Raw genomic sequence first — 57671 nt, 5'->3', positions numbered from 1 at the left:
GTCGGGATTGAACTGTTCAAACCTTTCCAATGCGGAATGGCCGTCACTCGCCATTTCAACCTGATAGTCTTGTTGGCTAAGATAGCGACTTATTAGGTTCCGTATTGCCGGATCATCATCAACTACGAGGATTTTTACAGATACCATAACCACGCATATTCAGCAGAAGGTTGAGCCAGATTCTTAAACAGACATCTCAATGTTAATGGAAAACTTGAACTTACACCCAATAACATACCAATTTAGTCGTATTGCTTTACAGAGTCTAACCTACAATCACTAAATCAATGTTCCAAATCGGCGCAGTCTCTCGTAGTCTAGGACTAAATCCCCAAACTGTTTATTTTTATGAACGCATTGGGCTAATTCCCCCACCCCATCGGACTGAGGCTGGTTATCGGCTGTTCAGTCAATCGGACGTGGAAAGACTGGGGTTTATTGTTCGGGCTAAATCTTTAGGCCTAAGTCTGGAGGAAATCAAGGAAATTCTGGCCTTGAAAGATGGACAACTGCTTACCTGCTCGGAGGTTCAAAATCGCCTACTCAATAAACTAGAGGCGATTGAGGAAAATATCCGTCAATTACAGGCATTGCGGCAAGATCTTCTACCTTTAGTTGCTCGCTGTGGCCACAATCTTGATCCAAATAATCCAGAAAAACAGTGTGTTGTTTTGGAAGAAAGTAGCGATTAATCTGCCGATTAAGGTTGAGAAAACACCACAAGCCCTAAAAAAATTTGTTTAATCCCCTTGACCTTATACCAAAGTATAGGCTCTATGATGATTTCTGTGATGACTAGGCCTATTTTTTGAGGAAAACAGATGTTTGCAGTGATTAACGACTCTCTGGCTATCGGTAGTATTACGGAATCGACGAAATCAATAATATACAAAAACAGGGCTATCAAAGCCTGATCGATCCTTGCCCGACAGCAGAAGGAAATCAACTTAATGCCGTTGATATCGAAGCTCAATGAAAATCATCGGAAATTTGGGTAGAAACCCCGTCCTTTTAGGACGGCTTTACATTTAGAGGTTTTCGCTATATACTAGAGAAATAGTGAAACACCTGAGAAGATGTACGCCACTCAAAAGAACCAACTTAGACGACTTAGCCAGCAGGAATTTAACGCCCTGACTGTTTTGTGTCGTTTGAGCAAGAATCTTTTTAATGTGGCGTTGTATGAATGTAGGCAGTATTTCTTTACTCAAAGAAAGCGACTGACCTATGAATCTAACTACCATATTTGCAAGTCTAATGAGAACTATCGGCTTCTTAATACCGATATTGCTCAACAGACAATGAAGGTGGTAGATAGAAGTATGCGGTCTTTCTTGGGACTTCTTCAAGCCATCAGTATAGGACGTTGTGAACAAAAACCACAACTGCCTAAATACTTGCCCAAAGATGGTTATTTCCCTTTGATTATTCCGAGAATTAAAGTTAAAAATGGGGTGTTTAATATCCCCATGTCTCAACAATTTAAACAGGAATATGGGGAAGTGAAAATCCCACTCCCAGAAAGACTGAAAGACAAGAAGATTAAGGAGGTACGAATACATCCGAAATACTCGGCTCGATGGTTTGAGATTGAGTATATTTATGAAGATGAAAAAATCGAAACATCTGTTGATTCCGAAAAAGCGATAGCTATTGACTTGGGGGTTAATAATCTGGCAGCTTGTTTTGACACTGATGGGCATCAATTTTTGATTGATGGCAAAAGACTTAAAAGCATTAATCACTGGTATAACAAGCGTAACGCCCAGCTTCAATCTGCCAAAGACAAGCAAGGGATAAAAGGGATCACAAATAAACAGGCACGACTTAATCAAAAGCGGAATGACTCTATTCGAGATTATTTGAATAAATCGGCTCGAATAATAATCGACCATTGTTTGACTTATCAAATTGGTAAATTGATAGTTGGTTACAATCCGGGTATCAAGCAAGAGATTAATATCGGACTTTCTAATAATCAAAACTTTGTCCAGATTCCTTTTTGGCAGTTGAGACAAAAACTTAAAGCTTTGTGTTGTCGATACGGAATTGAGTATGGTGAACAAGAGGAATCTTACTCCTCTAAGGCTAGTTTTTATGACCAAGATGAGATCCCTATTTACAATGCCGATAATCCCAGTAAACAGAAGTTTTCTGGTAGAAGGATTAAGAGAGGATTGTATAGAACAAAGGATAGACATCTGGTTTCGGCTGATATTAATGGTAGTGCCAATATTTTGGTTAAAAGTAAGCACAGACTTGATTTTGAGCGAGTGTCTAGCGGGTTTTTGGCTAACCCTTTAAGGATTTACGTCTCTTAAGAATCCCCGCCGTTTTACGGCGCGGGAGTGTCAACTAAAACTTCTATTTTCATTCCTTACCCAGTCCCGATCAATTATCCTATCAAATTTAACCATAAATTCAGCCATGAACACAATTAAAGTTGAAATACTCGGAACCGGTTGCAAGAAATGTCAGCAACTAGAAGCGAATGCCAAAGAAGCGATCGCAACTCTCAATCTTGATGCGGAATTATTCCACATTACCGATCCGATTGAAATTGCCAAACATCATGTTATGTCTACACCCGCACTGGCGATTAATGGCAAAGTTGTCAGTCAAGGTAAGGTGATTTCTTCCGATCAAATTAAGCCTTTATTGCAAAAGTAATAGGTAATAGGTAATAGAAAGAGTTTACTCCCCCTGCCTCCCCTGCTCCCCCTGCTCCCCCTGCCTCCCCTGCCTCCCCTGCCTCCCCTGCTCCTCTGCTCCTCTGCTCCCCCTGCTCCCCCTGCCTCCCCTGCCTCCCCTGCTCCTCTGCTCCCCCTGCCTCCCCTGCTCCCCCTTTCTCGGACAACTCAAATAGGATTTCTATATGTTTGATCCTTTTTATCCGTTTGATTGGTTAGCGACTCAGATTGTTACCCAAGTCTTTCGGTTGTCGCTAGAATCTCATCTGGGATCTAGTCTGCACTTTTTTTTATATGATGTTCCTAAAGTTTTAACCTTGCTGATCGTAATTAGCTTTTTGGTTGGCACTTTTCAAAGTTTCTTGGAACCGGAAAAAGTCAGAAATTGGTTAGAAGGTAAACGGACATTTGGGGGGAATATCGTTGCTGCTCTGGTGGGAATTATTACCCCCTTTTGCTCTTGTTCTGCTGTGCCTTTATTTATTGGTTTCTTAGAAGCAGGAGTTCCTCTAGGGGTGACGTTTTCCTATTTAATTTCAGCACCGATGGTCAACGAGGTGGCTGTGATTCTATTATGGGCATTATTTGGGTTAAAAGTGACATTATTTTATATTGGCTTTGGGTTAATATTGGCGATTATTGCGGGTTATATAATTGGCTTACTCAAACTAGAAAAATGGGTTGAACCTTTTGTTTGGGAGTTACAAAAAAATCGTCAGAATATCTCCCAAAATGATGACTTAGATCTAAATCAAATAACTTGGCAAGAACGGTTTGAACAAGGGAAGTTTCAGTCAATTGAAATTGTTAAATCAGTCTGGCCTTATGTGGTGGGAGGAATTGCCATTGGAGCCCTGATTCATGGCTATGTACCAACAGAATTTATCGTTAGATGGGCTGGCGCAAATAATCCTTTGGCTGTACCCATTGCTGTTATTCTTGGTGTACCACTTTATGCTAATATTGCGGGAGTTATGCCCATTACGGAAGCCTTAGTTAATAAGGGAATGCCCCTGGGAACAGTATTATCTTTTACGATGGCAGTAACAGCCCTATCTTTTCCAGAAATGGTGATTCTGAAAAAGGTACTCCGTCCCCAACTTCTGGCTATATTTATTGGCATTGTCACCCTTGGTATTATTGGTATCGGCTATTTATTTAATATTATTCTTAGCTGAATTAGGACACAACTTTAGACCTATATTTTGGGTAATATTTCAGACAGTAGATGGGCTGGAATTTGAGATAAGGCTTGATTTTGTCCTTCTAGTCCCGACTCCTGATAGAAGGCACGAATGGTTCGCAGTAAATAACCTAAAGTAGTTTGGTGATGCTCCGTCGTTTTTGAATCAAAAATAACATCTTCTGTAAATTGCTGTTTTGACTCACTAATAACAGCTTTAACATGATGTTTGAGTCCAGCTTTTAAGTAGGCAATTCGAGTGTTTTTTTCCAGGTGTAAATGAGAGTCCGTAGCCAGTTGGTAGTGGGTCAATCCCAAATTATTATGGGTTGCTAGGGGATCAAAATTCAGTTGGGCTGGACTCAGATCCGCCACAAGGAAGAGGGCTTTTTGGTAGGCTGCGATCGCTCTTTTTAAAAATTTAGCCCGAATTTCTGGCTTCTGATAGTGGTTCGCTAAATGCCAATAGACGATACCCAAGTTATTATAGGTAGCTGCACAAGCGATTGGGGCGGAGGTGGTTGTCCGATAGGTTAAGGCTTGATGATAGGCATGAATGGCTTGTAATAGTAATTTGGCTGAGGGCTGATGTTGGCTTAATGTCCAATAGGCTGTCCCTAAATTGGTTTGTAGCAGGGCATAATTCAGGGGATCTTGTTGGGGGGTATAAAATCCCATTGCCTCAGTATAAGCGACAATAGCGGCTTTTAGATGGGGAATTGGTTGGGTTTTTTGGGCTAATTTCCAATAGGTCGTTCCTAGATTATTTTGAATAGTAGCATAGTCTTGAATCCGGGAAGCATTGATTTCATAAACGTTCAAATTCAGATAATATAATGCCTCTTTATAGGCAATAATTGACTGCTCTAAATTTTTAATAGTATCTTGCCAATTGGCTAAATCCGCATAGGCTGTCCCCAAATTTTTTTGGACTTGTATATATAAATTAGGATGGATTTCTGGATCGATTTTCATTAAAGCATTTTGATAAAAAATAATACTTTTTTCTAAATAGTCAAGGGAATCAGGAGACTTTAAATTATCTTTAAACCTTTGGCGAAATCCCATCCAATATAAAGTACCTAAATCGTTAAAAACATGAATAGAATCATCCTGATCATCGGAAGAAATAGAATTTTTATCAAGTTCGGGAATAATTTCTAAAACCTGTTCATAGGCTTGAATAGCTAGGGTATAGTGAACTTCTAAATGTTCCCCAGCAATGATGCGATCGCGGTAAATATTTCCTAATTGGCGATAGGCTTGGCGGAGGGGAAGGAGGGCAGACTGTTGCTCAAATTGCTGAATTTGATCCAGAATTTCCTGCACAGGGTCTGATATTCTATCACTTTCAATAGGTTGGGAAATATTAGCAGAATCTAAGGAAATTGTCTCTGACTCCAAATCACTAGGAGTTGGATCACTGATCCATTCAAATACCCCAGTGCGTCGCTCCCAGAACTCTGGTGCAGATTGTTGAATACAATATAACCAAGGGGTAGAAATCCACAGCAGAAAACTAAATTCCAACCCATCAAGATGGTTTTCTAAGGTTCGCAAATACCTTAAAAATGACCATTGCATCGCTGGAGGTTGACGGGTTAGATGTTCTATCCCTAAAATTTGAAATCCGATCAAGTCTTGATTACTATAATCCGATTTATTTTGAGCGTACCACTTGGTAATTGCTTGAAAAGGATTTGGATCACTTAAATCAAGTTTTAAACTGATTAAAGCGGGATAAATTTGAGATTGTGGTGCAATATTTATCTGATTTGTAGATAAAAAATCTGTTTGTAACCTTAGCACCAAATGATTTCGCAAATTTAAGTTATCACAAACAGCAATAAAAACTTGACGGCGAAGTTGTAAACCTAGCGCTTGTTGTAAGCGATTATAGGTTTGCTGATGAGTCTCCGAAACTAAAATAGAACAATTACTGCTCATCGCCATTATCAACCCTTAAACCATCACCTAGAATATCTAATTATCTTCTTCCATCTAGCGGTTCAGGTTCAGGAGAGAGGCGAGTTTTTCACCCCTATTTCTATTCGTTGTGTCTTCAGTGTCTTTGTGGTTTTATCCAAATAAGGCGGGTTTTTTACGATTAACAAACCCCAAAATACCCAAAACCCGCCCGGACTGAATGATCGATATTTTAGGATACGGTGAAGGCAAGGACTAATAAACCCCCTACCAGGGCAATCCCAGCAATACCACCAATAATATAATTCCGCTTTTGTGAATTGGTAGGGGGTTCAGCTGTATAAACTTTCGGTTCCACTGCGAAGTTATTTAGACGTCCACCTTCTTCATTGATATAAGGCATGATGAAAAATCCATAAGTTACTATCTGGGATCAAGAATAACAAAAATTTAACAAAAATTTACACTCCATGGAAAAACTTAATAATTTCAGGATTGACAATTTAACTGGTGATTGTCCCAGTTAGGGGGGAAGATGCTTGGGCGTAGCTTTTGACCGGAATCCGTCCAGCGAGATAGGCTAGACGTCCGGCTTCGGTGGCCATTCCCATGGCTCTGGCCATGGCGGTTGAATTTTGGGCCAAGGCGATCGCCGAATTAATTAATAACGCATCCGCCCCCATTTCCATTGCCAAAGCAGCTTCACTGGGCGTACCGATTCCGGCATCTACAACGACGGGAACCGTGGCATTATCAATAATGATGGCAATATTGGCAGCGTTTCTAATCCCTTGTCCTGAGCCGATGGGAGACCCTAAGGGCATTACTGTCACACAGCCAACGTCCTCTAAACGTTTCGCCAGCAGAGGATCGGCGTTAATATAGGGTAATACGGCAAAGCCTTCTTTAACTAATTGTTCCGCCGCTTCTAAGGTGCCAATCGGGTCAGGAAGTAAATATTTACTATCAGGAATTACTTCTAATTTGACAAAATTATTGTCTTCCTGTCCTAATAATTTTGCCATTTCCCGTCCAAGTCTAGCTACCCGAATTGCTTCTTCTGCGGTTTGACATCCGGCGGTATTTGGTAACATCCAAATTTTGCTCCAATCAATTGCTTCGGCTAACCCTTCATGTCCCTGGGCTTGGGTTTGGACTCGTCTAACGGCGACGGTGACAATCGAACAACCACTTGCCTCAATACTGTACTGCATTTCTTGGAGGTTACGATATTTTCCAGTTCCGGTCATTAACCGAGATTTAAAGGTTTTTCCCGCAATAATTAAGGGAGTATCAAGGAAAGATGGGGTGGGTTTTTCTAGGGTTTGCATAATAGTTAATTCTGAATAGGGAATGGGGAATGGGGAATGGGGAATGGACTTTTAGTGATTTCAGGGATATCTTAAATGATTACAAGTCATTTAGGATTATTATATTCCCATAATATAATTAATTTATGATTTTTGTTCTTCTATCAAATAGGAACACCAATCACTCCAACTTCCCCCATATAATTTAGCTTGATCAATTCCCGCTAATTCTAAGGAAAATAAATTCACACAGGCGGTGACTCCCGAACCACAATAAACGATTATTTCTTCTGAGTCCTTAATATTTTCCCAGCGTTGGGATTGTTCGTTTATTTTAACAAAACCTGTGGTTTCTGTCACCTCTTGCCAAGGATAATTTACCGCTCCCGGAATACACCCGGCAATGGGATCAATGGGCTCGGTTTTTCCTAAATAGCGTTCCGGTTCTCTGGAGTCTATTAGCACAACTCCGGGTAAATCTTTTCGAGCTTTTACTGTTTCAATATTAACCAGCATTTCTGACTGAATTTCTGGCGTAAATTGTCCTAATTTTGTAGTAGGAATATTAGAACTAATCGGATAGTTTGAATTTTTCCATTGGCTAAAACCACCATCTAATAAAGCAATTTTTTTATGCCCAAAATAACGCAATAACCACCATAAACGAGAAGCAAAAGCTAACCGAGAATCATCATAAGCGACAACCAAAGTCTGTTCAGAAGTTATGCCAATTTCTGATAATTTTTTAGATAATTTTTCTGGATTTGGTAGGGGATGACGTCCGCCGTGTTTTTGAATCTGACTTGATAAATCTTGGTCTAAATCTAAATAAAATGCTCCGGGAATATGACTTTCTTGATATTGTTGTTGTCCGAGTTGGGGATTGGCTAAGGAAAACCGACAGTCTACAATCACAATATTAGGATCTTCGAGATGTTCTGCTAACCATGCGGGGGAAACAATCAGTTGAGGTTGAATCATGGCAATATTTACCGTAAAGTTTATTTACAATAAAATGTCAGCCCTGAAGGGCTTACTACTTAGGAGGTAGAATTTATTCTATAATTATCATATCTGATTCGTGAATAGAATTGATTTAAGATTTTTTACATAAATTAGGAGAATCGTTATGATTGCCAATCCCCAACCCTATATTACCCGTGAACAGTACCTCGAAGGGGAAAAAAATAGTCTGGTTAAGCATGAATATATTCAAGGAGAAGTTTATGCTATGGCGGGGGCGAGTGATGCCCATATTACCATTTCCCTCAATATTGCATCTACCTTAAGAAACCATTTAAGAGGAAAAGGATGTCGGGTTTATATGGCGGATATGAAAGCTGATATTGAAGTTTTAGATATATATTACTATCCCGATGTGATTGTCACCTGTGATCCTAGAGATAAAGAATTTCAATATTTTAAACGATATCCTAAATTAATTGTTGAAGTTATTTCTCCTGGAACAGAAGGATTTGATCGAGGTAAAAAATTTGAAGATTATCGACAGTTAGAAACCTTAGAAGAATATGTTTTAATTGCTCAAGATCGAATTAGTGTAGAATGTTTTAGAAAAAATTCCGAGGGATTATGGGTTTTATATCCTTATATATCAGAACCAGAAATTGATTTAGGGAGTCTGGATTTTCGTTGTCCGATGACTGATCTTTATGAAGATGTTGAATTTCAAGTTATAACTTGATCGAACAACAAACCCGGTTTCGTTATTAGTTAGATGGTGCGTGCGAGCAGCTTACACACCCTACAAATGAGGAAAGATGATCGAAAATGAAGCATTAACGCCCCAATTAACCGCCGATGGTTCCTTTACCTTTTTCTCCTCGGAATTTGGAGAATTATTTCATAGTCATTTTGGGGCAAAACAGGAAGCAGAACGCAAATTTGTAGAACCCTTACAACTAAGAAAAAAATCTAAAATATCCCCCCTATTTTTACTTGATATTTGTTATGGTTTAGGTTATAATACAGCAGCAGCATTAACCGCGATTTGGGAAGTTAATCCTAATTGTAAAATAGAATGGATTGGCTTGGAATTTGATCAACGAATTCCCCAAGTAACCTTAGAATATAATTTACTTAATGCCTATCCTGATTATATCCAAGAAATCCTAAAAGAACTAGCCCAAAATCATTATCTAAAAACCGAATTATTCAACGCTAATTTAATGATTGGCGATGCTAGAAATACAATTCAAACCGTTTACAATTCTGGGTTTAAAGCCGATGCAATTTTCCTTGACCCCTTTTCTCCCGCCCATTGTCCCCAACTGTGGACAGTAGAATTTTTAACCCTAGTTGGCCAATGTCTCAAACCCCAGGGAGATTTAGCCACCTATTCCTGTTCAGCGACGGCCAGAAGTGCTTTAATCCAAGCGGGGCTACAAATTGCTTCTACCTCTCCGGTGGGGCGACGTACACCCGGGACAATAGCCAGTTTTGACCCCAGGGGTTTACCTCCCCTGTCTCCCAAAGAACAAGAACACCTCAAAACCCGCGCCGCCGTCCCCTATCGAGATCCCAGTTTATCTGATACGGCGGAAAAGATTATCCTGCGACGTCAAGCTGAACAAGACACCTGCACCCTTGAACCCACCTCCCATTGGAAGAAACGATGGCGCAGTGAGTCCATCTTGTGAAAAGATAGTTGAGGATGCGATGATCGTGTCTGTTACTTACAATTGACACCCGGACATTAAATGGTAGCGGTAGCAATTTTAGCGGCGGGACGCGGAACTCGCATGAAATCTGATCTTCCCAAGGTTCTGCATCAGTTGGGAGGACGCACTTTAGTTCAACGGGTTTTAGAAAGTTGTGTTCGATTGCAATCTTCCCGTAGATTAGTGATTGTGGGCTATGGCGCTGATTTAGTTTGTGACAGTCTTCAACAAACGGATACGCAACCAGCTTTAGAATTTGTTGAACAAACTGAACAATTAGGGACAGGTCATGCAATTCAACAATTACTTCCCTATTTAAAAGACTTTACCGAGGATTTACTGGTTTTAAATGGGGATGTTCCGTTATTACGTCCTGACACTTTGGAACAGTTAATTAAAATCCACAAAGAAAATGGCAACGGGGCGACTTTATTAGCAGCCCATTTACCTAATCCTACGGGATATGGTAGGGTATTTTGTGATAGTCAAAATTTAGTTAATCAAATTATTGAACATCGAGATTGTACCGATGCTCAAAGGCAAAATCATCGAATTAATGCCGGGGTTTATTGTTTTAATTGGCCACAGTTAGCGAAAATTTTACCCGACCTAAAAGCCGATAATGATCAACAGGAATATTATCTCACCGATACGGTGCATCATTTGGATAAAGTGATGGCGGTGGATGTTGAAGATTATCGAGAAATTTTAGGGGTTAATAGTCGCAAAGATCTAGCTAATTCCTATAAGGTTTTACAAAATTGGGTAAAAACTGATTGGATGGCGGCGGGGGTAACAATTATTGACCCCGATAGTGTCACGATTGATGATACAGTCAAGTTAGAACCCGATGTGATTATTGAACCCCAAACTCACTTAAGGGGAAACACGATTATTCAAACTGGAAGTCGAATTGGCCCAGGAAGTTTAATTGAAAACAGTCAGATTGGAAAAAATGTCACTGTGCAGTTTTCCGTCGTTTCCGATAGTGTTGTTGCCGACGGAACCCGCATTGGGCCCTATGCCCATTTAAGGGGTCATGCAAAGGTGGGAGAACAATGTCGGGTTGGCAACTTTGTAGAATTGAAAAATACTGAAGTGGGAAATCGGACTAATGTTGCCCATTTATCTTATATAGGAGATGCCACATTAGGAGATAAGGTTAATATTGGGGCGGGAACAATTACCGCTAATTATGATGGGGTGAAAAAGCACCGAACAACAATCGGAGATCGGACTAAAACCGGATCAAATAGTGTTTTAGTGGCCCCTCTAACCCTGGGAAATGATGTTACTGTGGCGGCAGGTTCTATTATTACGGATGATGTCCCCGATGATAGTTTAGCTATTGCCCGGGAACGTCAAGTAATTAAACCTGGTTGGCGCTTAGAATCACCCAAATAATCTTAATGGAATTAGGGAGGAGAAACTAGCATAAAATAGGATAGCATTTGAGAGATATAGCGAGTCTAAATCATTTGTACATAAGGATCAAAATTCAATTCATCGTAGGGGCGAGGCGCGCCTCGCCCCTACCCGGAAATTTCTGAAAATATGACTAAAACTTCTTCTCCCTCTGTGATGATTTCTTCCCCTAATTTGATTGAAAAAAAATTTCCAGGGTTATACTCTTTTTGGAAATTTTCCCGTCCCCATACAATTATTGGTACAACTTTAAGCGTGTTGGGGATGTATTTAATTGCTATTAGTGAGTTTAGGCAATTTCCTGGTTTTAATTTCAGTTTCCTGGCTTTATGTTGGAGTTGGTTAGCTTGTATTTGTGGTAATATTTATATTGTCGGATTAAATCAACTTGAAGATATTGAAATCGACCAGATTAATAAACCTAATTTACCCTTAGCATCGGGGGAATATTCCCGTTTCCAAGCTCAACTAATTATAGGAATAACCGGAATTTCGGCGTTAAGCATTGCAGCGTTTCAAGGCCATTATTTATTGGGAATGGTAACGATTAGTTTGCTATTGGGGACGGCTTACTCCCTACCGCCCATTCGCTTAAAACGGTTCCATTTTTGGGCGGCATTTTGTATTTTTACAGTCCGAGGAATTATTGTTAATTTAGGGTTATATTTACACCTAAGTTGGATTTTATCAGCAAAATCAATATCATCAATTCCGATAATTCCCCCTGCGGTTTGGGCGTTAACATTATTTATTTTGGTGTTTACCGTTGCGATCGCAATTTTTAAAGATATTCCTGATTTAGAAGGCGATCGCCAATTCCAGATTAACACCCTAACCATTAAATTAGGAACTGTAACAGTATTTAATTTATCTCGATGGATATTGACTATTTGTTATTTAGGCATGATTTTTGGCAGTTTTCTATTAAGATATTCGATAAATCCCATATTTTTAGGATTAAGTCATTTAGTCTTATTAACAGTATTATGGTGGGGAAGTTTCCGAGTCGATTTAAGTGATAAACAATCCATTAGCAGATTTTATCAATTTATTTGGAAACTGTTTTTCCTAGAATATTTAATCTTTCCCCTTTCCTGCTTATTCACTTAACCCAACCCCGTAGGGTTTAAGCACCATTTCTTAACTCGGTCAACCCCATAATAAAGAATAATTGAAATAAAAGAAAAGTATTCGGCGAATATAATTCGCTACTACACAAACCAAGTCCACCTTCGTGGACTAACGCAAAATTAAGGTTCTTAACCCACGAAGGTGGGTTTTGTCTGTGTAGACGCGATTTCTAATCGCCGGGTTAGGTATTTACTTCTAAAAAACACCAATTTGGTCATAAAATAAATGACGAATATTTTTAATTTATATTTAGTAACGCGGGACGAGAATTAGCATACTGGCATTTAAACAAAGACTTGGTATCTACTTTGCCCCTGGTGACAACTTCCGTTTATCGATTATTTTAGATAGACTTAGAAAAGTTTAGAAAAACCTATTAATAATGACAGCAAACGATCCAATTCAACGCCAAATTCTCCCGATTCCTGACCGCCCTCAGATCGGGACAACCACTTACGATGCCAAAGATCCAGACACCAAATATCCACCGATTCGAGATCTGCGCCCGCCCGCAGGTGCGCCCAATGTCCTGATTGTTCTGCTTGATGATGTGGGTTTTGGTGCGTCCAGTGCCTTTGGTGGCCCCTGCAACACCCCAAACTTCGAGAAATTAGCATCCCAGGGACTAAAATACACCCGCTTTCACACCACCGCCCTCTGCGCGCCCACCCGACAAGCATTACTCACCGGACGGAATCATCATTCCGTGGGCATGGGCAATATCACTGAAACCGCCACGGCTGCCCCCGGCTATAGCTCCGTGCGTCCCAATACCAAAGCCCCCCTAGCAGAAACACTGAAGTTGAATGGCTACTCGACGGCTTATTTAGGCAAGTGCCACGAAGTTCCGGTCTGGCAAACCTCCCCCATGGGGCCCTTCGACGCTTGGCCCACAGGCGGTGGCGGGTTTGAGTATTTCTACGGCTTTATTGGTGGGGAAAATAATCAGTGGGAGCCAGCCCTGTATGAAGGGACAATTCCCATTGAGCCACCCAAGACCCCCGAAGAAGGCTACCACCTGACGGAAGACTTAGGGGATAAAGCCATCTCCTGGGTTAGCCAACAGAAGGCCCTGATGCCCGATAAGCCCTTCTTCATGTACTTTGCCCCCGGTGCCACCCATGCCCCCCATCACGTTCCCAAGGAATGGATCGAGAAGTACAAAGGCAAGTTTGCCCACGGCTGGGATCGGCAACGAGAAATTACCTTTGCCCAACAGAAGCAACTAGGGGTGATTTCCCCCGATGCGGAGCTAACACCCCGTCATCAGGAAATACCCGCCTGGGATGACATGAGCCCCGAATTTAAGACCGTGTTAGAACGGCAAATGGAGGTTTATGCAGCGTTTCTGGAACACACCGACCACCAAGTCGGGCGGTTGATCGAGACCCTGGAGGAGTTAGAAATCCTCGATGATACCCTCGTCTATGTGATTATTGGCGATAACGGGGCCTCCGCCGAAGGGACAATTCATGGCGCCTTCAACGAAATGGCGAACTTCAACGGTCTGGCTGCCCTGGAGACACCGGAATTCCTGTTGTCTAAGCTGGACGAATTTGGTTCTCCTGAGTCCTATAACCACTATGCGGTGGCTTGGGCTTGGGCGATGGATGCCCCCTATCAATGGACGAAACAGGTGGCATCCCACTGGGGCGGGACTCGCAACGGCACAATTGTCCGCTATCCCAAGACAATCCAGGAAAAAGGCGGTATCCGCAACCAGTTCACCCATGTGATTGATCTGGCTCCGACGATTTTGGAGATGGTAGGCATTCCTGAGCCAACCATGGTCAATGGGGTGCTGCAAAGCCCCTATGAAGGGACAAGCATGGTGTATAGCTTCAATGATGCCCAGGCTCCAGAACGTCATGAGGTGCAGTATTTTGAGATGTTTGGCAACCGGGGCATCTACTACAAAGGTTGGAGTGCTGTTACCAAGCACCGCACCCCCTGGGTGATGACTGGTCAACAGATGTTGCCCTTTGATGATGATGTTTGGGAACTTTACGACGGTAGCAAGGACTGGACACAGGCCCATGACCTCTCCAAAGAGATGCCAGAGAAATTGCACGAATTACAACGTCAATTTCTGATTGAGGCGGTTAAATATAATGTTCTACCATTGGATGATCGCCAGGTGGAACGGATTGATCCTGAAATAGCGGGCCGGCCGACTTTGATTCAGGGGAACTCGCAGTTGTTCTTTGCGGGTATGGGACGACTTTCGGAAAACAGCGTTGTCAATATCAAGAACAAATCCTTCTCCGTGACATCGCAACTGGAAATTCCCCCAGAGGGAGCAGAAGGTGTGATTATTGCCCAAGGCGGTCGGTTCGGGGGTTGGAGCGTCTATGCCCATGAAGGGAAAGCCAAGTTTGTCTATAATGTCCTGGGTATCAATCGTTATGTTACCGAAGCCCAACAGCCAATCTCAACGGGGAAACATCAAGTGCGAATGGAGTTTGCCTACGATGGTGGCGGTTTGGGTAAGGGTGGCAACGTCACACTCTACTACGACGGCCAACAAGTGGGTTCGGGTCGTGTGGAACAAACTCAAGCATTTATCTTTTCGGCAGACAAGACCACCGATGTGGGCTACGAGTCGGGTACACCCGTAACTCCCGACTACAATCTAAAAAGTAGTCGCTTCACCGGAAAAATTGCTTGGGTACAGATCGACGTCGGTACGGATAACCACGACCATTTCATTAAACCCGAAGATCGTTTGAAGATCATGATGGCGCGACAATAGGTTAAATAGCGATCGCCCACTACACAAGGGCGATCGGCCTTTTAGTGTTTTAGTGTCTTTGTGGTGGCTTTTTTTAACATTGTGGTGCGGGCGTATTGATGACCGAACCCTACCAGAAGTTGGTGATATTATATCCCAATTCTTGGATCATTTTTCTTAATAAAGGTAAACTTAATCCTATGACATTGGTATGACATCCTTCTAACTTTTCAATAAATAAACCCCCCTTCCCTTCAATCGCAAAACATCCAGCACAGTTTAAGGGTTCTCCAGTATCAACATAAGCTTTAATTTCACTATCAGAGATATCAGAAAAATAGACATTAGTAGTTTGGGAATTAACTAATATTTGATCGGTAGAAACATTAATTAAAGCATGACCCGTATGGAGTTGTCCCACTTGACCCCGCATCGTTTGCCAACGGGCGATCGCTTCCTCTATATTAGCAGGTTTGCCATAAATTTCTCCCTCAACAGCCAAAACCGAATCACATCCCAAAACCAACAGAATTTCCCCCTCGTTTTTAGGTTGATTCCTTAATCTTTTACTGATAACTTCTGCTTTACATTGGGCAAGTTTTTGGACTAATTCTACCGGGTTAGAATCTTCGATTTGAGATTCATCAAAATCACTTTTGAGAATCATCGGCTGAATTCCAATAGTTTCTAATAACCGTTTACGCGCCGGGGAAGCAGAAGCTAAAATAAATGTGATTCGACTCGGCTGATTCATGAAACTCAATTAATAAACTTTAAAAGATTGCACCACTTGTGTTAAAAGTTGTTGAGCTTTTTCCCAACGTTTTTCAGTAGTGGAAACATTTAATGTAAATAGGTTTCCGCGACTAATCGTAACACTAGCAAAATCATGCCGTTTTTGTTCATTCGGAAGTTGTACCGCGTATTCTAACCAATAATAAAGATTCGATCCTTTTTCAAAAGATTCTGCACTAATCAGTTCTGCGGTACGTCCTGAACCTTCTGGAGCGATCGCTTTTTTACTTAATGTATATCCTACCTCAGTGGGAGTGCCAATTTCGGCGAGGCTTTGATTCGGATTAGAAACCGGATTGATTACCACACTAACATTTTCACTTTGTTCAATCATATCGTGTAGTACCGTATCAGGGCCATTCGAGACACTCACCTGTGTCCATCCGTTAGGATAGATAAATTCATAGCCATCTGCGGTATCCACAAAACTATTTAATCCCGCGCCAACGGATATACAGCCTGTTAAGCTAAGGCTAAAACAGACTAAAGCCATTGCTAAAATTCGTTTGAACATTCGAGCGTTTCCCTTATAAAATCGTGAATGAGTGCATTTTTGCTGTGATTCGGTTGATCCTAGTTTTTCAGGAGTAAAACCCAAAGGTTTTGTACAACGGAATTTCAAAGATTATTATATATTGAGTCACATATCACAAAAGCTGGTGACAAGATTTGAACTTGCGACCGGCTGATTACAAATCAGCTGCTCTACCACTGAGCTACACCAGCAACGTTTCTGATTATAGCAAAAGTTACTAATTTTGATCAAGACTTTTTGAGATTTTTTGAGGTTATCCCCATTCAGCGACCATCCTAAAAAGGTGGCGTGGTGAGGAATCCCCGTCCGTTTACGGCGGGGCGGATGTCAAAGAGTTTCCAAATAATTCAACAGGTCGGCCATTTCCTGGGGACTGGGTTGAAATTTGGGCATGGGTGGGGTATTACCACCGGTGACTTGCTGAATAATGCCCACTTCTGATTTCCGTTGAGAAACATCCTGAAGACTTGGCCCCACTTGACTATCGGTTTGCCAAGCGTGACACCCGGCACAGTTATAAAGAAAAATTGCCTGCCCTCGGACAAAATCTCCCTTGAGGGATAGCACATTCTCCACATAGGGATCAGAAACCTGTAGCTTAGGAAGGACAAAAATCCAACCCAAAATCAAAACCATCAACGCCAGGGTGGTGATGGCGGCTCGTTTCATCAGGACATCAATTTCTGTAATCGCAAGCTGGTTATCCAAGGTGTTTCTAATAATTTGAGACCGATCTACAAGAATCTTTACATTTTATCTAGTTTATCCTTGAACGCATTAATTAACAAATTCAACAAAAAGTTTAACTTAGTGAACGAGGTTAAACTCAGGTCGCGGGAGGGCATTCCGAGACTTAAAACGGACGTGGAGACAGTGTAAGACTACTTTTAAAGTAGCAACAGTCTGCGTTGGCGAAGCCTGCGCGAAGCGCGAAGCGTCAACCCCATTCAGCGACCATCCTAAAAAGGTGGCGTGGTGAGGAATCCCCGTCCGGCGGGGCGGATGTCAAAGCGTTGTCTGGTTAAGAGCAAGAGCACTCAACAGTGAAGCGTCAACGGTTAAGGGTATGATTAAAGATTGATTGCTCAAATTAACACCAAGGAGTTATCCAGTGGTAGAACCATTATTATCGGGAATTGTTCTGGGTTTAATTGTCGTTACCCTATCAGGGTTATTTTTTGCGGCGTACCAACAATATCGTCGGGGAAACCAATTTAATATCGACTAGATATCCAGCCAACCCAAAACCACCCTAGGTTAAGCCTTCTGGGTTTAACCTAGGGTGGGTTGATTGTAAGAAGGGGATGGGCAATGTTCAGAAGAATTCCGCCAATTGCAGCGTGGCGACAAAATTGTTCCAACTCAAAACAACAGTACCCAAAGCTCATTTCCCTAGTGATTTCCTCTCCTATGTTGGATGATGTAGAGTTGCTACTAAGGTCAAATGCCTAGTTGCATTGCTCCCTTCGCCATGATTGGGGGAAGTGTAAGGACTTAATGATAGGTACTGTTGTTCGTATTCCACAAGACAGATTGTATTGATCTTAAACAGAGTAACTAACCTCCTAGTTAAACTGAGGAACTTCCTCATTTATAATCCGTAAGTTTGGAGTTGTATACTTGTTAACAACGAAGCTACATTGCTCCCATTTGGTTCACTAGAGGAAATATCAGCAACTAAAGAAAGAGTTACTGCCGAAGATGACAGACGTTAGATGAAACAGTTTAGTTAACCTCCTAATTTCACTTAACCTGGACGTTCAAGAAAACGTGTTTCGGGCCTCCTTTAATAGAGATTTTACCGTTTGAACATCGTTTGCTGATCTGTCAGAGAAGCTCTTTTCGGCTTCTGTATATACAATAGACATTCCCCTTATGAATTGCAAGTGAAATCCATTAAAGTTAATCATTTGATCAATTAACACTCTCGCAATTGTAAACTTAGGTAACAAAGATTCAGGGAATGGGGAGGCAGGGGGAGCAGGGGGAGCAGGGGGAGCAGGGGGAGCAGGGGGAGCAGGGGAGGCAGGGGAGGCAGGGGGAGCAGGGGGAGCAGGGGGAGGTAAACTCTTTCTATTACCCATTTCCCATTCCCCATTCCCCATTCCCCATTCCCCATTCCCCATTCCCCATTAGACAGGTTGCAGACGACGTAAAACTTGAGTAATTAGGGTTTCTGGGGCTGTGGTTTTGCTGAGGTAATCGGAAGCACCCACGGCAAAAGCCTGCATAATAGAGCTTTCCTCCGTATGCACAGAAAGAAAGATGATCGGCAGATGACGCCACCGTTGATCAGTTCGCACCGCTTGACAGAGATCTAAACCATTGAAGCCCGACATTTCCCAATCCAAAATTAGGAGATCGGGACGACAATCGAGTAACACCTCCCAAAATTGTTCCGAGTTTTGTAGAGTGGTTACACTTAACCCCTTGGTTTCTAACAGGTTAGAAACCGAGGTCAAGAGATTGGGATCATCATCGACCACTAAGACTCGATTTCCTTGGACTGACCTAGACTGGGATAAAACCTCCGTAATTGCTTTCAGAATTTCGTAGGCGGGTAAGGGCTTTTGTAAAAATGCTTTCACTCCCAAACGGGCAACGGTGACCCGATCCGTTAAACTTTGCCTTCCGGTTAAGGTAATCACGGGAATTTGAGGAATCCTATGGCTGAGTTCTTTTAATAGGGTGAGACCATCTTCGGTGGGGACACTGGGAAAGGTTAAATCCAGTAGAATCACGTTGGGAGGATTCTGGGCGATCATTTTGCGGGCAACGGGGAGATCGGTAGCCATTTCAATTCGTAATCCCCAGGCGATCGCTTCGACCCGAATGCGTTCTGCCAGCATCAGGTCGTCATCTACGATTAAAATTAAGGGAGAATAGGCCACGGGTTGGGAAGAAAGGGGCGTTAATAGGGTTTCTCGACTAGCTTCAAGACTTAGACTAACGACTAAATCTGAGATTAACTGGGCTTGGCCAATCTCGAGTTTGGGCTGTTCGAGGAGATATTCCAGTTCTCTGGCCACTTGTGAACCTTCCCGCAGACCAAAAATCCCTAGAGATCCCGCTAATTTATGGGCTTCGTTTCTGGCTTGTTGCTGGAGTTGGGGAGTCAGTTTTCTTTGGATTAAGGCTGGGGCGACCTGTTCTAAAGTCTCAATTTGGACTTTCACCTTATCTTTGAAGTTCTCCCAAATCCTAGAGGTAATTTGGGCAATTTCTTGTCGAGAGTTGCTGGGGTTGGTTATGGCCTGGGACTCGGTAGAATCAGAGGCAGATGGGCTAACTGGCGATCGCAAACGATAGCCCAAACCATGAACGGTTTCAACCGGGTCTGCACTACCAGCGGCTTTGAGTTTTTGTCGTAAACATTTAATATGGGTACTAACGGTTTCTTCCCCTGGAGATTCGGCAAAATCCCATAGGCGATCTAAAATCGCCCTCCGGCTAAAAATTCGCTTAGGATTGAGCAAAAATAATTCCAGTAAACAGTATTCTTTTGAAGTAAGATGTATCAGCCTCTCCCCTGATTTTACCTCGTTATTAATCGGATCAAAACTCAGATTTTCCCAGGTCATGACCGCGGTTGAAACGGATTTTCCCCGGCGTAATAGAGCCCGGACTCTTGCCATTAATTCGTTAATATCAAAGGGTTTAACGACGTAATCATCGGCTCCGGCATCCAATCCCATCACCCGATCGGTACTGCTATCCCTCGCTGTTAAGAGTAGAATCGGATTTTGATATCCTTTGCTGCGTAACTGTTTACAAACACTGATTCCGTCTAGTTTAGGAATACCAATATCTAATAGAATTAAGTCATAGAGAAAGGTTTCGGCCATTTCTAAAGTTGTCAGTCCATCAGTTACGGTATTTACGGTGTATTGATGGGCGAGTAAAATTTCCGATAAGGTGGTGCTGGTGAGTGGGTCATCTTCTACTAATAAAATTTTCATAACAATTCCCCCTATAGGTTTTTTTCACGACTACGGTTGGGGGCAGAACTTCTCCCTCCAAGAGCCAATTATTGATGTGGTCTGAACTTTATTAGGCGGAAGATGTGGGAGGTTCAGAGGAGTTGAGATTGAGGCAGATCAACTCTACTTTCATTCTAAACTCAAGTGGCGCGCTATTCAATCTGATAAAATTATCCAAAATTAGTAAATGTCAGTTACAACGCAACAATTAAGTCAATGGAAACAACAGGGCCGACGGATTACGGTGTTAACAGCCTATGAATATGCGATCGCTCAATTGCTCGATCAAGCTGGAATTGATATTGTTTTAGTCGGCGATTCTCTGGCGATGGTCGGGTTAGGCTACGATACCACTTTACCCTTAACCTTAGATGAAATAATTCATCATGCTAAGGCTGTACGACGGGGGGTAAAACAGGCGTTATTGGTGGTTGATTTACCTTTTTTAACTTATCAAGAAAGTCCCCAACAGGCGATTCATTCCGCCGGACGAATTCTCAAAGAAACGGGTGCTCAAGGGGTGAAACTTGAGGGCGGATATCCGGCGATGGCAGATACCGTGGGTCAGTTAGTCCAAGTGGGAATTCCGGTGATGGGTCATGTGGGACTAACCCCGCAATCGGTGCATCAATTTGGCGGTTATCGCAAACAGGGAAAAACATCGGATCAGGCTGAACGAATTATTGCAGAAGCGATCGCCCTAGAGCAAGCTGGAGCCTTCAGTGTGGTCTTAGAACATATTCCCTCGGATTTAGCTGAAGATATCACCCAAAAATTAGGGATTCCGACCATTGGTATCGGGGCGGGGGGAGGCTGCGACGGCCAGGTCTTGGTAACTTCTGATATTTTGGGGTTATCCGCGTGGCAACCCCCCTTTGCCAAAACCTACACTAATTTACAACAAACTATTACCCAGGCTGTGCAGGAGTTTTGTACCGAAGTTCGGGAGGGAAAATTTCCCCCTGGGAATTAATCTGAAAGGGAGAGATAGTCTCTAAAATATCTCTACCCTATCTTTAATTAACCCTCTCCGCCTTCTCCGCCTTCGTCATCTTTCTTATTATCATTTTTGTCTTTATCTTTGTCTTTATCATCTTCGTCACTGCTTGAAGATGGGGATGACACAGGAGTTGCCGGGGCTTGAGGTGCTATTGCTGGAGCGGAATTAGCTGGAGCCTGGGGTGCAGGTGCAGTCGCTGGGGTTTCCACTGGTTTGGCACCTTCTTCTTGATTGGCTGCACCACAGGCCCCTAAAGTCGTGGCTAAACCAACGGCGAGAAATAACTGAATGGTTTTGGATTGCATTGGAACACTCGTGAAATCACAGTAACAAAGTTTTAATATACCGTTAAGTGGACTGCTTTTTACCTCGGGACTCAGTTTTGAATCAGATTTTTTAATAGCTTATCCTATGTTATTTTCATATAAAAATTAAGAAATTGGATAGGCTATGGTGTTGAATTTCCCCATTCCTACAAACTCCGAATAAATTCTAAGGGTAAACCATCTGAATCGGCAATAAACATCACTTCATAAACCCGATCTCCGATCATTTGTTGCATCGGTTCTAATAAAATATTGAGGGGTTGAAATAAATTAGGCTGTTCTATAATAGCTTGATGAAACTGATCTTTGAGATAATTTAACCAACTTACTAGATCAGAAACCTGATGGGTTAGATCAAAAGAAATATGATAATAACCGACATAATGTTCATCGCCAAAAGCATCGGGGGCGGGCTGGGGTTGGGGAATTTCAATTAATTCGATCCTGCCATTTAAACCTTCGAGCCAACAGGCTAAAGTATATCCGGTGGTGAAGCGTTCACAAACCGTAAATCCTAGAATTTCATAAAAGGCGATCGCTCGATGAATATTCGCGGTGCGAATTGAGACATGGTGCATGAAAATTCCCCCTACTCAAATAATCGAAAATAGGGATAACGCACAGGAGCACCCTGCTCTTTTTCCAAATCAAAATTAATCACATCCCAACGGGGTTCATCCCCAACATCGGGACTAAATTCCACTGGTAAACCATACAATTTTGGTTCGGTTCCCTCTGTAGCATTGCGCCAGGGAGTGCTCCGTTCTAAATAGCTACTAATTAAATCCTGATAACGTTTAGCAATAATCACACGGGTAGCCCGATAGCCTTGGGTATAGAGTCGGTCTAGGGCTTCATGGATTTCAAACCGAATCCCATCAGGATGGGTATGTTGTCGATACCACTCTCCCTGCCATAGTCGCCAATGACGGCCCGATTGCAGGTGAACCAACTCCCCTGTATTCGGGTCAGACTCAAAAGCCCCATGACGGGAACACAAGTAGGTATCCGTCAGCGTGAGGGCAGGAATAGGCTGACGGCAATGGGGACAATTAATCTCAGGGCCGAAAATTGGGTACTGCAAGGCAGAATTCATCATTCAAATGGTGTTAGACCAAGGCTTATATTATAGCTATAGGAATTTTAACCCTTCCTTTGAATTCTAGTTTGTTTGTTTTTGAGGGAATCTAACACCCATGTCTGATCAATTTCTACAGAATTATCAATCCTACTGGCCCGATGTTGATGTCTCCCAGGCTGCTTTTGTTGCCCCCAATGCCGTCGTTATGGGGTTTGTGGAAATTGGGGTGGGGGCGAGCATTTGGTATGGGGCGGTGGTTCGGGGGGATGTGGAACGAATTATCATTGGCGCCAAAACTAATATACAGGATGGTGCAATTCTGCACGGTGATCCGGGGAAAGTTACCATTTTAGAAGATTATGTTACGGTGGGTCATCGGGCGGTGATTCATTCGGCCCATATCGAACGGGGCAGTTTAATCGGTATTGGAGCCGTTGTATTAGACGGGGTAAGGGTGGGAACCGGAAGTATCATTGGGGCGGGTTCGGTTGTCACCAAAGATGTGCCGCCGTTTTCCCTGGTTGTGGGGGTTCCCGCCAAACGTCTGCGAGATGTGTCCCCAGAAGCTGCGGCGGATTTAATTGAACACGCCAAATGCTATGAAAAATTAGCCCTGGTTCACGCCGGAAAGGGGACAGAAATCGGATTCAGTTCAACTTAAAATCACTTCGTGTATTTTTGGTTATACCTCCCTATTTTGAAACAGAAATGGCAAAAAAAAATCGGATTTTGCGGAGTTTTTTAATTGGCTTACTTTGTGTGATTTTGTTAAGTGTTCCCGCCTTGGGAGCTACCTACAGAACCGCCAGTATCAGAATCCCCATTTTTGGATTACATGATATTATTGACGAATCCAATATTGATCAAAGCCCTGAAAAAAGAGCCCAATTTGAGAATGATTATTTTAAAAAAGATTTCTATACTTTTATTAATTATTTAGCTAAAAATAACTATTGGTTTTTAACAACTCAAGATTTATTTATCTATTTTATTGAAAAATCTAAGCCGATTCCTTCAGAAAAAATCGGACATAAACCTGTAATGATTACCTTTGACGATGGTTATTATGGTGTTCACGAGAATGTTTTACCTATTTTAAAAGATTTAGAAAAACAATACAACAAAAAAATCAAAATTGTCTGGTTTTTAAATCCGGGCTTAATGGGAGTGAGGTTAAAGGATTTTTTACCCCATGTAAGTTGTGCAGAAATACGGGATGGTTATAAACGCGGATATTATGATATTCAGTCCCATGGTCAAACCCATAAACAATTAACCCTAATCAAAGGGAAAGATTTAAAATTTGAACTCGAACAAGCTAAACTTGATCTAAGAACCTGTATGGAAGATTTAGATAAGAATAAATGGGTGGCTGCTCATTTTGCTTATCCCTTTGGACAGGTTAACCGGAGAGTGGAAAAATCTTTATCTCCCTATTATTTAACGGGATATATCTATGATGGGAATATGACGCGGATTAATCGCTATACGAATAAATATCGGATTTCTCGAATAACAGTTAATCGGGATAATTCCCCTAGGAATTTGATCAGAATTGCCAAAAGAGCGACAACCTTAAAAAAGTCATAGGTTTTAGCATTTAATTCAAGGTAAAATATTTTATGGAAGAATTAAGTTAAGTTGACTAGTGTGAAATAGGAACCAGAACCAATGCACGTTTTACTCGTAGAAGATGAACCGGGAATTGCACAGTTTATCAGTCAAGGGTTACGCGAGGCTGGATATGTGGTCAATGTGGCTTCCGATGGCAAAAAAGGCTGGGACTACGCCTCAACAATTGAGTATGATTTAATGATTTTAGATCTATTACTTCCAGGAATGGATGGATTTCAACTTTTGGGAAAAATTCGTAATCATAAAATTATCACTCCCGTATTACTTTTAACCGCCAGAGATAATGTAGAAGATCGTGTTCAAGGTTTAGATCGAGGTGCGGATGATTATTTAGTAAAACCCTTTGCTTTTTCTGAACTTTTAGCCCGTTTAAGAGCATTACAACGCCGTCCTCCCTTACAATTAAATACGGTATTACAAGTTGCTGATTTAACGATGGATACGGTTAAACGAGAAGTGCGACGGGGTATACGATTAATAGAATTAAGTCCTTTAGAATTTAAACTTTTAGAATATTTAATGCGTCATCAAGAACGGGTATTAAGTCGGACTCAAATTTTACAGCACGTTTGGGATTTAGATTTTTATAGCGACTCTAATATTGTGGATGTTTATGTCGGTTATTTACGACGAAAAATTGATCGGGGATTTGAACAACAAATTTTACAAACAGTTCGTGGTGTTGGGTATTGTTTAGGCATTGATGAGATAAATGATTAAACGATGGCATTGGGGAAAACGCACAATTCGGGTGCAACTTACTGCTTGGTATATCTTGCTTTTGGCTTTTACTTTAATTCTGTTTAGTAGTTATTTGTATGTGGTATTAAAACATAGTTTATTAAGGCAAATCGATACAAGTTTACAAGTAACTGCTACACAAACTTTAACGAATTTAGTTGATAAAAATGGTCATCCTGCTTTTAGAACTACTCCAGAATCTCAAGAGATGACAGAACAATTTATCCAAGCAGGAATTGCGGTGAGATTAATCGATCAACAGGGTCATATTTGGGATGGTTTTGGCAGCTATTCTGCAATTCCTGTATTTATTCCTAGTAAAATTGGATATTTAGATTTAAGGGTTAATCACAGGAACTGGCGGGTTTATAGTCAGCCCATTCCCACCTCGGAAGGGTATAAGGGATGGCTACAAGTCGCAGAATCCTTAGCGCCAGTTTATCAATCTTCTAAACATCTATTTAGTTTGATGGTATTAGGATTTCCATTGATTTTATTAATTGCCGGATTAGGCGGTTGGTTTTTAGCAAATCACGCTTTAAATCCTATTAATGAAATTATTAGTAAAACCCATGGAATTAGTGCCAATAATTTCACTCAACGAATTGATTATCAAGGCCCGCCCGATGAAGTAGGTCGGTTAGCCAAAACCATTGATAAAATGTTAGATCGTTTAGAATTTGCCTTTGAATATCAACGACGATTTACCGCCGATGCCGCCCATGAATTACGCACTCCCTTAACGGTGATTAAAGGTAGAATTGGTGTAACTTTAAGCCGCATTCGTACCCCAGAAGAATATGAAAATACCTTACAAGATTTAGAAAAAGAAGCTGATCGATTAATTCGACTCACTAATGGTTTATTATTTTTAGCTCGGTTAGAATTAAGACAAATTCATGCTTCCTTTTTACAACCCGTTGATTTAAGCAATTTGTTGGGAGCTTTAGTCGAACAAATGCAACCCTTAGCTGCCTCTAAAACTATTGATTTAAAAGATAAAATTGCCACGGATTTATGGGTTTTCGGTAATCCTGATTATTTAACCAGTTTGTTTTTAAATTTATTAGATAATGCGCTTAAATATACCCAAAAAGACGGAAAAGTGTTCTTAGAAGCGCAACGGGATGAGCAACAGATAAAAGTGATAATCAAAGATACGGGTTTAGGAATTGAAGCTAAACATTTACCCTATTTATTTGATCGGTTTTATCGGGTTGAAGAAGCCAGATCCCATCAAACTGGAGGTGCAGGTTTAGGGTTAGCCATTGCTCAAGAAATCTGTCGCTTACACGGGGGGAAATTAACCGTTAATAGTCAAATCAATCAAGGAACCACATTTAGCTTATTTTTACCGCGCCCTTAGAACAGGGAACACCGCAACAGATGGGAAAACCCGCGGTGAATATCCCGATATTTTGAACATAAAATATTGCCCAGATTATTTTTAAACTAAATTTTAGTGCCAAGACTTTAATTAAGAAGATTCTTAGAATTTTATTACCCTTCTCTTAGTATATTTTCTTTAATCTTAATTAAGATTTTTTGCATCACCTATACCCAAACTCTAACCTATGGATGGAAGTCTGATTTTATTTAATATCCTCAATCCTCCGGTACTATTTTTCTTTCTGGGGATGTTAGCCGTTTTTTGTAAATCGGATTTAGAAATTCCTCAACCCCTACCCAAACTGTTTTCGTTGTATTTGTTATTGGCAATTGGATTTAAAGGCGGTTACGAGTTATCAGAAAGTGGAATTAATACCCAAATTGCCTTAACTCTGATTGCCTCAATTCTTATGGCCCTTGTGGTTCCTGCCTATAGCTTTTTTATGTCGAAATTATCATTAGTAGTTTGGAAATTAATGAAGTTTTGGAACTCTTAGACCAAGCCAAAGTTACCGGGTACACCGTGATCAAAAATACATCTGGAAAAGGCGATCGCGGTTTTTCCAATGATGATTTGGGAGAAGTATTTAGCAACACTTATATTATGACGGTTTGCACCAACGAAAAACAACTTGAGCAAATTATTTCCAGCGTCACTCCTCTGCTGAAGCGAGTGGGAGGGGTGTGTTTAGTTAACGATGCCACTTGGATTCATCACTAAAATTTTGAATGTACTATGCAGGATATCAAAAAAGTAGAAATCATCATTGATACGTTTCACATTCAGGATGCACTGGATATTTTGGATCGGATTAAAGTATCTGGCTATACCTTAATTAAAGATACTTCGGGAAAAGGGGATAGAGGCGTTTCCTGTTCCGATTTAGAGTGCGATTTCTCTAGCAGCTATATCATGACCATTTGCACCAGTGAACAACAACTCAATACCCTGATTGAGTTGATTAAACCTTTACTCAAAAAAGTAGGGGGTGTTTGTTTGTTCAGTGATGCGAAATGGGTGATACACTAAAGGAATTTTGAAACAGGACACATTCAGATCAGTTATCATTTAGCAGTCTACCGGATCTTGATCAGTTAGTGATTGGGGAGATATTTATGCCCATTAAACGCATTATTAGTGGTTTGAATGATTTTCAACAGAATTATTTCAAAGCCAACCAAGACCTATTTGAACGCCTCTCTCACGGTCAAACCCCGGAGATTTTATTTATCACCTGTTGTGACTCTAGGATTGCTCCCAACTTGCTAACTCAGACTGAACCTGGAGAAATCTTTATTATTCGCAACTTAGGTAATATTATTCCTCCTTATGGAACTCTAAATAGTAGTGAAGGAGCCGGAATTGAATATGCAGTTCAAGCCTTGAATATTAAAGAAATTATCATCTGTGGACATTCCCTTTGTGGTAGTATCAAAGGATTGCTTAAACTCCAAAGTTTATCTGATGAAATGCCATTAGTATATGATTGGTTAAAAGTTTATGGAGAATCGATTCGCCGGATCATTCAAGAGAATTATTCAGAATATTCGGGAGAAGAATTGTTAAGTATTGCCACCCAAACTAATGTTTTAAATCAGATTGCTAACCTAGAAACCTATCCAGTTGTTCGGTCGCGGTTACACGCTGGAAAACTCCACCTTCACGCCTGGGTTTATGAAATTGAAACGGGACGAATTTTAGCGTATGATGTTAACCAAAATCAGTTTGTTCCTCTTGAACAAGAACCCTTTCCCGTTCCAGATCTCTTGGCAATAATAAACCCGAGTTAAAGTCCTATTATTATTCTGTTCTAGCCAACACATCCAGATGAGTAATTCTATTGTCAAAGTTCAAAAAGGTAGTTTAGGGGTTAGATTTTTGAATGTGTTCAAATCCAGTAATCAATGGTTTCATAAAACCCCGGAACGAGCATTAGAACAAGCCTATCAAGCTGCTTTAGCAATAAAAACCATAGAAGATAAGCATTTTGGGGGACAAAAAGTTTCTGAAGATGCACCCCAATATAGTCCCAGTGTTTTAGAGTGCTTTATTAAGGACGTTAATCAGCATTTAAACACAATTAAATTTAAACTGAGTGAATTTAAACTGACCCGGAGTTTAGACAACTCGGGAAACATAGAATTTATTGAAAAATTAAAATTCATTGATGAAGTTGTTGATAAATATCAATATGATTCTTCCGCTTCCCCTTTGTCTTCTGATTCATCTCGGTTTACATCTGTCAACAGAATGAACAACGGAAAATCTGGTGACAAATCGGATTTATCCCCCCTTGATTTTGTAGAAGTTGAAGCTTCTGGAGAAATGTTTAAAGGAAAAAAAACTGGGGCTTTACCCCGTTCGATTGGACGCACGTTTCAAAAGATCCAAACGGAATTAGATGATAGCTCTGAAGAACGGTTAATGAATAGCTATCGAGCATCGCGGAAAAAAACAAGATCAGCGATTAATTTCCTCCTGCTACTTATTTTAATTCCCCTTTTATCACAACAACTCTCTAAAAATTTTGTCTTTATTCCCCTAGTAGAACATTATCGACAAACCCATGAAGTTACTTTATTTCTTAACTCAGAAATGAAAGAAGAAGCCCTTCATGAGTTAAAATCCTACGAAGAAGAACTACAAATGAGTAGCTTACTCTACAAAACTCCCGCTATTGAAGCCGAAGAAGTTGAAAAGAAAATGGCGGAAAAAGCCGAAGAAATTGCTAGAGAATTTAATCACAGAAGCAGTGAAGCGATTAGTAATATTTTTGCGGATTTTGTCGGATTAATTGGCTTTGCTTTAGTGATTATTTTCAATCGCCAAGGGTTAGCAGCCTTAAAATCCTTGCTCGATACGGTCATGTACGATTTGAGCGATAGTGCTAAGGCATTTATTATTATTTTACTCACGGATATCTTTGTCGGTTTTCACTCTCCCCATGGTTGGGAAGTTCTATTAGAAGGATTTTCCAGTCACTTAGGGATTGCACCTAATCGTAGCTTTATCTTTTTGTTTATCGCCACTTTTCCTGTGATTTTGGATACAATTATGAAATATTGGATTTTCCGTTACCTCAGTCGTATTTCCCCTTCTGCGGTGGCAACATTAAGAAATATGAATGAGTAAATTAGGGAGTTGATTGTTAATTAAATTCATACCAAGGATTTCCCTGTCTTTTGAGCAACTCTCCTATAATGGGATCAGCATCAAGTCGTGATGGATAGTATTTCTTGATCTTTTAATCGAACTCAAGATTTAAAAGAGGGAGAAAACTAAAAGCGAACTGCTCAAATTCTAGATCGTCAAAACCATTCTGTCATGGCGAATCTTAACCTGGATGGAGGATACAATGAATCCACAGAATGCCACATTTTTCCCGATTATAGAAGCGACTGCATCTGGAGATGACGCAATCGCCGCACTGTTTAAACGGATGGCGCGTTATCCTTTACTCAAACCGAATGAAGAAATCGAACTCGCTCGTCATATTCAAAGTTTAGTTAAAATCGAAGCCCAACAAACTCAACTTACCCTGGAGTTAGGACGTTTACCCACCCCCGCAGAACTCGCAACTTTAGTGGGAGTAACCGAGACAGAACTAAAACATCGTTTACAATCGGGAAATGCTGCAAAAAACCGGATGATTAGTTCTAATTTACGATTGGTGGTATCCATTGCTAAACGTTATATTAATCGAGGAGTTCCATTATTAGATTTAATTCAAGAAGGAGCCCTGGGACTCAACCGCGCCACCGAAAAATTTGATCCCGATAAAGGTTATAAATTCTCGACCTACGCCTATTGGTGGATTCGTCAAGGAATTACCCGCACAATTGCAAATCAAGGGAGGACAATTCGCCTACCTGTTCATATTGTTGAACAGTTGAATAAGATGAAGTTAACCTATCGAGATTTAAAGCAATCGCTCCGTCGAAAACCCACCCAAGAAGAACTCGCAGAGGCGATGGGAATTACCCCAGGTCAAGTGATTTTACTCGAACAAGTTCATCGCAAATCCCTATCTTTAAATCATCGAATTGGTTCTGAAGAAACCTCGGAATTAATGGATATTTTAGAAGATCAGGAAACCCAAACCCCTGAAGCTCAAATGAATGAAATGATGATGCGCCAGGATTTATTGGAGGTTTTAGGAACGGTTTTAACTGAACGAGAAAAAGACGTTTTAGCCCTGCGGTTTGGACTAGTTACAGGCGTTCCCTACACCTTAGAAGAAGTCAGTGGAGTCTATAATTTATCACGGGAACGAGTTCGACAAATTCAAGCCAGAGCTATGCGAAAATTACGCCGTCCTAATGTGGCTGAACGCTTAAAAGGTTGGATCAGATAATCAATTAATCATTGATTAAAGTTGTTGTATAATAATGAGCAAGAGAATCTTTCTCTTGTCATTGTCAAACCTTCAATATTTATATGTCTAAATCGGCAATTTTAAGACCCGCAACCATTGAGGATGTTTCTGTTTTATTTCAGTTAATTCAAGCCTTAGCCGAATATGAAAAGTTATCCCATGAAGTAACAGGAGATGCCGAAACCTTAAAACAACATTTATTTGGTTCTCCTGGTTATGCGGAAGCCATTTTAGCAGAAATTGAAGGAAAAGTCGTGGGTTTTGCACTATTTTTTCATAACTATTCTACCTTTTTAACCCAACCAGGAATTTATTTAGAAGATTTATTCGTACTCCCTAAATATCGTCGTCAAGGTATTGGGAGAGCGTTAATTACTTATCTAGCAGAATTAGCGGTATCCAGAGGATGTGGACGTTTAGAATGGTCGGTTTTAGACTGGAATCAACCCGCTATTAATTTTTATCAAAAAATCGGAGCTAAAATTTTACCCGACTGGCGAATTTGTCGTCTAACGGGAGAATCCCTAACACAATATGGAAAAAATAAATAGGCAAATTCTTCCCAATTTAATATAAAATGAAAGCAATTTACTGATATTAGGTGAGGAGAAGATTTACAATGATAATTTGGGTAAATGAACAACTTGACCCGATGGGAATTGTCTACTCTTGTATTGCTTGTTCAGATGAAAAGCAAGCTCAAGACTGTCATGAATCCTTCCAAAAGAACTTAACCGAAACCCAAAAACAAGAAGGTTGGGTTGCTGTGCTAAGAAGCGTTGAATCCTGGGATGATGTTCCCGTAAGTGCTTTAAAATTAAACTAAGTTTAAGTAAGACAAATCACCGAGCGTGATTTAGATCACAGAGTTATCTCCAAAGAATCACCACTCCTCCTAAAGTTTAATCACGCCCATACATCCAAAACTCTGAAATAATCAGAATAAAGTTCAACGCCACCAGCCTCCTAATTCAACAGTTTTCCTGGGACTTGCAGCTAAAATTCTACTGAATTTGTGCTGAAACTGTGGACTTTGAAAGATGCTCGATTCTCCATCATCACATCAATTCCGCTACCCCAACTCACCAGATCATGGAAGCACCCATTTGTTTAATTGAGTCCGCACTTGGTGAATTATTTGCCAAAATTCACGAAACAGGTCGCGTTACCCTAGCCGACCGTTATGGATTGTTAGCCGCAGTTTTTGATGATAATTTAACTGAAGAAGAATTGCGATCGCTATCTCGAATTTATCGGGCTATTGCTCGTAAACAGATCGAAATTGTAGACGAAATTTCTACAATTGAAAAATAAACTTATCCCAAGAAATTCTAAGGATTAGAAAATAAAAATTCTACATCCCGTCTGATTTTAAATTGGCGTTAACAGCTTGGAAGTTGACGCTCAGATTTTCTACTATATTTTTAACTAATACAGTCGATGGAATTTGACTTACGGGTGCGGGTAACATTTCACCTCGGAAATCTAAGATAGAAACCATTAATAAATAAGCCAACGCCAAAATAATTGAAATCCCACCCGTAATATACGCAATAATTTTTGAACGTTCCATAAATCCGATTCTCCCTAATCAAAATATAATTTTATATTAATTTTAACATAAATAAAGCACCCCACCCTAGCCCTCCCCTTGGTAATGGGAGGGAAATTCGGAAGATTTTTTTCTATTAATATTAATATTAATTATCCTCCAAAAGCCCCCCATTAGCAAGGGGGGGTTGGGGGGGGTTAGGGTTTATAAAGTTCGCATGGTCGGGAACATAATCACATCTCGAATACTGGCGGTATCCGTAAATAACATTACTAACCGATCAATTCCAATCCCCATTCCGCCACAATTTGGCATCCCTAAAGATAGCGCTTGAATGAAGTCTTCATCCATCGGATGCGCTTCTTCATCCCCGGCATTTTTCTGGGTTAATTGTGCTTCAAATCGTTGGCGTTGGTCTTCGGGATCATTCAATTCAGAAAAGCCATTAGAATATTCTGTCCCGTGAATAAATAACTCAAAACGTTCTACAAATCCCGATTTAGAACGATGACGTTTAGCTAATGGACTGACTTCCACCGGAAATTCCGTAATAAAAGTGGGTTGCATTAATTGATGCGAAACTAACTTATCAAACACCGTATAAAGGACATATCCTAAACTTTGGGTTTCTAATTTTGATAAATTAAACCCTAAATTTTCTACGGCTTTCAAGGCTTCATCTAACTCTAAAGTATCAAAATCTAACCCCGTTGTTTCTCGCACCGCTTCCACCATTGTTTGTACTTTCCAATGGCTTCCGGTAAAAGTCGGATATTGTTCAGAATAGTCATATTTCCGTTCTAAACTAATCGTATCTCCCTGATATTCTAGTGCGGTTTGTTCTCCTAAAATATCCGTAGCGATCGCACAAATTAGATCTTCAACTAAAGTAATAAGATCAAAATAATCAGCGTAGGCTTGATACAATTCAATCGAGGTAAATTCTGGGTTATGGGTACTATCAATACCTTCATTTCTAAACACCCGCCCAATTTCAAATACCCGTTCAAAACCGCCACAAATTGCCCGTTTCAAATGCAATTCCGTAGCAATTCGCAGATACAAATTAATATCCAAACTGTTATGATGGGTAACAAAAGGACGAGCCGCTGCCCCGCCATAAATTGCTTGTAATACAGGAGTTTCTAATTCCTCAAAACAATTATCCCATAAATAAGTCCGCATCCTTTTCAGAATTCGATTTCTAGCTTTAAAAGTTTCTAAGGATTTAGAGTTACTAACTAAATCAATTTCTCGATGGCGGCGACACAGTTCCGGGTCATTAACTCCATAATAAGAATCAGGAAAAGGCATCGTTGCTTTAGAAACAATAAAAATCCGTTCCACCTGTACGGATAATTCCCCTCGGTTAGTGCGACAACCAATCCCTTCGGCGGCAATAAAATCTCCCAAATCAAGATATTTTTTAACCTGATTAAAGGATAATCCCGTTTCACCCGTGACTAATTTTTTCTCTAATTTGAGTTGAATTGTTCCCGCAATATCGGTTAACCCAATAAACCCAATACTTCCACTATCGCGTTTAAAGGTAATCCGTCCACAAACCTTTAAAGGAATAGCATCGGCGTCGCTTTCTCCATCATTTAATTCTTTTCCTGGTTGGGCGAATAAATCTTTAATCTCCTGGGTTGTATGTGACCTTTGAACCGAATGACTGGGATAGGGTTTCTATTCCCAATGCTCTCAACTCATCGACTTTTTGAGAACGAACTTCTACTTCATTGCGGGTTTCATTTGTAGCCATGTTGATGATTTCCTATATCAATTTATGCTCAATCTTTTATAATAACAGTGATTTGCTATTATTTATAATTCTTCCTAACTCTCGTTTCTAGGTTCTACCTAGAAATGCAATTAAGGTGGCTCTGTCACCAGATACTATCATAAAATAGATTATTATTTATATCCCACTTGAAATTGATTTCATCGTAGGGGCGAGGCGCGCCTCGCCCCTACAAAGAACTCGTTTCTAGGTTCTACCTATAAATGCAATTAAGGTGGCTCTGCCACCAGAATACTATCATAATATTATAATAGAGGCAGAGCCTCTATTTAGCATTCCAAGGCAGAGCCTTGGAACGAGGATATTTAGGAGTTGATATTAATGATAAACTAATACAAGGATAATTAAGAGGTGAATTATGGACGCTAAAGAATTGTTAGAGAAATATGCACAAGGTGAACGAGATTTTGAGGGCGTAGAACTTTGTGGAGTAGACTTACAAAATGCTGATTTAACAGGAATTAACCTTAAAGAAGCAGATTTGACAAAAGCAAACTTGACCAAAACAATACTAATTTCAGCAAATTTGAGTAACGCTTGTTTGGATTCAGCTAACTTAAGAGAAACGAATTTTAGTCAAGCAATACTGACGGAAGCTGATTTGCAAAAATCAATTATAGCTTATACTAATTTTGAATATGCGGATTTACAAGGTGCAGATTTAAGAAATATTTCTTTATCTAGTAATTTCAAGTTAACTGGAGCTAATTTTGCAGAAGCTGATCTCAGTGCTTTAAATCTGGGAGGTCAAAAATTTGTAGAGGTAAATTTTCAGAGGGCAAATTTTGTTAATACTAATCTTCAAGAAGCTGACTTATCGCATTTAGATTTAACAGGTGCAGATTTTACATTTGCCAATCTTGAATCTGCAAATCTAAGTTATGCTTGTTTGAAAAATGCTAACTTGAAGTTGGCAAATCTTAAAAAGGCTAATTTGATTAGAGCTAATGTCGAAAAAGCCAGCTTCATTGGTGCTAGACTAAATTTAGCTAATATCTATTTGGCTAACTTTGAAGATGCTGAAACCTTAGCTACTGTAATGCCTGATTCTTGTATTAATGACCCAGACAATTATCAAATTATTATCGGAGAAGAAAAACAAACTGTTATGACTCGCAAAATCATTAAAACCGAAAATGCTCCCAAACCCGTTGGCCCTTATAATCAAGCGGTAATGGTCAATAATATGATCTTTTTATCGGGACAAATTGCCATTGACCCCCGCCTTAACGATATTCTTTATCCCGATAACGTCGCCAAACAAACTGAAAGAGTCATGTCAAATTTAGAAGCAGTATTAACCGAAGCGGGCGCCACCTGGGAAAACGTAGTTAAAACCACAATATTCTTAAAAGATATGAACGATTTTACCCAAGTTAATGAAGTCTATGCCAAATATTTTAAACCTGAAACCGCACCCGCTAGGGCGACGGTTGAAGTGTCCCGTCTTCCCAAGGATGTATTAGTAGAAATTGAGTGTATCGCCGTCCTCTAAACAATTTCGTTGTTGGGCTTTAGCCCTCAATATTTGGAGATAAAGCCCAACAACGGTTTTTCATTTGGTGTTTTATTCGATATCTTCATCATCAAGTCCAGGTCTGGGAACATAAGTAATATGATTTTGATCTTTAATGGGAATAAAGAAAATAGTTAATAACCCTGGAATTACCGCCATTGCACTCAATAAAAAGTAGTTTTGATAGCCTACATTCGCTTGAATATACCCACTAAATACCCCAGGAATTAATACCCCCGCCGCCATAAATGCCGTTGTAATTGCATAATGGGAGGCTTTATATTCAGGACGGACAGTTTGCATTAAAAATACAGTATAGGCGGCTACTCCTAAACCATAGGTAAATTGTTCAAGGGAATTAACCACATAAGCCCAAATAATTTCTGGTTGAGTTTTAGCTAATAACCAATAAAATAGATTAGTAAAATTCTGTAAAATTGCCATCGGCCATATCCAAGTTCTTAACCCTTGTTTGGCGATTAAAAACCCGCCCAATAACCCACCAAATAATAGAAAAATTACCCCGACCGTCCCCGATAAAATCCCGATTTCCGCCGTCGTAATTCCTAACCCGCCTTTTGCAGCCGTATCCATTAAAAACGGAGTAGCCATTTTGAAGGTTAAAGCATCTCCTAAACGGAATAATAAGATAAAAGCGAGAGTCCAACCAATTTTATATTGAGTAAAATAGGTTTTAAATGAGTTTAAAAAATTCGCGGAATTTGAGAGATTTTCCGTTTCTGAAAAAGTTACTTTTTGAGGCTTGGGTAAATATATTTTCTGAAATCCATAGATGAATAAAAAGATTAAACTAGCGACAGAAAAAGCAATTGACCATCCCCATTGTAACGGATGAATGGAAAAATTAGACCCGAATAAATTAAGCTGAACTGGGTTATATAAAATTTCCCCCGTCGGACTTTTCCCATTACTATATTTTTCAGCAATATCTCCTGCTAAAAATACTAACCCGCCGCCTCCAGCTAAAACTGCCATCCGATAAGCGGTATTTCTAACCCCGACATAAAACGCCTGTTGGTCTAAATTTAACACTGTTAAATAAAAGCCATCAATAGCTATATCATGGGTGGCACTAATAAAAGCAATCAGGGCAAAAATTGCAATAGAAATCGAAATTGCTTGCGGAAATAGTGCGCCGAATGCTAGAATTAAAAATAGGATTGTACATAAAATTTCCATTCTTAGAATCCATCGCCGTTTGGTTGAATAAATATCAACAATCGGCCCCCATAATCCTTTCATTACCCAAGGCAAGGATAAAAAACTGGTTAATCCAATTAATTCGTTACTTGCCCCTAACCCTTTAAAAAAAACGATTGACATTGTATTAACAACGGTATAGGGAAATCCTTGGGCAAAATATAAAATTGAAATCCACCAGCCCGGATGCAGTTTTTGATCTTTATTTTTCATGCTGAATGCTTAATTTCAAGTTAAGATAATCAATGATCGTCAGAATTGTTTTATCCTACAACAATACTGAATCTCTGCCAAGGGTTCAAATTCTCCTGAATCTCAAAAATTTAGTCAACAAAAGAAAATAACAATTAAAACGGAGTCAAACCCCCATGACAAATCAATCCAAAATTTCCCCGGCTTTTGAACCTTTTTTAGCCCATAGTCTACCGAATAGCAGAAAAGATGCTATCGTTATTTATAGAGGTTTAGTTGCTCCTGAATCAATGCCTCAAGCCGGAACAGCAGCCTATTTTGATACGCTAAAAAAACAAGAACAAAGTAATCAAGCCATTTCCAATAAAATTATTAATGATTATCAAAATACAACGCGCCAATCCTTTTATGCACAACCCATTGGTCAGGGAGTGTTACCCGTTACCAAAATGGAAGTTACCCGTCAAAGTTTACCAATTTTAGCCGAACATCCCGATGTTGTGGCGATTCTTCCTAATCAAAAAATTCATTTAATTGAACCCAAAGAAATTGATTATTCCGGCTTGCAAAAACAAGAAGAACAGGATAAAATAACTTGGGGATTAAAACGCTTAGAAATTCCTAAAGTTTGGGAAACAACCCAAGGACAAAATGTTACGGTTGCGGTGTTAGACTCTGGTGTTTATGGAGACCATCCCGCATTACAAGGACGGGTAAAAGATTTTATTGTCATTGACCCGTTAGGACGTCGAATTACCGCCTCTCCTAGCTTTGATAGTGGACAACATGGAACTCATGTTTGTGGGACAATTGCCGGGGGAAAAACCGAGGAGGGTTTATCTATTGGTGTCGCCCCGCAAGCAAATTTAATTGTCGCAGGGGTATTAGTAGGAGAAGCGACTCTATTAACTTTAATTGAAGGGATATCTTGGGCTGTGGAAAAAGGGGCAAAAATTATTAATATGTCCTTGGGTTTGAGTTACTATGAACCCCTATTTCCCCAAGTATTTGATATTTTAGTCAATCAATATGGGATTTTACCCGTTGTTGCTATTGGCAACGAAAATCACGGGAATACCAGTTCTCCGGGTAATGCTTATAATGCCTTCTCTGTGGGCGCTGTGGAACAAATTGAGACGGATAATCTGGGAATTACTTTTTTTAGCAGTGGCGCCAGTTTGGTCTTCCCTGCGGACTCTCCTAACGCCTGGGTGACAAAACCCGATGTTTCCGCCCCCGGTGTTCAGGTCTATTCCTGTATTCCTCCGGTGAAAATGGATAACGGCGTTTTTCAATATACCTACATGGATGGGACGTCTATGGCCACACCCCACATCGCCGGAATTGTGGCGTTATTGATGTCAGCTTATCCCCAGGCGCCTCTGAGTAAAATTATTGATGTTTTGAAGAAAACCGCCTATCATCCAGGGGGTGAGGAGCAACGTCCCGATAACCGTTGGGGTTGGGGGATGGTGCGACCTTTGGAAGCGCTGAATGCTTTGAAGTAGGGTTTTATCACCACAAAGGCACTAAGACACGAAGGTTAGGTCATACAATTTATAATTAAGAATTAAATAGTCTTGTTTTTGAGACTAGCGAAATGTAACACAATCCGCTAGTCTTTTAATAGTGTGTGTGGTCGTCAAAATTTATTTATGAGTCCAACTATTTTGCCATTTGATTCTGCTCTTAACGGTTTTCCGGTGTTGGGTTTACCTGTGCATTTAACTAATAATTATACTAATTGGTTATTACAACGTTGGCAACAGGGGTTAGGAACTCATGTTATTACTTTGAATGCAGAAATGGCAATTCAAGGAGAAAAAGATCCTAAATTAGCAGAAATTATTCATTCAGCAGAGTTAGTAATTCCCGATGGTGCGGGGGTGGTGCTTTATTTACAATATAAGGGTAAAAAAATTCAAAGATGTCCGGGTATTGAATTAGCAGAAACCTTGATAGAAAATATTTGTAAATTAGATAATTCTGAATTAGTCTTTTTCTATGGGGGAAAACCGGGAATTGCTCAACAGGCGGCTGATAATATTCAACAAAAACTTCCAGGTCTGGGGATTTCGAGTTATCATGGTTATCTTTCTGCTTCTGAAGAAGAAGATTTAAAAATTACCCTAAAAAACTTACAACCCAAATTAATATTAGTCGGTTTGGGTGTTCCTCGTCAAGAATTTTGGATTAGTCAAAATCGTCATCTTTGTCCGAATTCTATTTGGATAGGTGTGGGAGGAAGTTTTGATATTTGGTCAGGAATTAAACAACGAGCGCCGGAATTTTTCTGTAAATATCATTTAGAATGGTTATATCGATTGTATCAAGAACCTTGGCGCTGGCGGCGGATGTTGGCGTTACCGGAGTTTGCGATTAAAGTGTTATTAAAGGGAACAGGGAATAGGGAATAGGGAATAGGGAATAGAAGGAAAGAGGGTTTGTAAACCAAACCCCTATAAGAGAATATTGCATCTATTTAGGAAAGAATAGCTCCGTTTAAGTTAGCAAATTTTAGGTCAACTCCGGTTAGATTTGCTCCTCGTAAATCTGCTTTAGTTAGGTTTGTCCCTCTCAAATTAGCGTGGGATAAATTGGCATTTTGTAGATTAGCTTGAATTAAGGTTGTCCCTCTTAAATTTGCCCCGGTCAAATTCGCTTGATAAAGATTAGCTTTGTTTAAATTAGTAAATCTCAAATCAGCTTCACTCAAATCAGCTTCACTCAAATTAGCTTGATATAAATAGGCTCCATTTAGATGAGCTTTAATCAATTTAGCATTATTAAATTCCGTGCGATAAAGATAGGTTTCAATCAATTCTGCTCTGTTTAATGTGGCTGTACTAAGATTGGCTTGACTTAAATTGGCTTGAAATAATAACGCTTCGCTGAGGTTTGCTCGGTGCAACTGAGCTAAACTTAAATCCGCTTTTGTTAGATTTGCCGAGCTTAAATCCGTGGCAATTAAATTGGCTTTACTTAAATCAGTATTTTGTAAATTAATTCCGATTAAATCAGCACCCATTAAGTTAGCTTCGCACAAGTCTGGCTGAATATTAGGATTATTTGAACGCCAAATTTGCCAACGTTGAAATCCCCATTGTAATAATGCTAAATGTTCTGAATTTGCCATATTTTTTATCGTATTTATTCGGGGTTAAAACTACCTAATAATTATCTCATTGCGAGGGTAGCAAAGCAATATCAAAGCATTGTTAAATCGTTACTATCCGTAAATCCCGTGAATCTTTGCCACAAATATTCAAAAAATTGGTTCAAGCTCGACTGCAACAGTTATAATTTCTCAATGCCCTCGCGTCTATCTCATTTAAGCCCATGAGTAACCTTACAAACCCCCCAGGCGGCGGCGATCCCCCCGATCGCTTTAGAAATGTAGGAGAACAAATTCAGTCATTCTTCGACTTTGCCGAAAACAACCCTGATCGCGCTGTTCCTTTTTTCGTCAACATCTGGGAAACTCAAGCATCCCTAACCACGCGAGCTCTAGCGCTGCAAGGCTTAGGCGTGGCTGCACAACACTATCACGTTAAGGAGGCTCTAGCAGACTGGGATGTGCTCAGAGATATCGCCAAGGAAGTCAAGGGGAAAGGGGAAGTTAGCAATGACTTGACTCGGTGGGCGGCGGCTTCTGCGTTGGAGGTGATCGGATATTCTCAGCAGAGTTTACAACATTTGGAAGGGGGCGGTTTTACTGAACCTCTTGATCGCATTCGCCGGGAAATACGTGATCGCAAGCTGGCAGAAATTAACAAAATTCAGCGCCTAAACAGCAGAGGGGAAACAACAGCAGAGTATGAAAGGCATCTTGAATTTTGGATCTACGGGCCGGCTGATGAGTTATTAAATGGTAATGAGAACTCTCGGAATTATGCGGACATAGTAGGGGATGTCATTTCCAAGTTACACGGGCGAGGGGTGTTTTTGGGATTAATTTCACCCAATAGTATTGTACAGGGGACGGCACTGCGGCAAGCTGGGTTAATTTTTAAAGAATCTGCTGAGATTGAGGATTTTATTTATGGACTTTTGGAAAAGTTTTTGCATAACTCCAACCATGAAACATCATTGAGAATTAATGCGGCGGAGATTATTAATACAGCAACGGATGTAAACAGAAGGCTGAAAACTTTAAGCCAGTTGTTGTTAGAAGAGACGGAGTTACGAAATACAGCAGTTAGGCTTTTAAATCCTTATAAACAGCAGTTAGTAAAAGTAGAAACTGATGCTTATACGGTATTGGATACACTTACCTTTGAGTATAGATTAGACAAACCTGAGCCAAAAGATCTAAAAATTACCCAGATAGAGTCAATCATTGCATCATCCGAGCGAGAGCTAGGTGTAATTCCCGCGAGATTTACTACTGCTATAGGTGCGGCTGAATCATTAGGAAGAAAGTATGGAAAATCACCATCAGTAGTGAAAAAGTTTCTACAAAGCAAGCAAAATGAATACAATGGTGATATACAAAATTGGATTCAAAAATTAAGAACTCAGATATCCGATACCTTAGCATTGCAAAACAAAATTAAATCCTCTCAGTCAATCCTCGATAAAACTTTTTATGCAATCGTAGAGACTAACCTCTCTCAAATAATCAGAAGTTTACCTGATTTAGAAGCGATAGAGAGTAATGATTCTAAAAGTTACAACCAATATCAAAAATTATTAGTTGACTTGGAATCATTAAAAACTAATCTCGTTTCTGCACTACATAGCAAATCCGGTGAGCTATATCGTAAAAGTGAAACAATGGGAGGTGACACGCAAACAACTTTGTGGTGTTTAGGGTTGCCTATTGCATTTGTATTGATATTCATGTATCCACAGGTTTTATCGCTTTTTCTTTTAGGTCTTGTTTCAGCCAGTATTGTTGCATTGATCAGTTCCTTTGAACTCAAGAACAGAGCAAAAACAATTAAACGTATTTCTGACAACTTATCTAATAACTGGAGGAGATAAATGTTTGATCGAAATTTTCCTATATGTTATCAACTTTACCCTCAACCGAGTCATCAAAAAGACAGCCAAACTGAACTCCGTAAAAACCTCCTACAAACCCAACAACAGCTAATAAGCTCAATTAGCCGCCTTGGTATTAACCTAACAATTTCCCTCCGCTACATCTATGACCCCTATCAATCCCCCAAACTCAAAACCTACCTCCTAATCAATCACCCCCACAACACCCAAACAGAAGAATATTCCGAACAAATTCTGAGCCTTCTCACCAAAGGCAAATTAAGCCAATTCTTCACCCTCACCCCTCAACCTAACCTAACCATTTTCCAAAACTTAGACTGGGTGCAAATGATTGGCGAAATTATCAAATATGAAGAATTTATCGCACCCCAAAATTACTACCTACCTCACCTTTTCGATGCCAATCAAACTAATGATATGTCAGCCGTCTGTGATGTCATCCATAACTTAGACAGCAAACTGATTTTAGAAATCACCCTGCAAACCTATCACAACCCCAATCAAAAATCATTGTGGGTAAATGCCATCAACCAAATGCTGACTCAATTAGAGAAAGTCAACACCAACACCAACGGAATTAAAGACAACATTCTCTCAGTAACATCGGCACTTTACCAAAAATATCAACAGTCATATCCTAACAGTGACCTATTCCAATATAGTATCAAAGCCTTAGCAGAAAATCGGGCCGATGCTTTTCCCGTCCTCAACGCTCTTATTGATGAAGCCATCAAAGAAACACCTAACGGGAAACGATGCCGAATCATCCAAATTAGCAAAGATAAACCCGGATTTTATGAAAGTTTGGAAGCTACAAAAAATGTAGATATTTCCACTAATATTGAATGGGAAGGCTGGCAGAAAAACGATAGTCAATTGTTAATAAAGAATGCCATCCAGCCACAAAAAAAAGGATTAGCAAAATTCGGCGGTGATTCTGGGAGTCTTCCCGATAAACCATTATTTAATCATCAAAATCAACCCCCCTTGATAGGTGGTATCAACTCAGAGCAAAATCAAAATTTACCGCAATTATATGATACTGTTTCAGATGGTTCGGCTTTAGCGAAGTTATCATCAAGTCCCGCCCCTTCTCGGATGGTTGATTTAAAGCCATTGCATCGGCTGGCTACGGCTCAAGAAATTAGCGGATTTTTCCGCATTGGTATTCAACCAGCCAATAATAAAAATTCATTTGAGGAAATAGTAAAAATGTTACCAGAGATTTTACCTATCGAGGATGTAATCAACAATTATGGTGATTTAATTAATGAAGATACATATATAGTCGGAGTTGATGAAAGTGGGGAGCCTTGTCTTTCTAATTTTGAAGATATTGCCCATCGGCTAGTCGCTGGCGTACCAAAATCTGGCAAAACTAACTTTATCAATTCGATCATATATCAGTTTTTGTATGCCAGTTACAAAATCAAAGCTGAACGAGAAATTTACATTGCTGACTTTAAGGAAGGCTTAGATTATCATCGCATCATCAGACGTTATCCAAATGTTAAACTCGTCACAGAATTTGAAGATTTTGCCTCTCTCCTGAATAGCCTTGTGCAAAAATATAAGCAACGGCTTAATGAAATGATTGCCCAAGATGTTGAAAGTTTAGCTCAATTGAGAGCTAAGTGTAATACCCAAGATCATAGAATTATATTATTTATTGATGAAGCAGCATCAATTGTCAACGCAGAAAGGTCGATTAAAGCTAACATTTATCGAGATTTAGAAACCTTAGTTTTGAAGTCTCGCGTTGCGGATATTAATATTTTCTACTGCACTCAACAACCTGCCGATACAAACGTAACTCCCAGTCAAATCTTATATAATCTTGATGAGCGCATTGTTTTTCGCGTCCAATCTAATATTAGCAGTAGACTACTCGATGATGATCGCGCCGCGAGTTTACCCGTTACTCCCAAAGGAAGGGCAATCTATCGAGGGTTAGAGGCAGAACCTAAACTAATTGCTACTCCTCACGTCCCCAAAGATATCTGGAATAAAGATAGCTTGTTTAACTAATAAATTTGTATTAAAATGACATAAAAAGTGTAGTGAGGTAAGTTATGGACGATTTACTGGGTCAAGTAGAAGACTTCCAAAAAACAATGAATCAGATGGTTGAGCTAATAGATGATGCTAAATCACAAGCAGGGCAGCTACCAGATGCCAGTATAGCTGAAGCACGATCTAAAGTTCAGCAAATTTATGAAATTTGCGATGAAGCAATTAAAACATTAAAGGTAGCCACTGGACAAGCTGAGGATATTATGAAAACTTTAGGAGGCTAATGGGAATCAATGAAGAGTGCGATGTGCTTCAGTCAATGCTGAGTCAAGTTCTTAATAGCTTGGCTGAGGTGCAAAGTCGAGCTAAATATTTACCTGATTATGGGATTTATAAGCTAAGGCGAGAGATTTCTGACATTCTGGAAATCTGCTGTGAGGAAATGAGCCGCCTCAAAAACAGTCAGAAGCAAATAGAATTAATTCAGGCGATGATAGGAGTACAATCATTTTTACCTTCAATTATTCATCCAACAATTAGCTTGGCAAACACTTCTGCTGATACTTCTATCATCACAAGTATCATCACAGATTTGAAAAAAAATCCTCTGGCTTACAAGACTTTGCCTTGGCTCAAAATGTTAGGAGATGCAGGAGAACTAGCCGTTTGGAAAGTTTTGTTAGACGTTGACAGTGAAGATAATCTTGATTGGTCAGAAGTCCAGATAAAACCTAAGCTTGAATACGATCCGGCAAAAAAACCGGCCGAACCTGATTTTTATATTACTTCCCGCCAGCTAATCTGTGATGCGAAGGCTTGGAAACCTGCTGATATAGATCAAGGTAAAAAAAGCTCTGTTGAAATAAATCCTCAGAGCCTTAAGAACGCGGCTTCTAAATATGCTAGATGTCTAAAAGATGGAGGAGAAGTTAGGCTTTATTTTCCAGAGGACACATATAATCAACAGAAACCTCTTCTGGATCGGCTGTCATTAGAAGTTCAATCTCAGTTCAGCAATGTTAAGATAAATATGTTGCCGATGCCAGGAGTCACTTACCAGGATTTAAGTCGCCAGACAGGATTTCGCTATACGTTTCTCAAGTGGCTTGGCTCATAATGCGCGATCGCCATCAAGTCCAAAAGGAGCTAAACAAATGTTTGACTATAAACTTGTAGAAAGTAAACTCCATTAGCTGGAAATCCAAATAATCGTAGGGGCGAGGCGCGCCTCGCCCCTACACCGAATTTATGTCCATTTTTTAGGGTTAATAATTTTGATCATTATTTTGTACAATTCATTTAGACTTGCTATAATCAAGCTAAATGTTCTGAATTTGCCATATTTTTTATCCTATTTATTCGGGATTAAAACTACCTCCATAAGCTCGCCCAGATACATTTTCAATAGCTTCTAAAGCCGCTTTTGAACCTACCATAATATCCCGTTCTTCTCCCCCTAAATACAGCCGTCCAAAACTCCCAACGGCCGTCACTTGCAGAATATTAATTAATGACGCTTTTTCCGCTTCATTAGCCGCTAAAGCCGCATAAGCTGCGGGTTGAACTTCCAAAATATACAAACTTTGACCCCCTAAAATTAACTGACCTCGACGGTTACGATTAATTAATTGGGCTTGGTGCGGGTCAAGATTCCGAATAATTTGACTGGACACAATTTGAGGTTTGAGGCGATCGCTTTCCCTTAACCCTAAAAAATCCAAAATAGCCCGTCCGGCGGTAATGGTATCCCCTTGACGGCTCGAATGAATTTCCAAAAGGCCATAAAGCCGCTCAATAAACAACACCCCAGGACGCACAGAAGTAGCTTTCAAAGCAATATCCGTAATCCGGTTAATTTCAATCCCAGGGGAAACTTCAATCCACAAAGAAGAATCCCCAGGTAAAGGCAAAAAACCCAGAGACACCGTACCAATATAGGCCGCGTGCTGCCGTTGAAGATTATCTAAATAGACGTAACTGCGTAATTCTATACCCATTATCAGTAATTAGGGAACAGGGAACAGGGAACACCGGAACAGGGAATGGGCAATAGGGAATGGGCAACAGTCAACCGTAAACTGTTAAGAAACTATGAGTATTGTGGCATTATTTGGGGCGATCGCAACGGGATTACTTTATAGCTAAATGGGTTTAGGAGTCTATCTCAAAAAAATGTCCCGATGATTCTATAGTCAGTCATTGAATTAAGTCAAAGGTTGAAGTAATGCTACAATCACTCTAACAGTGCGAGACGTTCCTGCCAAAGTATAAGAATAAACCCCGAAACGTAAGCAGGGAGACAGGTGTAGACAATTGGTAAATGGGTACTAAACCCAATATAAAACCAATCAAGCCTATCTTAACTTTGAAAATGTGACCTCAAAGGAAGGTCAATCTCGGAGTCAACGGTACGGATTACCGTACCTGAGAGATATAGGCAATACCCACAGAGCCAGACTGATTATCAAAACTCTGAAGCTGGGTATAACGGGAAAGCGGTCATAAGTCAATGCCTAAGCATTTTCCTAGCCAATTGCCCATGATTAACGAAAGTAAATACCCGGCTTGAACCGTCGTGATGATTAAGTAGTGAAATTGACTTGATACACTGCGTTCAAAAGAACAAGGGGAAAAGATAGAAGTTTTTTATATACTTCTATAAGAGGTAAGGGTTTTTGTTAGAACACTTACTAAGACTCCCAAAAGTACCCCGGCGGACAGGGTGAATCTAATGGCAATAATCCCATTTTCAAGGAACGTTAAAACCCCTCATATACTCCTACAGAGGTCGAATACTGTCAGGTAGCCACAAATCTAAGGCGGATGTTGTGAGGGCGAGAGATGGAGTCAGAAGCTAATGCCTAAATGTAATGTTTAGGATATGCCCATAGATTTCGGTTTGGTTGTTAGGTAAGGTTGTTATTAGCAGTATAAACGGTGAAAACGAGTATAACCAAGACTACGGAAGCATGGAATACAATCAACTGGGCGAAAGTTCAACGAGTAGTATTCAAGCTGCAAAAGCGAATTTACCAGGCATCATTATCGGGACAAAATGCTAAAGCTCGAAAACTCCAAAAACTTCTAGTTAAGTCATATTACGCCCAACTCCTATCAGTTAGAAGGGTAACTCAAGATAATCAAGGCAAGAGAACAGCCGGGGTAGATGATGTTAAATCCATCACACCCAAACAACGATTAGAACTTGTCCAAAACTTGAATAAATACCAAAAGGCGAAACCACTCCGAAGGAAATGGATACCCAAATCGAACGGAGAAAAACGTCCTCTAGGAATCCCAACTATACAAGATAGAGTAAAGCAAGCCTTGGTTAAATCTGCATTAGAACCACAATGGGAAGCCAGATTCGAGGGTGAAAGCTACGGGTTCAGACCTGGACGTTCAGCCCACGACGCAATGTCAAGAATCTTCCAAAGCATTAACAAGAAAGATTACTTCATCCTTGATGCTGACATCTCCAAATGTTTTGACCAAATTAACCATGATTACCTACTGTCCAAAATGGATTGTCCATCAACAATAAAAGCCCAAATCAGACAATGGTTAAAAACCGGAATTATGGACAACGGCACATTTGAAGCAACAGAGGCAGGCACACCACAAGGAGGTGTCATCAGTCCCTTACTTGCTAACATCGCACTGGATGGTATGATTGAGCTAATTAAACATAAATTCCCTAAAAAGAGAAACTCAGTCCAAGCTCAAGTCATCAGATATGCCGATGATTTCGTTGTAATAAGTCCACAACTAGAAATTATTCAACAGTGTCAAGTTGCCATCGAAGAATGGTTAAAACCCATCGGGTTAGAACTGAAACCAGCCAAAACCCGTATATGCCACACACTAAGAGAAATCGAAGTAAACGGCGAAAAGGTAAAACCGGGATTCGACTTTCTAGGTTGGAACTTCCGACAATATCCCGTTGGTAAACACCACTCAGGGAAAACAGGAAGTAGCAACTCAAAAATATTAGGGTTCAAAACCATAATTAAACCTAGTAAAAAGGCAATTAAAGCTCACGCGGATAAGGTAAAGGAAGTGATTAAGACCCACAAAACAGCACCCCAATACGCATTAATCAAACGCCTAAATCCGGTCATAAGAGGATGGTGTAATTACCATTCCAAAGTTGTTTCCAAAGAAACATTTTCCTCATCAGACCATATTACATGGCAAAGATTAAGAGCATGGACAGTTAGCAGATGTGGTAAAGCAGGTTACAAGAAACTTGGTAAATACTACAAAAGAAACGGTAATAGAGCATGGAGCTTTGAAACCAAAGATGGTTACAAACTACTTACCCATGCAGAAACACCTATTACCCGCCATGTGACTGTAAGACCTGAAGCATCACCCTATGACGGAAACTGGACGTATTGGAGTACAAGAAAAGGCACATCCTTCGATGTACCCAACAAAGTAGCGTTTCTGCTTAAAAAACAGAAAGGAAAGTGTACCTTCTGTGGGCAATATTTCACCCCAGAAGACATTGCAGAAATCGACCATATCATCCCTACATCGAAAGGTGGAAAGAATGACTATAAAAACCTGCAATTGTTACACCGCCATTGTCACGATACTAAAACGGCAACAGATGGGTCTTATGACTCAAAAGAAACCGGATGCTCTGAAGAAAACAGTCAACTAGATTAGGAGCCGTGTGCAGTGAAAGTCGCAAGCACGGTTTTGTATGGGAGTTGGGGGCTGTAAAGCCTCCTTCGACCCCTACTGGTCAGGGTAACAAACCTGTCTAAACACCCCAATAACCGAACAAAACGCTATACTTTCACCCATCACATCCCCTTGTGTTTAGACCGGGACGCTCAATTTCATGAATTCAGAAGAAACTCAAATCCGAGATCAAAACCCACCCCTAAGCGGGGCTAAATCTTCATCAACGCCACCCTTTAATCCCTCCGTTGGAGAAACCGCAGAGAACTCGATTAATATGAACCCTTTACCCATTGCTGACCCTTGGGAGTCCAACGAACTCCACAATCCTGAACCGGGAGCAAATTCTGCCACCTCACCGAGCTTGTCCGAACGTCTGATGTCCGAACCCATAGAAGAAGTCACCACCCAGTTAGAGCAACGGGTGAAACGATTACAGATTCAGGAACAGGAACTACAAAAAAGAATTGCCGGGTTACAGGAGACCAACGAACGCATCACCACCGAACAACTGGTATTAACCCAGTCCATGGGAAAATTGATCTCCTCCGCCTTAGATCAGTTAGAACAACGCAAACAAACCTTACAAATCGAAATCGAAAAACTCGAACGTCGCCGCGATCGCATCCAAAAAGAAATGCGCACCTCCTTCGCGGGAGTCTCCCAAGAACTCGCCATCCGAGTCCAGGGATTTAAGGATTATTTAGTCGGAAGTTTACAGGATTTAGTCGCCACCACCGAACAATTGGAACTGATACCGGAAAACACCCCCGAGCCGCCCATTCCCGCCCAACCCCGAGAAGTGACGAAGGTGGTTATCCCCGTAGAAAATCCTCAAAACACCGCCGCGCCACAATTTTCAGAACAGGGCTTCACCGAACAAACCCAGAAAATTCGCCAACTTCTCGATCAATATCGCAGCGCCCCCGACTATTATGGCCCGCCTTGGCAACTGCGTCGCACCTTTGAACCGATTCACGCCAAACGGGTTTCCAATTGGTTTTTTAACCAAGGTGGACGGGGTGCATTGCGCACCATGGGCAGTCGTTTACAGAATATATTAGTGGCTTCTGCTACTATTTCTATATTGAGAAATATCTATGGAAACCGCCTAAGAACCCTGGTTTTAGCCAATAGTCCCGAACGATTGGGAGAATGGCGCCGCGGTCTACAAGATTGTTTAGGGATTGACCGTCGAGATTTCGGCCCGGAACAGGGAATTGTTTTATTTGAAGAAGCGGAAGTTCTCTCTCAAAAAGCCGATCGTTTGGTGAAAGAGGGACGTTTACCCTTCATTATTATTGATGATATGGAAGATAGAATCAGTCTATCTTTACTGCAATTTCCCCTGTGGTTGGCTCTGGCCCCCGACCCCCAAACCCAACAAGCACCTACGGAACGATTTTAACAACTTCAGCACTTTTTAACGGTCTTTTCAACATGATTGAATGGTTATTAATTAATACCGGATTATTAGTAACGGCCTATTTCTTAGGTTCCATCCCCACGGGATACGCCATCGGACGTTGGTTCTATGGCGTTGATATGCTGGCTGAGGGTTCCGGTTCCACCGGAGCTACAAATATCCTGAGAACCTTGGGAAAATTCCCAGCCTTACTGGTTTTATTGATTGATATTTTAAAGGGAACCTTAGCGGTTCTTCTGGTTTTTTGGACTTATTCCCTCTCTTTTACCTCCGAACTGGCTACAAATGCCGGAATCCAATCTCCTGATCTGTTGCAATATTGGATAGCGATTCTAGCCGGATTAATTGTAATTATTGGTCATACAAAATCTATTTGGATCGGGTGGAAAGGAGGAAAATCCGTGGCGTCTAGTCTGGGAATTTTATTTGCCTTAGATTGGAAATTAGCCTTAGCAACCCTAGGAATTTTTGCCCTGGTTTTAGCAATTTCTCGGATTGTTTCCTTAAGTTCAATTTTCGGGGCGATGGGAATTGCCATTTTAATGATTATAACTGGGGAACCTCTGGCCTATCAAATTTTTGCGATCGCCGGGGGAATTTACGTCATCTGGCGACACCGCAGTAATATTGATCGGATTTTCAAAGGAACAGAAACCCAAACTAGGCGAGAAATTAACTACCCAAATCCAATAATAATTCGTTAAAATCAAGGCAATCACCCTTTAAAAACCGCTAATTAATGGGATTAGGTGCGAATCGTTGATTTTGATATCAGGGACAATCACTATGGCATCTCTATCTCGTCGTCTATTGGGATTTAAGAAAAAAGCACCTAAACTATCCCTGCGGGTGGTTTTTGTGGTTCCTTTTTTAATCCAAATTTTTGCATCCGTCGGACTAACGGGATGGTTGTCTTTTAGAAATGGTTCGATCGCCGTTAATGATTTAGCAACTCAATTAAGAATTGAATTAAGCAACCGCATCCAACAGGAACTTAATACCTATTTAGAAACCCCCCATATCATCAATCAAATTAATGTTGATACCCTGAGAATGGGATTAATTAGTGTAGATAATGTTCCCCAGATGGAAAAGTATCTGTGGAGTCAGTTAAAACAATTTAAAACCGCTAGTTATATTGGGATTGGATTACAAAATAGTTATTATGTGGGAGCTAATCGCAATGATGATGGCACGATAGAATTTGATATTGTTGATAAAAGCACTGCCGGAAAGTTTCATAAATGGTTAACCAATAATCAAGGAGATCGCCAGGAATTATTAAGTGTTAGAGATAATTACGATCCTAGAGTTCGTCCTTGGTATGAAGCGGGAGTGAAAGCTGGAAAACCCGTTTGGAGTGAAATTTATGCTTATTTTGGTTCTAAAGTTTTAGTGATTTCCGCCAACCAACCTATTTATAATCGCAATAAAAAACTATTAGGCGTAGCAAGTACCGATTTAACCTTAGAACGCATTAGTCAATTTCTAAACCGTTTAAAAATTGGCAAAACCGGACAAACCTTTGTCCTGGAAAGAAATGGATATTTAGTCGCCACCTCAACCCTAGAAGAAACCTTTATTGTTCATAAAAAAGAAAAGGAAACCGAACGGATTAAAGGGATTAAAAGTAGTGATGTTTTAACTCAAGCTACCTCTAGTTATTTACTGAAATATTTTGGTAGTTTAGATCAGATTAAAACCTCAACTCAACTGACCTTTGAGATTAATGGAAAACAACAATATTTACAAGTCACTCCCCTATCTGATCGACGAGGAATTAATTGGTTGATTGTGGTGGTTGTACCGGAATCGGATTTCATGGCGGAAATTCATGCTAATACTCGGACGACTATTTTATTATGTATTGTGGCGTTATTAGTAGCTACTTTATGCGGCATTTTTACCGCCCGTTGGATTAGTACCCCAATTTTACGCCTGAGTGAAGCCAGTCAAGCGATCGCCAGTGGAGAATTAGAACAAACAATTCCCGTTGAACCGATTAAAGAATTGGGGATTTTAGCTCATTCTTTTAATACTATGACCCAACAGTTAAAAGCCTCTTTTAATGAATTGGAAAAAACCAATGCCGAATTAGAGCAGCGAGTCGAAGAACGCACCGCCGATTTAAGATTAGAAAAAGAAAGATCGGAACAATTATTATTAAATATTTTACCCGAAGTCATCGCCAACCAACTCAAACATAATACAAAAGCCATCGCTTCTGCGATTGAAGAAGTCACCATTTTATTCGCCGATGTGGTGGGATTTACTCCCCTATCTTCCCAAATTCCGCCGATAGAATTAGTCAGTGTTCTGAATGAAATGTTTTCGATTTTTGATCATTTAGCTGAAAAAAATGGCTTAGAAAAAATTAAAACTATTGGTGATGCTTATATGGTAGTTGGAGGTTTGCCTTTACCCAAAGCCAATCATGCCGAAGCGATCGCCGATATGGCATTAGGAATGCAAGCCGCCATGGCGGAATTTAAAGTCCCTTTAGAAAGATTTAATATAGACTCTCAATTTCAAATTAGAATTGGGATTAATACCGGATCTGTAGTAGCTGGAGTCATTGGAATTAAAAAGTTTATTTATGATTTATGGGGGGATGCAGTTAATATTGCTTCCCGAATGGAATCTTCCGGTGACCCCGGACGAATTCAAGTTACAGAAGCCACTTATCACAGAATTAAAGATCAATATAACTTTGAAAAACGGGGCATAATTTCTATTAAAGGGAAAGGAGAAATGACCACCTATTGGTTGATCGGTAAAAAATAAATTTACCCTTTGTAATCAGAAGGTTTAAGAGAAAGTTAAACTAGGATTAATCAAGCGGAACACAACTAAAACTAAATTATTAAATTTATCTTAAAAATCTGGGTTAAGTTGCCGATCAAGAATTACGATCCGTGGTCAGGAAATGATCGCTTTAAGTTGACACTCCAGCCCCAAAGTTAGGATAAAAATATGAGAACATGGAATGATTACTTGAAAATTGGCATCCCCTTACTCGACTGTCAACATGAACAGTTATTAGATCAAATGGATCAGTTATTAGCTGCCATTGACAATCACAAAGGCGATCAAGAACTTCGAGCGATTATGGGATTTCTAAAAATGTATACGAATAATCACTTTAATTATGAAGAATCCTGCATGAATAGCCATAAATGTCCCGTTGCTTGCGATAACAAGAAAGCCCATACTAATTTTTTAACAACCTTGCAAGATATTAATAGTAAAATCGACCAAAAGCAACCTTTAAATTTAATTCGGACTCAAGTTAAGCAGGAGTTAGTAGATTGGTTTGTCAACCATATTAAAAATATTGATACTCAGCTTAAATCCCATATTCCTACAAAATAAAATGATTCAGCAAGTCGAGAATTTGATCAACAGTTATTATTCGTGCAACGAGCTTTTATTTATCTTCCCTACGGCATCTATGTTTGATTATGCGATCGCCCACCTTAACATTATTCAACAATTCGGACGCTTTCCCCATCGCAACGCTATTTTAAGTCGTCCCAGCACCGCCGCAGAACTAGCATTCCTCACCCAACCCGGTTCCTCATTTTAAGGAGTGTTGACCGTTGACTGTTAACTGTTAGCGAGGGAGGACACTCCCCCTGCCGCTTCATCTTCTCTCCCTGCTCCCCCTACCTCGTCCGGTGCTACCATGACATTTATAGTAAATGCAGGCATTTAACAAATATGCACCTAAGTGAAATTACTCATCCCAATCAACTCCATGGTTTGTCGATCCATCAACTCGAACAAATTGCCCGCCAGATCCGCGAGAAACACCTAGAAACCGTTGCCGCCACCGGAGGGCATTTAGGGCCAGGTTTAGGGGTTGTGGAACTAACATTGGGTTTATATCAAACCCTGGACTTAGATCGAGATAAAGTGATTTGGGATGTGGGACATCAAGCCTATCCCCATAAATTAATCACTGGACGTTATCAAAATTTCCATACTTTAAGGCAAAAAGACGGCGTTGCAGGCTATTTAAAACGCTGTGAAAACAAATTTGATCATTTTGGAGCCGGACACGCTTCTACCAGTATTTCTGCGGGCTTAGGAATGGCGATCGCCCGAGATATGAAAGGGGAACACTTCAAAGTTGTTGCCATTATTGGGGATGGTGCTTTAACCGGAGGCATGGCCTTAGAAGCTATTAACCACGCCGGACATTTACCTAATACTAATTTAATGGTAGTTCTTAATGATAACGAGATGTCAATTTCTCCTAATGTGGGGGCAATTTCTCGTTATTTGAATAAAATGCGCCTCAGTGATCCGGTTCAATTTCTGACGGATAATTTAGAAGAACAATTTAAACATTTACCCTTTGTGGGAGAAGCTTTTACCCCCGAAATGGAACGGATGAAAGAAGGCATGAAACGCCTTGCTGTTCCTAAAGTGGGGGCGGTGTTTGAAGAATTAGGTTTTACTTATGTTGGGCCCGTAGATGGTCATGATTTACCAGAATTAATTAAGACCTTTCAGCAAGCCCATAAAATACCAGGGCCAGTGTTAGTTCACGTCGCCACGGTGAAGGGAAAAGGCTATGCGATCGCCGAAAAAGATCAAGTTGGTTATCATGCTCAAAACCCCTTTAATTTAGCTACAGGAAAAGCTGTTCCGGCGAGTAAACCCAAACCCCCCAGTTATTCTAAAGTCTTTGGGGAAACCCTAGTCAAATTAGGTGAAAATGACCCTCGAATTGTGGGAATTACCGCAGCCATGGCAACGGGAACTGGGTTAGATATTCTCCAGAAAAAACTGCCGAAACAATATATTGACGTAGGTATTGCTGAACAACACGCTGTAACTATGGCTGCTGGGTTAGCCACCGAAGGAATGCGTCCGGTTGTAGCGATTTATTCCACCTTTCTACAACGGGCTTATGATCAAATTATTCATGATGTTTGTATTCAAGAACTCCCGGTTTTCTTCTGTTTAGATCGGGCGGGAATTGTTGGGGTAGACGGCCCCACTCATCAGGGAATGTATGATATTTCCTATCTGCGATGTTTGCCCAATTTAGTGATTATGGCGCCTAAAGATGAAGCCGAATTACAACGAATGTTAGTCACCGGAATTGAGCATACAAACGGCCCCATTGCTATGCGTTATCCTCGCGGATCGGGTTTAGGTGTTCCTCTCATGGAAGAAGGTTGGGAACCCTTACCCATCGGCAAAGGAGAGATTTTAAGGCATGGGGATGATCTGCTATTAATGGGTTATGGCAGTATGGTGAATATGTCGATGCAAGTAGCAGAAATTCTCAGTGAACATGGCATTGAAGCAACTGTCATTAATCCCCGTTTTGTTAAACCTTTGGATGTGGAATTAATTGCACCTTTAGCCAAACAAATTGGTAAAGTTGTGACGATCGAAGAAGGTTGTTTAATGGGTGGTTTTGGTTCCGCCGTAGCCGAAGCATTATTAGACAATGATGTGGTAGTTCCGGTAAAGCGTTTTGGGGTTCCCGATATTTTAGTCGATCATGCCGAACCTAATGAATCTTTTGCTGATTTAGGGTTAACAAGTTCTCAGATTTCCGAACAAATTCGGGAAGCCTTTTTTATCCAGAAAAAACAACCTTCTAAAGTTAGTTGATTTGATCAAAAATCACTAATTTTGAGATAAAAACTCAGTTTTCTAGTAAAAATTGAATTGCGAAAATCACTATTTTTACTGGAAACTGGGTTTCAAATATAGCAGTTATACAAAAATCAATCTCAATTTAATCACAAAGATACAAAGAGTTGGTAAACACGCTCTATATATAGGAAAAAATCATGACACAAGCTAACTTTTTACAACCGCTTGCCGTCAATATTTCACCCGCATTAATACTATCAATCACCCATAAAGATGGGATTTACTAACACAGGAGGAACGGGAAATATTCGCCCCGATTTGCCCAGATTTTGTATTAGAATTACGTTCAAAAAATGACTCAATAGAGAAATTACAAGCTAAAATGATAGAATATATAGAAAATGGGGCTAGTTTGGGTTGGTTAATTGATCGCAAAAATAAAACCGTAGAAATTTATCGACAAAATCAGGATGTAGAATTACTAAATCATCCATTAAGCTTATCAGGAGAAGATATTTTACCAGGGTTTATGTTAGATTTAACTGAAGTTTGGAAGTAACAAAAATAGTGAGTTAGGAAAGCTGAAATGGTTGTTACCTTGCAATTAAACCAAATCGATATTCAACCCGGACAACACCTAATCTTGCGTCAGGTGAGTTGGAAAGAATTTGAAGCCATTTTAGAAGAAATGGGAGAACATCGGGCTTCACGGGTCGTTTACTATCAAGGAGTGTTAGAAATTCGGATGCCATTACCAGAACACGAAAAAGCCAAAATCATGATTGGCGAATTTGTTAAAATCTTGTTAGATGAGTTAGAAATAGATTGGGAACCCTACGGATCAACAACTTTTAAACGCCCTGAAATGGCTGTTGGTTTAGAACCAGATGATTGTTTTTACATTCAAAATTCTCGTCTGATGATCGGAAAGCAAAGAGTTAATTTATCCATTGATCCGCCTCCTGATTTAGCCATTGAAGTCGATGTTACGTCAAAAACTCAACTCGATGCTTATGTAGCATTAGGCGTACCGGAACTGTGGATTTATACAGAAGGAAAACTACAAATTTTTGTTCTACAACAAGGAGAATATTTGTTAACAGAAACTAGCCAAATCTTTGGGAATTTGCCAGTTATAGACAGAATTTTACAGTTTTTACAGGAAAGTGAAATAATAGGTGCTAGTTCAGCAAGACGAGGATTTCGGCAGTGGGTGCGATCGCAATTTAATTCCTAATTTGTTCATTTTTTGATTAGGACTAATAGGGCAAAGAGTGATGCGAAAACCTAGACGGTGAAGTCTTTTCCTCCGGTGTTCCCTGTTCCCTGCTATAAAGCACAAATAACTCAACCCATGCAAATTTTTATTGGGGTGGGAACCTCCGCAACGGTTTATCCTGCTGCAAAATTATTGCGTTTTTTTAATTATTTCACACCCGAAAAATATTTTATTGATCCCCATCCCAATTATGAATTTTTACAAGGATACACCGTTTTAGAAGGAACTGCAACTGAAAAACTGCCAGATTTAGTGGAAACCTTAATTTCTAATTCGGTCGAAACCTAGGATTCTTCTGAAACTTTAGCCCGTTTTTTACGAAAAATTCCCGTCATATTAATTCCTGTAATTAACATAGCAATTAATCCTAAACCAATTAAAGCAACGTAAATCGTTTTTCCAACTGAGCCAAAATAAG

The 57671-nt window shown here is 40.3% G+C and carries 57 protein-coding genes, 1 tRNA gene and 2 pseudogenes (2 of these 60 running past the window's edge); 41 read left to right on the top strand and 19 right to left on the bottom strand.

The genetic code is table 11. The annotated features are described in order from the left end of the window. Positions 1-147 carry the start of a response regulator transcription factor gene (locus tag AC2D3N_RS23475; RefSeq protein ID WP_079680208.1) on the bottom strand. 546 nt of this gene lie to the left of the window's left edge, so only the first 147 of its 693 coding nucleotides appear in the window; its start codon is at positions 145-147; its stop codon lies beyond the left edge, outside the window. Between the two features lie 140 nt (positions 148-287). Between AC2D3N_RS23475 and AC2D3N_RS23470 the strand changes: the two genes are divergently transcribed. From AC2D3N_RS23470 to AC2D3N_RS23455, 4 genes are all read left to right on the top strand, one after another. After that, positions 288-692, top strand: a complete 405-nt coding sequence (locus AC2D3N_RS23470) for a heavy metal-responsive transcriptional regulator (protein WP_484692323.1) — start codon at positions 288-290, stop codon at positions 690-692. 384 nt (positions 693-1076) lie between these two features. Further along, entirely contained in the window at positions 1077-2321 is a 1245-nt protein-coding gene (locus AC2D3N_RS23465) for an RNA-guided endonuclease InsQ/TnpB family protein (protein WP_484692322.1), read from the top strand. Between the two features lie 106 nt (positions 2322-2427). After that, the gene (locus AC2D3N_RS23460; protein WP_484692321.1) at positions 2428-2670 is read left to right on the top strand and encodes a thioredoxin family protein; all 243 of its coding nucleotides are present in this window, start codon (positions 2428-2430) and stop codon (positions 2668-2670) included. Between the two features lie 205 nt (positions 2671-2875). Then, a complete protein-coding gene (locus AC2D3N_RS23455) occupies positions 2876-3868 on the top strand; it encodes a permease (protein ID WP_484692320.1) in 993 nt (330 codons plus the stop codon). 20 nt (positions 3869-3888) lie between these two features. Here the strand turns inward: AC2D3N_RS23455 and AC2D3N_RS23450 are convergent, their stop codons facing one another. The 4 genes from AC2D3N_RS23450 to AC2D3N_RS23435 all read right to left on the bottom strand — a co-directional run bounded on the left by AC2D3N_RS23450 (position 3889) and on the right by AC2D3N_RS23435 (position 8090). Next, entirely contained in the window at positions 3889-5820 is a 1932-nt protein-coding gene (locus AC2D3N_RS23450) for a tetratricopeptide repeat protein (protein ID WP_484692319.1), read from the bottom strand. A 211-nt stretch (positions 5821-6031) separates the two neighbouring features. Then, entirely contained in the window at positions 6032-6202 is a 171-nt protein-coding gene (gene psb34 / locus AC2D3N_RS23445; RefSeq protein ID WP_144017809.1) for a photosystem II assembly protein Psb34, read from the bottom strand. 100 nt (positions 6203-6302) lie between these two features. Further along, positions 6303-7130 carry a thiazole synthase gene (locus AC2D3N_RS23440; protein ID WP_079680213.1) on the bottom strand — a complete coding sequence of 276 codons (828 nt, stop codon included), beginning with the start codon at positions 7128-7130 and terminating at the stop codon, positions 6303-6305. 123 nt (positions 7131-7253) lie between these two features. Further along, positions 7254-8090 carry a sulfurtransferase gene (locus AC2D3N_RS23435; protein ID WP_079680214.1) on the bottom strand — a complete coding sequence of 279 codons (837 nt, stop codon included), beginning with the start codon at positions 8088-8090 and terminating at the stop codon, positions 7254-7256. A gap of 148 nt (positions 8091-8238) precedes the next feature. Between AC2D3N_RS23435 and AC2D3N_RS23430 the strand changes: the two genes are divergently transcribed. From AC2D3N_RS23430 to AC2D3N_RS23410, 5 genes are all read left to right on the top strand, one after another. Next, the gene (locus tag AC2D3N_RS23430; protein WP_484692318.1) at positions 8239-8811 is read left to right on the top strand and encodes a Uma2 family endonuclease; all 573 of its coding nucleotides are present in this window, start codon (positions 8239-8241) and stop codon (positions 8809-8811) included. Between the two features lie 76 nt (positions 8812-8887). After that, positions 8888-9766 (top strand): tRNA (5-methylaminomethyl-2-thiouridine)(34)-methyltransferase MnmD, encoded by an 879-nt coding sequence (locus AC2D3N_RS23425; protein ID WP_484692317.1) that lies wholly within the window; start codon positions 8888-8890, stop codon positions 9764-9766. Between the two features lie 60 nt (positions 9767-9826). Next, entirely contained in the window at positions 9827-11191 is a 1365-nt protein-coding gene (gene glmU, locus AC2D3N_RS23420; protein ID WP_484692316.1) for a bifunctional UDP-N-acetylglucosamine diphosphorylase/glucosamine-1-phosphate N-acetyltransferase GlmU, read from the top strand. 150 nt (positions 11192-11341) lie between these two features. Next, positions 11342-12322 (top strand): homogentisate phytyltransferase, encoded by a 981-nt coding sequence (locus tag AC2D3N_RS23415; RefSeq protein ID WP_484692315.1) that lies wholly within the window; start codon positions 11342-11344, stop codon positions 12320-12322. A 403-nt stretch (positions 12323-12725) separates the two neighbouring features. Next, positions 12726-15095, top strand: coding sequence for an arylsulfatase (locus AC2D3N_RS23410; RefSeq protein ID WP_484692314.1), 2370 nt, complete (start codon positions 12726-12728; stop codon positions 15093-15095). Positions 15096-15204: 109 nt separating this feature from the next. Here the strand turns inward: AC2D3N_RS23410 and AC2D3N_RS23405 are convergent, their stop codons facing one another. The 4 genes from AC2D3N_RS23405 to AC2D3N_RS23390 form a co-directional block, all read right to left on the bottom strand. Continuing rightward, positions 15205-15828: a Maf family protein gene (locus AC2D3N_RS23405; protein WP_484692313.1), complete on the bottom strand. Its 624-nt coding sequence runs from the start codon at positions 15826-15828 to the stop codon at positions 15205-15207. 9 nt (positions 15829-15837) lie between these two features. After that, positions 15838-16383: a photosystem II reaction center PsbP gene (gene psbP, locus AC2D3N_RS23400; RefSeq protein WP_484692312.1), complete on the bottom strand. Its 546-nt coding sequence runs from the start codon at positions 16381-16383 to the stop codon at positions 15838-15840. A 140-nt stretch (positions 16384-16523) separates the two neighbouring features. Continuing rightward, positions 16524-16595, bottom strand: a tRNA-Thr gene (locus AC2D3N_RS23395). Between the two features lie 136 nt (positions 16596-16731). Next, positions 16732-17112 carry a c-type cytochrome gene (locus tag AC2D3N_RS23390; RefSeq protein ID WP_079680229.1) on the bottom strand — a complete coding sequence of 127 codons (381 nt, stop codon included), beginning with the start codon at positions 17110-17112 and terminating at the stop codon, positions 16732-16734. Positions 17113-17515: 403 nt separating this feature from the next. Here AC2D3N_RS23390 and petG point away from each other — a divergent pair, with 403 nt between their 5' ends. Then, positions 17516-17632 (top strand): cytochrome b6-f complex subunit V, encoded by a 117-nt coding sequence (petG, locus tag AC2D3N_RS23385; RefSeq protein ID WP_079680230.1) that lies wholly within the window; start codon positions 17516-17518, stop codon positions 17630-17632. A 904-nt stretch (positions 17633-18536) separates the two neighbouring features. On the opposite strand, the gene AC2D3N_RS23380 is transcribed toward petG, so the two are convergent. After that, a complete protein-coding gene (locus tag AC2D3N_RS23380) occupies positions 18537-20363 on the bottom strand; it encodes a response regulator (protein ID WP_079680231.1) in 1827 nt (608 codons plus the stop codon). Positions 20364-20571: 208 nt separating this feature from the next. On the opposite strand from AC2D3N_RS23380, the gene panB reads away from it, so the two are divergent. Next, positions 20572-21357, top strand: coding sequence for a 3-methyl-2-oxobutanoate hydroxymethyltransferase (gene panB / locus AC2D3N_RS23375; RefSeq protein WP_079680232.1), 786 nt, complete (start codon positions 20572-20574; stop codon positions 21355-21357). A gap of 47 nt (positions 21358-21404) precedes the next feature. Here panB and AC2D3N_RS23370 read toward each other — a convergent pair whose 3' ends face one another. From AC2D3N_RS23370 to AC2D3N_RS23360, 3 genes are all read right to left on the bottom strand, one after another. After that, complete coding sequence (locus tag AC2D3N_RS23370; protein WP_484692311.1) at positions 21405-21689, bottom strand: hypothetical protein; 285 nt, start codon at positions 21687-21689, stop codon at positions 21405-21407. Between the two features lie 167 nt (positions 21690-21856). Next, positions 21857-22288 (bottom strand): VOC family protein, encoded by a 432-nt coding sequence (locus AC2D3N_RS23365; RefSeq protein WP_079680233.1) that lies wholly within the window; start codon positions 22286-22288, stop codon positions 21857-21859. An 11-nt stretch (positions 22289-22299) separates the two neighbouring features. Next, the gene (locus tag AC2D3N_RS23360) at positions 22300-22809 is read right to left on the bottom strand and encodes a TIGR02652 family protein (protein WP_079680234.1); all 510 of its coding nucleotides are present in this window, start codon (positions 22807-22809) and stop codon (positions 22300-22302) included. A 97-nt stretch (positions 22810-22906) separates the two neighbouring features. On the opposite strand from AC2D3N_RS23360, the gene AC2D3N_RS23355 reads away from it, so the two are divergent. The 13 genes from AC2D3N_RS23355 to AC2D3N_RS23295 all read left to right on the top strand — a co-directional run bounded on the left by AC2D3N_RS23355 (position 22907) and on the right by AC2D3N_RS23295 (position 32246). After that, a complete protein-coding gene (locus tag AC2D3N_RS23355) occupies positions 22907-23452 on the top strand; it encodes a gamma carbonic anhydrase family protein (RefSeq protein WP_484692310.1) in 546 nt (181 codons plus the stop codon). Between the two features lie 47 nt (positions 23453-23499). Next, a complete protein-coding gene (locus tag AC2D3N_RS23350; protein ID WP_079680331.1) occupies positions 23500-24381 on the top strand; it encodes a polysaccharide deacetylase family protein in 882 nt (293 codons plus the stop codon). Between the two features lie 81 nt (positions 24382-24462). Then, entirely contained in the window at positions 24463-25146 is a 684-nt protein-coding gene (locus AC2D3N_RS23345; RefSeq protein ID WP_079680236.1) for a response regulator, read from the top strand. After that, the gene (locus AC2D3N_RS23340) at positions 25139-26533 is read left to right on the top strand and encodes a sensor histidine kinase (RefSeq protein ID WP_079680237.1); all 1395 of its coding nucleotides are present in this window, start codon (positions 25139-25141) and stop codon (positions 26531-26533) included. The genes AC2D3N_RS23345 and AC2D3N_RS23340 overlap by 8 nt, the downstream gene beginning before the upstream one ends. A 208-nt stretch (positions 26534-26741) precedes the next feature. Then, a complete protein-coding gene (locus tag AC2D3N_RS23335) occupies positions 26742-27053 on the top strand; it encodes a sodium-dependent bicarbonate transport family permease (RefSeq protein WP_484692309.1) in 312 nt (103 codons plus the stop codon). Further along, complete coding sequence (locus AC2D3N_RS23330) at positions 27041-27277, top strand: P-II family nitrogen regulator (RefSeq protein WP_484692308.1); 237 nt, start codon at positions 27041-27043, stop codon at positions 27275-27277. Before AC2D3N_RS23335 ends, AC2D3N_RS23330 begins: the two co-directional genes overlap by 13 nt. 15 nt (positions 27278-27292) lie before the next feature. Next, positions 27293-27586, top strand: coding sequence for a P-II family nitrogen regulator (locus AC2D3N_RS23325; protein WP_079680240.1), 294 nt, complete (start codon positions 27293-27295; stop codon positions 27584-27586). Between the two features lie 86 nt (positions 27587-27672). Continuing rightward, positions 27673-28347 carry a carbonic anhydrase gene (locus tag AC2D3N_RS23320; protein ID WP_079680241.1) on the top strand — a complete coding sequence of 225 codons (675 nt, stop codon included), beginning with the start codon at positions 27673-27675 and terminating at the stop codon, positions 28345-28347. A gap of 37 nt (positions 28348-28384) precedes the next feature. Further along, entirely contained in the window at positions 28385-29689 is a 1305-nt protein-coding gene (locus AC2D3N_RS23315) for a proton extrusion protein PcxA (protein ID WP_484692307.1), read from the top strand. 223 nt (positions 29690-29912) lie between these two features. After that, positions 29913-30911 carry an RNA polymerase sigma factor, RpoD/SigA family gene (locus AC2D3N_RS23310; RefSeq protein ID WP_079680243.1) on the top strand — a complete coding sequence of 333 codons (999 nt, stop codon included), beginning with the start codon at positions 29913-29915 and terminating at the stop codon, positions 30909-30911. An 83-nt stretch (positions 30912-30994) separates the two neighbouring features. Next, entirely contained in the window at positions 30995-31483 is a 489-nt protein-coding gene (locus AC2D3N_RS23305; protein WP_079680244.1) for a GNAT family N-acetyltransferase, read from the top strand. A gap of 68 nt (positions 31484-31551) precedes the next feature. Further along, positions 31552-31758 carry a glycogen debranching protein gene (locus AC2D3N_RS23300; protein WP_079680245.1) on the top strand — a complete coding sequence of 69 codons (207 nt, stop codon included), beginning with the start codon at positions 31552-31554 and terminating at the stop codon, positions 31756-31758. A 266-nt stretch (positions 31759-32024) separates the two neighbouring features. Beyond that, on the top strand, positions 32025-32246 hold the full coding sequence (locus AC2D3N_RS23295; protein ID WP_079680246.1) for a hypothetical protein: 222 nt from the start codon (positions 32025-32027) through the stop codon (positions 32244-32246). A gap of 40 nt (positions 32247-32286) precedes the next feature. Here AC2D3N_RS23295 and AC2D3N_RS23290 read toward each other — a convergent pair whose 3' ends face one another. Together AC2D3N_RS23290 and lysS are read right to left on the bottom strand one after the other, a co-directional pair. Beyond that, on the bottom strand, positions 32287-32505 hold the full coding sequence (locus tag AC2D3N_RS23290) for a hypothetical protein (protein ID WP_079680247.1): 219 nt from the start codon (positions 32503-32505) through the stop codon (positions 32287-32289). 183 nt (positions 32506-32688) lie between these two features. Continuing rightward, positions 32689-34249 (bottom strand): annotated as a pseudogene (gene lysS, locus AC2D3N_RS23285) (lysine--tRNA ligase). 397 nt (positions 34250-34646) lie between these two features. Here lysS and AC2D3N_RS23280 point away from each other — a divergent pair. Further along, positions 34647-35783 carry a Rid family detoxifying hydrolase gene (locus AC2D3N_RS23280; protein WP_484692306.1) on the top strand — a complete coding sequence of 379 codons (1137 nt, stop codon included), beginning with the start codon at positions 34647-34649 and terminating at the stop codon, positions 35781-35783. A gap of 72 nt (positions 35784-35855) precedes the next feature. On the opposite strand, the gene AC2D3N_RS23275 is transcribed toward AC2D3N_RS23280, so the two are convergent. Further along, the gene (locus AC2D3N_RS23275) at positions 35856-37238 is read right to left on the bottom strand and encodes an MFS transporter (RefSeq protein ID WP_484692305.1); all 1383 of its coding nucleotides are present in this window, start codon (positions 37236-37238) and stop codon (positions 35856-35858) included. Positions 37239-37393: 155 nt separating this feature from the next. Between AC2D3N_RS23275 and AC2D3N_RS23270 the strand changes: the two genes are divergently transcribed. Next, positions 37394-38725, top strand: a complete 1332-nt coding sequence (locus AC2D3N_RS23270; protein ID WP_484692304.1) for a S8 family serine peptidase — start codon at positions 37394-37396, stop codon at positions 38723-38725. A gap of 147 nt (positions 38726-38872) precedes the next feature. Then, a complete protein-coding gene (locus AC2D3N_RS23265; protein ID WP_484692303.1) occupies positions 38873-39634 on the top strand; it encodes a WecB/TagA/CpsF family glycosyltransferase in 762 nt (253 codons plus the stop codon). 65 nt (positions 39635-39699) lie between these two features. Here the strand turns inward: AC2D3N_RS23265 and AC2D3N_RS23260 are convergent, their stop codons facing one another. Next, the gene (locus AC2D3N_RS23260) at positions 39700-40353 is read right to left on the bottom strand and encodes a pentapeptide repeat-containing protein (protein ID WP_484692302.1); all 654 of its coding nucleotides are present in this window, start codon (positions 40351-40353) and stop codon (positions 39700-39702) included. A 203-nt stretch (positions 40354-40556) separates the two neighbouring features. Here AC2D3N_RS23260 and AC2D3N_RS23255 point away from each other — a divergent pair, with 203 nt between their 5' ends. The 4 genes from AC2D3N_RS23255 to AC2D3N_RS23240 are packed head-to-tail and all read left to right on the top strand — an operon-like array spanning position 40557 to position 45354. Further along, on the top strand, positions 40557-42203 hold the full coding sequence (locus AC2D3N_RS23255; RefSeq protein WP_484692301.1) for a hypothetical protein: 1647 nt from the start codon (positions 40557-40559) through the stop codon (positions 42201-42203). After that, complete coding sequence (locus AC2D3N_RS23250; protein ID WP_484692300.1) at positions 42204-44252, top strand: FtsK/SpoIIIE domain-containing protein; 2049 nt, start codon at positions 42204-42206, stop codon at positions 44250-44252. A 44-nt stretch (positions 44253-44296) separates the two neighbouring features. Then, positions 44297-44521, top strand: coding sequence for a hypothetical protein (locus AC2D3N_RS23245; RefSeq protein WP_227381064.1), 225 nt, complete (start codon positions 44297-44299; stop codon positions 44519-44521). Next, positions 44521-45354, top strand: a complete 834-nt coding sequence (locus AC2D3N_RS23240; RefSeq protein ID WP_484692299.1) for a hypothetical protein — start codon at positions 44521-44523, stop codon at positions 45352-45354. Before AC2D3N_RS23245 ends, AC2D3N_RS23240 begins: the two co-directional genes overlap by 1 nt. A gap of 238 nt (positions 45355-45592) precedes the next feature. On the opposite strand, the gene ccmP is transcribed toward AC2D3N_RS23240, so the two are convergent. After that, positions 45593-46234, bottom strand: coding sequence for a beta-carboxysome protein CcmP (gene ccmP / locus AC2D3N_RS23235; RefSeq protein ID WP_079677997.1), 642 nt, complete (start codon positions 46232-46234; stop codon positions 45593-45595). Positions 46235-47174: 940 nt separating this feature from the next. Between ccmP and ltrA the strand changes: the two genes are divergently transcribed. The 10 genes and pseudogenes from ltrA (at position 47175) to AC2D3N_RS23185 (ending at position 57541) form a co-directional block, all read left to right on the top strand. After that, complete coding sequence (gene ltrA / locus AC2D3N_RS23230; RefSeq protein WP_079677998.1) at positions 47175-48911, top strand: group II intron reverse transcriptase/maturase; 1737 nt, start codon at positions 47175-47177, stop codon at positions 48909-48911. Between the two features lie 178 nt (positions 48912-49089). Continuing rightward, positions 49090-50337 carry a DUF3086 domain-containing protein gene (locus AC2D3N_RS23225; RefSeq protein WP_484692298.1) on the top strand — a complete coding sequence of 416 codons (1248 nt, stop codon included), beginning with the start codon at positions 49090-49092 and terminating at the stop codon, positions 50335-50337. Between the two features lie 32 nt (positions 50338-50369). Further along, positions 50370-51059 carry a glycerol-3-phosphate 1-O-acyltransferase PlsY gene (gene plsY / locus AC2D3N_RS23220; RefSeq protein ID WP_484692297.1) on the top strand — a complete coding sequence of 230 codons (690 nt, stop codon included), beginning with the start codon at positions 50370-50372 and terminating at the stop codon, positions 51057-51059. An 82-nt stretch (positions 51060-51141) separates the two neighbouring features. Further along, on the top strand, positions 51142-53139 hold the full coding sequence (locus AC2D3N_RS23215; protein ID WP_484692296.1) for an adenylate/guanylate cyclase domain-containing protein: 1998 nt from the start codon (positions 51142-51144) through the stop codon (positions 53137-53139). 189 nt (positions 53140-53328) lie between these two features. After that, complete coding sequence (locus AC2D3N_RS23210) at positions 53329-53727, top strand: bacteriohemerythrin (protein WP_079678002.1); 399 nt, start codon at positions 53329-53331, stop codon at positions 53725-53727. Position 53728: 1 nt separating this feature from the next. Further along, complete coding sequence (locus AC2D3N_RS23205; RefSeq protein ID WP_079678003.1) at positions 53729-53941, top strand: DUF924 family protein; 213 nt, start codon at positions 53729-53731, stop codon at positions 53939-53941. A 134-nt stretch (positions 53942-54075) separates the two neighbouring features. Next, positions 54076-55989, top strand: coding sequence for a 1-deoxy-D-xylulose-5-phosphate synthase (dxs, locus tag AC2D3N_RS23200; protein ID WP_484692295.1), 1914 nt, complete (start codon positions 54076-54078; stop codon positions 55987-55989). 256 nt (positions 55990-56245) lie between these two features. Beyond that, a pseudogene (locus AC2D3N_RS23195) lies at positions 56246-56533 on the top strand (Uma2 family endonuclease); the annotation flags it as partial. 27 nt (positions 56534-56560) lie between these two features. Continuing rightward, positions 56561-57211, top strand: coding sequence for a Uma2 family endonuclease (locus AC2D3N_RS23190; protein ID WP_484692294.1), 651 nt, complete (start codon positions 56561-56563; stop codon positions 57209-57211). A 117-nt stretch (positions 57212-57328) separates the two neighbouring features. Further along, positions 57329-57541, top strand: a complete 213-nt coding sequence (locus AC2D3N_RS23185) for a hypothetical protein (RefSeq protein WP_484692293.1) — start codon at positions 57329-57331, stop codon at positions 57539-57541. On the opposite strand, the gene AC2D3N_RS23180 is transcribed toward AC2D3N_RS23185, so the two are convergent. Beyond that, positions 57538-57671: the 3' portion of a PepSY-associated TM helix domain-containing protein gene (locus AC2D3N_RS23180; RefSeq protein ID WP_484692292.1), read on the bottom strand. The gene runs 469 nt beyond the window's last position; 134 of the gene's 603 nt are visible here — the last part of the coding sequence; its start codon lies off the right edge, out of view; it ends in the stop codon at positions 57538-57540. The genes AC2D3N_RS23185 and AC2D3N_RS23180 overlap by 4 nt on opposite strands.

The sequence above is a fragment of the Planktothrix sp. PLAVEN19ND genome (assembly GCF_057220675.1).
This window is presented reverse-complemented; position numbering and strand designations above follow the sequence as displayed.

Bases quoted from the DNA above. Each gene is read 5' to 3' on its own strand.
- AC2D3N_RS23425 (WP_484692317.1), top strand. From the start codon at position 8,888: ATGATCGAAAATGAAGCATTAACGCCCCAATTAACCGCCGATGGTTCC.
- AC2D3N_RS23430 (WP_484692318.1), top strand. From the start codon at position 8,239: ATGATTGCCAATCCCCAACCCTATATTACCCGTGAACAGTACCTCGAA.
- AC2D3N_RS23240 (WP_484692299.1), top strand. From the start codon at position 44,521: ATGGGAATCAATGAAGAGTGCGATGTGCTTCAGTCAATGCTGAGTCAA.
- AC2D3N_RS23270 (WP_484692304.1), top strand. From the start codon at position 37,394: ATGACAAATCAATCCAAAATTTCCCCGGCTTTTGAACCTTTTTTAGCC.
- AC2D3N_RS23290 (WP_079680247.1), bottom strand. From the start codon at position 32,505: ATGGAACGTTCAAAAATTATTGCGTATATTACGGGTGGGATTTCAATT.
- AC2D3N_RS23415 (WP_484692315.1), top strand. From the start codon at position 11,342: ATGACTAAAACTTCTTCTCCCTCTGTGATGATTTCTTCCCCTAATTTG.
- AC2D3N_RS23215 (WP_484692296.1), top strand. From the start codon at position 51,142: ATGGCATCTCTATCTCGTCGTCTATTGGGATTTAAGAAAAAAGCACCT.
- AC2D3N_RS23250 (WP_484692300.1), top strand. From the start codon at position 42,204: ATGTTTGATCGAAATTTTCCTATATGTTATCAACTTTACCCTCAACCG.
- AC2D3N_RS23460 (WP_484692321.1), top strand. From the start codon at position 2,428: ATGAACACAATTAAAGTTGAAATACTCGGAACCGGTTGCAAGAAATGT.
- AC2D3N_RS23470 (WP_484692323.1), top strand. From the start codon at position 288: ATGTTCCAAATCGGCGCAGTCTCTCGTAGTCTAGGACTAAATCCCCAA.
- AC2D3N_RS23435 (WP_079680214.1), bottom strand. From the start codon at position 8,090: ATGATTCAACCTCAACTGATTGTTTCCCCCGCATGGTTAGCAGAACAT.
- AC2D3N_RS23455 (WP_484692320.1), top strand. From the start codon at position 2,876: ATGTTTGATCCTTTTTATCCGTTTGATTGGTTAGCGACTCAGATTGTT.
- AC2D3N_RS23300 (WP_079680245.1), top strand. From the start codon at position 31,552: ATGATAATTTGGGTAAATGAACAACTTGACCCGATGGGAATTGTCTAC.
- AC2D3N_RS23245 (WP_227381064.1), top strand. From the start codon at position 44,297: ATGGACGATTTACTGGGTCAAGTAGAAGACTTCCAAAAAACAATGAAT.
- ccmP (WP_079677997.1), bottom strand. From the start codon at position 46,234: ATGGGTATAGAATTACGCAGTTACGTCTATTTAGATAATCTTCAACGG.
- AC2D3N_RS23365 (WP_079680233.1), bottom strand. From the start codon at position 22,288: ATGCACCATGTCTCAATTCGCACCGCGAATATTCATCGAGCGATCGCC.
- AC2D3N_RS23335 (WP_484692309.1), top strand. From the start codon at position 26,742: ATGGATGGAAGTCTGATTTTATTTAATATCCTCAATCCTCCGGTACTA.
- AC2D3N_RS23350 (WP_079680331.1), top strand. From the start codon at position 23,500: ATGGCAAAAAAAAATCGGATTTTGCGGAGTTTTTTAATTGGCTTACTT.
- AC2D3N_RS23295 (WP_079680246.1), top strand. From the start codon at position 32,025: ATGGAAGCACCCATTTGTTTAATTGAGTCCGCACTTGGTGAATTATTT.
- AC2D3N_RS23225 (WP_484692298.1), top strand. From the start codon at position 49,090: ATGAATTCAGAAGAAACTCAAATCCGAGATCAAAACCCACCCCTAAGC.
- AC2D3N_RS23340 (WP_079680237.1), top strand. From the start codon at position 25,139: ATGATTAAACGATGGCATTGGGGAAAACGCACAATTCGGGTGCAACTT.
- AC2D3N_RS23280 (WP_484692306.1), top strand. From the start codon at position 34,647: ATGGACGCTAAAGAATTGTTAGAGAAATATGCACAAGGTGAACGAGAT.
- AC2D3N_RS23465 (WP_484692322.1), top strand. From the start codon at position 1,077: ATGTACGCCACTCAAAAGAACCAACTTAGACGACTTAGCCAGCAGGAA.
- AC2D3N_RS23315 (WP_484692307.1), top strand. From the start codon at position 28,385: ATGAGTAATTCTATTGTCAAAGTTCAAAAAGGTAGTTTAGGGGTTAGA.
- AC2D3N_RS23325 (WP_079680240.1), top strand. From the start codon at position 27,293: ATGCAGGATATCAAAAAAGTAGAAATCATCATTGATACGTTTCACATT.
- AC2D3N_RS23310 (WP_079680243.1), top strand. From the start codon at position 29,913: ATGAATCCACAGAATGCCACATTTTTCCCGATTATAGAAGCGACTGCA.
- glmU (WP_484692316.1), top strand. From the start codon at position 9,827: ATGGTAGCGGTAGCAATTTTAGCGGCGGGACGCGGAACTCGCATGAAA.
- AC2D3N_RS23205 (WP_079678003.1), top strand. From the start codon at position 53,729: ATGATTCAGCAAGTCGAGAATTTGATCAACAGTTATTATTCGTGCAAC.
- AC2D3N_RS23320 (WP_079680241.1), top strand. From the start codon at position 27,673: ATGCCCATTAAACGCATTATTAGTGGTTTGAATGATTTTCAACAGAAT.
- AC2D3N_RS23260 (WP_484692302.1), bottom strand. From the start codon at position 40,353: ATGGCAAATTCAGAACATTTAGCATTATTACAATGGGGATTTCAACGT.
- AC2D3N_RS23450 (WP_484692319.1), bottom strand. From the start codon at position 5,820: ATGAGCAGTAATTGTTCTATTTTAGTTTCGGAGACTCATCAGCAAACC.
- AC2D3N_RS23190 (WP_484692294.1), top strand. From the start codon at position 56,561: ATGGTTGTTACCTTGCAATTAAACCAAATCGATATTCAACCCGGACAA.
- AC2D3N_RS23185 (WP_484692293.1), top strand. From the start codon at position 57,329: ATGCAAATTTTTATTGGGGTGGGAACCTCCGCAACGGTTTATCCTGCT.
- AC2D3N_RS23410 (WP_484692314.1), top strand. From the start codon at position 12,726: ATGACAGCAAACGATCCAATTCAACGCCAAATTCTCCCGATTCCTGAC.
- AC2D3N_RS23355 (WP_484692310.1), top strand. From the start codon at position 22,907: ATGTCTGATCAATTTCTACAGAATTATCAATCCTACTGGCCCGATGTT.
- AC2D3N_RS23405 (WP_484692313.1), bottom strand. From the start codon at position 15,828: ATGAATCAGCCGAGTCGAATCACATTTATTTTAGCTTCTGCTTCCCCG.
- AC2D3N_RS23360 (WP_079680234.1), bottom strand. From the start codon at position 22,809: ATGATGAATTCTGCCTTGCAGTACCCAATTTTCGGCCCTGAGATTAAT.
- AC2D3N_RS23210 (WP_079678002.1), top strand. From the start codon at position 53,329: ATGAGAACATGGAATGATTACTTGAAAATTGGCATCCCCTTACTCGAC.
- AC2D3N_RS23370 (WP_484692311.1), bottom strand. From the start codon at position 21,689: ATGCAATCCAAAACCATTCAGTTATTTCTCGCCGTTGGTTTAGCCACG.
- plsY (WP_484692297.1), top strand. From the start codon at position 50,370: ATGATTGAATGGTTATTAATTAATACCGGATTATTAGTAACGGCCTAT.
- dxs (WP_484692295.1), top strand. From the start codon at position 54,076: ATGCACCTAAGTGAAATTACTCATCCCAATCAACTCCATGGTTTGTCG.
- psb34 (WP_144017809.1), bottom strand. From the start codon at position 6,202: ATGCCTTATATCAATGAAGAAGGTGGACGTCTAAATAACTTCGCAGTG.
- panB (WP_079680232.1), top strand. From the start codon at position 20,572: ATGTCAGTTACAACGCAACAATTAAGTCAATGGAAACAACAGGGCCGA.
- AC2D3N_RS23275 (WP_484692305.1), bottom strand. From the start codon at position 37,238: ATGAAAAATAAAGATCAAAAACTGCATCCGGGCTGGTGGATTTCAATT.
- AC2D3N_RS23380 (WP_079680231.1), bottom strand. From the start codon at position 20,363: ATGAAAATTTTATTAGTAGAAGATGACCCACTCACCAGCACCACCTTA.
- AC2D3N_RS23440 (WP_079680213.1), bottom strand. From the start codon at position 7,130: ATGCAAACCCTAGAAAAACCCACCCCATCTTTCCTTGATACTCCCTTA.
- AC2D3N_RS23265 (WP_484692303.1), top strand. From the start codon at position 38,873: ATGAGTCCAACTATTTTGCCATTTGATTCTGCTCTTAACGGTTTTCCG.
- AC2D3N_RS23345 (WP_079680236.1), top strand. From the start codon at position 24,463: ATGCACGTTTTACTCGTAGAAGATGAACCGGGAATTGCACAGTTTATC.
- AC2D3N_RS23255 (WP_484692301.1), top strand. From the start codon at position 40,557: ATGAGTAACCTTACAAACCCCCCAGGCGGCGGCGATCCCCCCGATCGC.
- psbP (WP_484692312.1), bottom strand. From the start codon at position 16,383: ATGTTCAAACGAATTTTAGCAATGGCTTTAGTCTGTTTTAGCCTTAGC.
- AC2D3N_RS23305 (WP_079680244.1), top strand. From the start codon at position 30,995: ATGTCTAAATCGGCAATTTTAAGACCCGCAACCATTGAGGATGTTTCT.